General features: G+C 42.4%; 52 protein-coding genes and 2 tRNA genes. 30 read left to right on the forward strand and 24 right to left on the reverse strand.

Annotation, left to right across the window (positions count from 1 at the left end; translation table 11 throughout):
* Nucleotides 1-149: 149 nt before the first annotated feature.
* Genes paaB through AACZ11_RS09480 form a run of 4 tightly spaced genes read right to left on the reverse strand, consistent with a single transcriptional unit; the run spans nucleotide 150 to nucleotide 3142 of the window.
* Nucleotides 150-434 carry a 1,2-phenylacetyl-CoA epoxidase subunit PaaB gene (gene paaB / locus AACZ11_RS09465; RefSeq protein WP_339832262.1) on the reverse strand — a complete coding sequence of 95 codons (285 nt, stop codon included), beginning with the start codon at nucleotides 432-434 and terminating at the stop codon, nucleotides 150-152.
* A gap of 10 nt (nucleotides 435-444) precedes the next feature.
* Complete coding sequence (gene paaA, locus AACZ11_RS09470) at nucleotides 445-1401, reverse strand: 1,2-phenylacetyl-CoA epoxidase subunit PaaA (RefSeq protein ID WP_339832265.1); 957 nt, start codon at nucleotides 1399-1401, stop codon at nucleotides 445-447.
* Between the two features lie 32 nt (nucleotides 1402-1433).
* Nucleotides 1434-2507: a 2Fe-2S iron-sulfur cluster-binding protein gene (locus AACZ11_RS09475; RefSeq protein ID WP_339832268.1), complete on the reverse strand. Its 1074-nt coding sequence runs from the start codon at nucleotides 2505-2507 to the stop codon at nucleotides 1434-1436.
* 56 nt (nucleotides 2508-2563) lie between these two features.
* A complete protein-coding gene (locus AACZ11_RS09480; RefSeq protein WP_339832271.1) occupies nucleotides 2564-3142 on the reverse strand; it encodes a TetR/AcrR family transcriptional regulator in 579 nt (192 codons plus the stop codon).
* 175 nt (nucleotides 3143-3317) lie between these two features.
* Here AACZ11_RS09480 and AACZ11_RS09485 point away from each other — a divergent pair, with 175 nt between their 5' ends.
* Nucleotides 3318-5093, forward strand: coding sequence for an aromatic amino acid hydroxylase (locus AACZ11_RS09485; RefSeq protein ID WP_339832274.1), 1776 nt, complete (start codon nucleotides 3318-3320; stop codon nucleotides 5091-5093).
* The gene (locus tag AACZ11_RS09490; protein ID WP_339832276.1) at nucleotides 5080-5424 is read left to right on the forward strand and encodes a rhodanese-like domain-containing protein; all 345 of its coding nucleotides are present in this window, start codon (nucleotides 5080-5082) and stop codon (nucleotides 5422-5424) included. Before AACZ11_RS09485 ends, AACZ11_RS09490 begins: the two co-directional genes overlap by 14 nt.
* A gap of 46 nt (nucleotides 5425-5470) precedes the next feature.
* Here AACZ11_RS09490 and AACZ11_RS09495 read toward each other — a convergent pair whose 3' ends face one another.
* The 4 genes from AACZ11_RS09495 to AACZ11_RS09510 all read right to left on the reverse strand — a co-directional run bounded on the left by AACZ11_RS09495 (nucleotide 5471) and on the right by AACZ11_RS09510 (nucleotide 10728).
* A complete protein-coding gene (locus AACZ11_RS09495; RefSeq protein ID WP_339832278.1) occupies nucleotides 5471-6085 on the reverse strand; it encodes a DUF4230 domain-containing protein in 615 nt (204 codons plus the stop codon).
* Between the two features lie 31 nt (nucleotides 6086-6116).
* Nucleotides 6117-8858: a carboxypeptidase regulatory-like domain-containing protein gene (locus AACZ11_RS09500; RefSeq protein ID WP_339832280.1), complete on the reverse strand. Its 2742-nt coding sequence runs from the start codon at nucleotides 8856-8858 to the stop codon at nucleotides 6117-6119.
* A gap of 52 nt (nucleotides 8859-8910) precedes the next feature.
* Nucleotides 8911-9801, reverse strand: coding sequence for a GLPGLI family protein (locus AACZ11_RS09505; RefSeq protein ID WP_290624833.1), 891 nt, complete (start codon nucleotides 9799-9801; stop codon nucleotides 8911-8913).
* Between the two features lie 102 nt (nucleotides 9802-9903).
* On the reverse strand, nucleotides 9904-10728 hold the full coding sequence (locus tag AACZ11_RS09510; protein WP_290624832.1) for a GLPGLI family protein: 825 nt from the start codon (nucleotides 10726-10728) through the stop codon (nucleotides 9904-9906).
* Between the two features lie 167 nt (nucleotides 10729-10895).
* On the opposite strand from AACZ11_RS09510, the gene AACZ11_RS09515 reads away from it, so the two are divergent.
* Genes AACZ11_RS09515 through ppk1 form a run of 3 tightly spaced genes read left to right on the forward strand, consistent with a single transcriptional unit; the run spans nucleotide 10896 to nucleotide 14338 of the window.
* On the forward strand, nucleotides 10896-11627 hold the full coding sequence (locus AACZ11_RS09515; RefSeq protein WP_290624831.1) for a hypothetical protein: 732 nt from the start codon (nucleotides 10896-10898) through the stop codon (nucleotides 11625-11627).
* 5 nt (nucleotides 11628-11632) lie between these two features.
* On the forward strand, nucleotides 11633-12253 hold the full coding sequence (locus AACZ11_RS09520) for a deoxynucleoside kinase (protein WP_290624830.1): 621 nt from the start codon (nucleotides 11633-11635) through the stop codon (nucleotides 12251-12253).
* A gap of 51 nt (nucleotides 12254-12304) precedes the next feature.
* The gene (gene ppk1, locus AACZ11_RS09525) at nucleotides 12305-14338 is read left to right on the forward strand and encodes a polyphosphate kinase 1 (protein ID WP_290624829.1); all 2034 of its coding nucleotides are present in this window, start codon (nucleotides 12305-12307) and stop codon (nucleotides 14336-14338) included.
* On the opposite strand, the gene AACZ11_RS09530 is transcribed toward ppk1, so the two are convergent.
* The 6 genes from AACZ11_RS09530 to AACZ11_RS09555 all read right to left on the reverse strand — a co-directional run bounded on the left by AACZ11_RS09530 (nucleotide 14328) and on the right by AACZ11_RS09555 (nucleotide 23636).
* The gene (locus AACZ11_RS09530) at nucleotides 14328-15332 is read right to left on the reverse strand and encodes a phosphatase domain-containing protein (protein ID WP_290624828.1); all 1005 of its coding nucleotides are present in this window, start codon (nucleotides 15330-15332) and stop codon (nucleotides 14328-14330) included. The two genes, ppk1 and AACZ11_RS09530, sit on opposite strands and share 11 nt — an antisense overlap.
* A gap of 1 nt (nucleotide 15333) precedes the next feature.
* Nucleotides 15334-16599, reverse strand: a complete 1266-nt coding sequence (locus AACZ11_RS09535) for an MgtC/SapB family protein (RefSeq protein ID WP_290624827.1) — start codon at nucleotides 16597-16599, stop codon at nucleotides 15334-15336.
* Nucleotides 16600-16686: 87 nt separating this feature from the next.
* On the reverse strand, nucleotides 16687-19173 hold the full coding sequence (locus AACZ11_RS09540; RefSeq protein ID WP_290624826.1) for a sodium-translocating pyrophosphatase: 2487 nt from the start codon (nucleotides 19171-19173) through the stop codon (nucleotides 16687-16689).
* Between the two features lie 122 nt (nucleotides 19174-19295).
* A complete protein-coding gene (locus AACZ11_RS09545; protein WP_290624825.1) occupies nucleotides 19296-19823 on the reverse strand; it encodes an inorganic diphosphatase in 528 nt (175 codons plus the stop codon).
* A 255-nt stretch (nucleotides 19824-20078) separates the two neighbouring features.
* Nucleotides 20079-22571 (reverse strand): DUF5686 family protein, encoded by a 2493-nt coding sequence (locus AACZ11_RS09550; RefSeq protein ID WP_290624824.1) that lies wholly within the window; start codon nucleotides 22569-22571, stop codon nucleotides 20079-20081.
* 63 nt (nucleotides 22572-22634) lie between these two features.
* On the reverse strand, nucleotides 22635-23636 hold the full coding sequence (locus tag AACZ11_RS09555; protein ID WP_290624823.1) for a pyruvate dehydrogenase complex E1 component subunit beta: 1002 nt from the start codon (nucleotides 23634-23636) through the stop codon (nucleotides 22635-22637).
* A gap of 236 nt (nucleotides 23637-23872) precedes the next feature.
* On the opposite strand from AACZ11_RS09555, the gene AACZ11_RS09560 reads away from it, so the two are divergent.
* From AACZ11_RS09560 to AACZ11_RS09575, 4 genes are all read left to right on the forward strand, one after another.
* Entirely contained in the window at nucleotides 23873-24613 is a 741-nt protein-coding gene (locus AACZ11_RS09560; protein WP_290624822.1) for an electron transfer flavoprotein subunit beta/FixA family protein, read from the forward strand.
* A 14-nt stretch (nucleotides 24614-24627) separates the two neighbouring features.
* A complete protein-coding gene (locus tag AACZ11_RS09565; protein ID WP_290624821.1) occupies nucleotides 24628-25596 on the forward strand; it encodes an electron transfer flavoprotein subunit alpha/FixB family protein in 969 nt (322 codons plus the stop codon).
* A gap of 82 nt (nucleotides 25597-25678) precedes the next feature.
* Nucleotides 25679-26311 (forward strand): bifunctional nuclease family protein, encoded by a 633-nt coding sequence (locus tag AACZ11_RS09570; RefSeq protein ID WP_290624820.1) that lies wholly within the window; start codon nucleotides 25679-25681, stop codon nucleotides 26309-26311.
* A 3-nt stretch (nucleotides 26312-26314) separates the two neighbouring features.
* Nucleotides 26315-28045, forward strand: coding sequence for a nucleoside transporter C-terminal domain-containing protein (locus AACZ11_RS09575; protein WP_290624819.1), 1731 nt, complete (start codon nucleotides 26315-26317; stop codon nucleotides 28043-28045).
* Here the strand turns inward: AACZ11_RS09575 and AACZ11_RS09580 are convergent.
* Entirely contained in the window at nucleotides 28042-28416 is a 375-nt protein-coding gene (locus tag AACZ11_RS09580; RefSeq protein ID WP_290624818.1) for a hypothetical protein, read from the reverse strand. The genes AACZ11_RS09575 and AACZ11_RS09580 overlap by 4 nt on opposite strands.
* Before the next feature lie 133 nt (nucleotides 28417-28549).
* Between AACZ11_RS09580 and AACZ11_RS09585 the strand changes: the two genes are divergently transcribed.
* The 6 genes from AACZ11_RS09585 to AACZ11_RS09610 all read left to right on the forward strand — a co-directional run bounded on the left by AACZ11_RS09585 (nucleotide 28550) and on the right by AACZ11_RS09610 (nucleotide 33100).
* Nucleotides 28550-29374, forward strand: a complete 825-nt coding sequence (locus AACZ11_RS09585) for a thymidylate synthase (protein WP_290624817.1) — start codon at nucleotides 28550-28552, stop codon at nucleotides 29372-29374.
* A gap of 27 nt (nucleotides 29375-29401) precedes the next feature.
* Nucleotides 29402-29836 carry an energy transducer TonB gene (locus AACZ11_RS09590; RefSeq protein WP_290624816.1) on the forward strand — a complete coding sequence of 145 codons (435 nt, stop codon included), beginning with the start codon at nucleotides 29402-29404 and terminating at the stop codon, nucleotides 29834-29836.
* Nucleotides 29837-29838: 2 nt separating this feature from the next.
* Nucleotides 29839-30336 (forward strand): energy transducer TonB, encoded by a 498-nt coding sequence (locus AACZ11_RS09595; protein WP_290624815.1) that lies wholly within the window; start codon nucleotides 29839-29841, stop codon nucleotides 30334-30336.
* 77 nt (nucleotides 30337-30413) lie between these two features.
* Nucleotides 30414-31577: an ergothioneine biosynthesis protein EgtB gene (gene egtB, locus AACZ11_RS09600; protein WP_290624814.1), complete on the forward strand. Its 1164-nt coding sequence runs from the start codon at nucleotides 30414-30416 to the stop codon at nucleotides 31575-31577.
* A gap of 16 nt (nucleotides 31578-31593) precedes the next feature.
* Complete coding sequence (gene egtD, locus AACZ11_RS09605) at nucleotides 31594-32580, forward strand: L-histidine N(alpha)-methyltransferase (protein ID WP_290624813.1); 987 nt, start codon at nucleotides 31594-31596, stop codon at nucleotides 32578-32580.
* A gap of 4 nt (nucleotides 32581-32584) precedes the next feature.
* Nucleotides 32585-33100, forward strand: coding sequence for a DUF3124 domain-containing protein (locus AACZ11_RS09610; RefSeq protein WP_290624812.1), 516 nt, complete (start codon nucleotides 32585-32587; stop codon nucleotides 33098-33100).
* 23 nt (nucleotides 33101-33123) lie between these two features.
* Here the strand turns inward: AACZ11_RS09610 and AACZ11_RS09615 are convergent, their stop codons facing one another.
* On the reverse strand, nucleotides 33124-34200 hold the full coding sequence (locus AACZ11_RS09615) for an aminotransferase class V-fold PLP-dependent enzyme (protein WP_290624811.1): 1077 nt from the start codon (nucleotides 34198-34200) through the stop codon (nucleotides 33124-33126).
* 96 nt (nucleotides 34201-34296) lie between these two features.
* On the opposite strand from AACZ11_RS09615, the gene AACZ11_RS09620 reads away from it, so the two are divergent.
* From AACZ11_RS09620 to fabD, 5 genes are all read left to right on the forward strand, one after another.
* The gene (locus tag AACZ11_RS09620; protein ID WP_290624810.1) at nucleotides 34297-34719 is read left to right on the forward strand and encodes a 2TM domain-containing protein; all 423 of its coding nucleotides are present in this window, start codon (nucleotides 34297-34299) and stop codon (nucleotides 34717-34719) included.
* Nucleotides 34716-35198, forward strand: a complete 483-nt coding sequence (locus tag AACZ11_RS09625; RefSeq protein ID WP_290624809.1) for a dihydrofolate reductase — start codon at nucleotides 34716-34718, stop codon at nucleotides 35196-35198. Before AACZ11_RS09620 ends, AACZ11_RS09625 begins: the two co-directional genes overlap by 4 nt.
* Before the next feature lie 24 nt (nucleotides 35199-35222).
* Entirely contained in the window at nucleotides 35223-36068 is an 846-nt protein-coding gene (locus AACZ11_RS09630) for a fructosamine kinase family protein (RefSeq protein WP_290624808.1), read from the forward strand.
* Nucleotides 36069-36149: 81 nt separating this feature from the next.
* The gene (locus tag AACZ11_RS09635; protein WP_290624807.1) at nucleotides 36150-36650 is read left to right on the forward strand and encodes a pyridoxamine 5'-phosphate oxidase family protein; all 501 of its coding nucleotides are present in this window, start codon (nucleotides 36150-36152) and stop codon (nucleotides 36648-36650) included.
* A 115-nt stretch (nucleotides 36651-36765) separates the two neighbouring features.
* On the forward strand, nucleotides 36766-37650 hold the full coding sequence (gene fabD / locus AACZ11_RS09640; protein WP_290624806.1) for an ACP S-malonyltransferase: 885 nt from the start codon (nucleotides 36766-36768) through the stop codon (nucleotides 37648-37650).
* A 26-nt stretch (nucleotides 37651-37676) separates the two neighbouring features.
* On the opposite strand, the gene AACZ11_RS09645 is transcribed toward fabD, so the two are convergent.
* From AACZ11_RS09645 to AACZ11_RS09660, 4 genes are all read right to left on the reverse strand, one after another.
* Nucleotides 37677-37868 carry a hypothetical protein gene (locus AACZ11_RS09645; RefSeq protein ID WP_290624805.1) on the reverse strand — a complete coding sequence of 64 codons (192 nt, stop codon included), beginning with the start codon at nucleotides 37866-37868 and terminating at the stop codon, nucleotides 37677-37679.
* A gap of 84 nt (nucleotides 37869-37952) precedes the next feature.
* A complete protein-coding gene (locus AACZ11_RS09650) occupies nucleotides 37953-39227 on the reverse strand; it encodes an amidohydrolase family protein (RefSeq protein ID WP_290624804.1) in 1275 nt (424 codons plus the stop codon).
* Between the two features lie 10 nt (nucleotides 39228-39237).
* Nucleotides 39238-40260, reverse strand: coding sequence for a UDP-glucose 4-epimerase GalE (gene galE / locus AACZ11_RS09655; protein ID WP_290624803.1), 1023 nt, complete (start codon nucleotides 40258-40260; stop codon nucleotides 39238-39240).
* Nucleotides 40257-41417, reverse strand: coding sequence for a DegT/DnrJ/EryC1/StrS family aminotransferase (locus AACZ11_RS09660; RefSeq protein ID WP_290624802.1), 1161 nt, complete (start codon nucleotides 41415-41417; stop codon nucleotides 40257-40259). Before AACZ11_RS09660 ends, galE begins: the two co-directional genes overlap by 4 nt.
* A gap of 174 nt (nucleotides 41418-41591) precedes the next feature.
* Between AACZ11_RS09660 and AACZ11_RS09665 the strand changes: the two genes are divergently transcribed.
* The 3 genes from AACZ11_RS09665 to AACZ11_RS09675 all read left to right on the forward strand — a co-directional run bounded on the left by AACZ11_RS09665 (nucleotide 41592) and on the right by AACZ11_RS09675 (nucleotide 43413).
* On the forward strand, nucleotides 41592-42773 hold the full coding sequence (locus tag AACZ11_RS09665) for a glycosyltransferase N-terminal domain-containing protein (protein ID WP_290624801.1): 1182 nt from the start codon (nucleotides 41592-41594) through the stop codon (nucleotides 42771-42773).
* 140 nt (nucleotides 42774-42913) lie between these two features.
* Nucleotides 42914-43141: a hypothetical protein gene (locus AACZ11_RS09670; RefSeq protein WP_290624800.1), complete on the forward strand. Its 228-nt coding sequence runs from the start codon at nucleotides 42914-42916 to the stop codon at nucleotides 43139-43141.
* A gap of 14 nt (nucleotides 43142-43155) precedes the next feature.
* Entirely contained in the window at nucleotides 43156-43413 is a 258-nt protein-coding gene (locus AACZ11_RS09675) for a hypothetical protein (RefSeq protein ID WP_290624799.1), read from the forward strand.
* 45 nt (nucleotides 43414-43458) lie between these two features.
* Here the strand turns inward: AACZ11_RS09675 and AACZ11_RS09680 are convergent, their stop codons facing one another.
* Nucleotides 43459-44229 carry a S24 family peptidase gene (locus AACZ11_RS09680; RefSeq protein ID WP_290624835.1) on the reverse strand — a complete coding sequence of 257 codons (771 nt, stop codon included), beginning with the start codon at nucleotides 44227-44229 and terminating at the stop codon, nucleotides 43459-43461.
* A gap of 103 nt (nucleotides 44230-44332) precedes the next feature.
* Between AACZ11_RS09680 and AACZ11_RS09685 the strand changes: the two genes are divergently transcribed.
* From AACZ11_RS09685 to AACZ11_RS09715, 7 genes are all read left to right on the forward strand, one after another.
* On the forward strand, nucleotides 44333-45616 hold the full coding sequence (locus AACZ11_RS09685) for a putative DNA modification/repair radical SAM protein (protein ID WP_290624798.1): 1284 nt from the start codon (nucleotides 44333-44335) through the stop codon (nucleotides 45614-45616).
* Complete coding sequence (locus tag AACZ11_RS09690; RefSeq protein ID WP_290624797.1) at nucleotides 45613-46377, forward strand: TIGR03915 family putative DNA repair protein; 765 nt, start codon at nucleotides 45613-45615, stop codon at nucleotides 46375-46377. Before AACZ11_RS09685 ends, AACZ11_RS09690 begins: the two co-directional genes overlap by 4 nt.
* A 49-nt stretch (nucleotides 46378-46426) precedes the next feature.
* Entirely contained in the window at nucleotides 46427-46672 is a 246-nt protein-coding gene (locus tag AACZ11_RS09695; RefSeq protein WP_290624796.1) for a hypothetical protein, read from the forward strand.
* Between the two features lie 68 nt (nucleotides 46673-46740).
* On the forward strand, nucleotides 46741-46980 hold the full coding sequence (locus AACZ11_RS09700) for a hypothetical protein (protein WP_290624795.1): 240 nt from the start codon (nucleotides 46741-46743) through the stop codon (nucleotides 46978-46980).
* A gap of 75 nt (nucleotides 46981-47055) precedes the next feature.
* Nucleotides 47056-47487: a hypothetical protein gene (locus tag AACZ11_RS09705; RefSeq protein WP_290624794.1), complete on the forward strand. Its 432-nt coding sequence runs from the start codon at nucleotides 47056-47058 to the stop codon at nucleotides 47485-47487.
* A gap of 104 nt (nucleotides 47488-47591) precedes the next feature.
* Nucleotides 47592-47714 carry a hypothetical protein gene (locus tag AACZ11_RS09710; protein ID WP_255396934.1) on the forward strand — a complete coding sequence of 41 codons (123 nt, stop codon included), beginning with the start codon at nucleotides 47592-47594 and terminating at the stop codon, nucleotides 47712-47714.
* Nucleotides 47715-47781: 67 nt separating this feature from the next.
* A complete protein-coding gene (locus AACZ11_RS09715; RefSeq protein WP_290624793.1) occupies nucleotides 47782-48183 on the forward strand; it encodes a hypothetical protein in 402 nt (133 codons plus the stop codon).
* A gap of 26 nt (nucleotides 48184-48209) precedes the next feature.
* Here AACZ11_RS09715 and AACZ11_RS09720 read toward each other — a convergent pair.
* From AACZ11_RS09720 to mutS, 3 genes are all read right to left on the reverse strand, one after another.
* Nucleotides 48210-48295, reverse strand: a tRNA-Leu gene (locus AACZ11_RS09720).
* Nucleotides 48296-48422: 127 nt separating this feature from the next.
* Nucleotides 48423-48495, reverse strand: a tRNA-Gly gene (locus AACZ11_RS09725).
* A gap of 119 nt (nucleotides 48496-48614) precedes the next feature.
* On the reverse strand, nucleotides 48615-50928 hold a 2314-nt coding region (gene mutS, locus AACZ11_RS09730), incomplete at its 5' end, for a DNA mismatch repair protein MutS (RefSeq protein ID WP_339832300.1).

The following is a 50928-nucleotide window of genomic DNA, read 5'->3' on the forward strand; positions in this document are numbered from 1 at the left end:
ATGTATTGATATAAAGTTTCGTTTTTCATTTGAAATAATTAAAATCGAAGTCGAAAACAAAATCGAAATCGAGTGTATTAGGTATCCTTTTTTAGAAGTGAAACAACAATACTAGATGCATCATTTTGGAATTCATCTTCGATTTCCTTCTACATGTGCTTCACTTCATCGGGCAGATCATAAAAGGTTGGGTGCCGGTAGATCTTATCCTGTGCAGGTTCAAAAAATTCACCATTGTCCTGAGGGTTGGAGGCAGTAATGTATTTACTTTCCACCACCCAAATACTCACACCTTCATTGCGACGCGTATACACATCTCTTGCGTTCTCTAATGCCATTTCGGCATCGGCGGCATGCAGACTCCCAAAATGCCTGTGTTCTAAGCCATTTTTACTTCTCACAAATACTTCCCACAAGGGCCAGTTCTTTTTCATATCTCCTTATTTAACTTGCTTTCGCTACTTTCTTAGTCTCCTGTTTTTCGGCATAAGCCATGGCCGCATCCCTAACCCAAGCTCCATTCTCCCATGCACTCACACGAGCGTTCATGCGCTCTTTGTTACAAGGACCATGCCCTTTAACCACTTGCCAGAATTCATCCCAATCGATCGGTCCGAAGTCATAATGACCCGTTTCTTCGTTGAATTTAAGATCGGGATCCGGAATAGTAAGTCCGAGCAAATCTGCTTGCGGTACTGTTTGATCGATAAATTGCTGTCGCAATTCATCATTGGTCTTTCGCTTCAATTTCCACTTCATGGATTGTTCGGTATGGACGGAAGCATCATCGGTAGGGCCTAACATCATTAGACTTGGCCACCACCATCTGTTAAGAGCATCCTGTGCCATTTCTTTCTGCTCAGGCGTACCATTACATAGTGTAAGCATAATCTCATAGCCTTGACGCTGATGGAAACTCTCTTCCTTACACACACGTACCATGGCACGTGCATAAGGTCCAAAAGAGGTGTTGCATAAAGGCACCTGATTAATGATCGCGGCTCCATCTACCAGCCATCCTATGGCGCCCATATCGGCCCAAGTGACCGTTGGGTAATTAAATATGGATGAATATTTTGCTTTGCCGCTATGCAATTGCTCATAGAGTTCGTCACGAGAGATCCCTAAGGTCTCACATGCAGAATACAAATACAGCCCGTGACCTGCTTCATCTTGTACCTTAGCAAGTAAGGCTGCTTTTCTTCTAAGAGACGGTGCACGTGTGATCCAATTCCCTTCCGGCAACATTCCTACAATTTCAGAATGCGCATGTTGGGAGATCTGACGAATATGTGTCTGTCTGTATTTCTCCGGCATCCAATCCTTAGGTTCTATCTTTTCATCACGCGCGATTCGCGCTTCAAAGATCGCTTCCAAATTTTTTACTTCATTTTCACTCATAGCTGTATGTTTGCGCCTGTACGTACAAGCTGTTATACATCAAAATCTACTTTTACACGATTGGAAGTAGGCACCGACTGGCAACTAAGCACAAAATTTTGGGCTACCTCCTTTTCTTCCAATGCGTAATTTATTTTCATCTCGACCGTTCCTTCCAAGACTTGACACTTACAGGTGCTGCATACGCCTCCTTTACAGGCGAAAGGCAGATCGGCTCCGGCCCCTAATGCTGCGTCGAGAATATTATCATAATCATTAGTCATTGTAAATTGAAATTCCTTTCCTCCATCTACAATCGTGACTTCTACACCTTCAACGTTTTGCTGTGCAAGGCGTTCGGCTCTTTTTTTATCTTCTTCGGAAAGCCCACTAACGAACAATTCAAAATGAATAAGTTCTTTAGGCAATCCCGCTTCCACCAAATAGTTGCTCACATAGTGCACCATATCTTCCGGACCACACAAGAACACTTCACTGGTGTCCGGTATATCAATAAAGGTCTTTGTTAGAACCTCCATTTTTTCATCGTCAAAACGACCATTGAACAATTCTATGTCACGCCGTTCCTTGGTGAGAAAATAATAAATTTCCAATCGGCCGAAATAGGTATTCCGAAGCTGTTCCAATGCTTCCTTAAAGATAATGGATTTGGCGGTTCTATTCACATAAAACAGCTTACAAGTTGACTGCGGTTCTAGAGCCAAATGGGTTTTAATCATAGAAAGTACAGGCGTAATTCCACTCCCTGCCGCGAAGAACAGATAATTCTTGGCTTTATCGGGATGTGCATCTACTCCAAAGGCTCCGCTGGGGGCCATGATCTCAAGAGCATCTCCGGGGGCCAAGCTGTTGTTGACGAAGGTAGAAAACTTTCCCGTGGGGATTTGCTTTACCGCCACCTTCCACTCCTCGTCAATAGGACTGGAACACAAACTGTACGAACGACGAATGTCCTCCCCGTCTATATCGGCTTTGAGGGTAAGGTGTTGCCCTTGTCTAAAGGTAAATTCCTTAGCAAGTTCCTGAGGCATATCGAACGTAATGACCGAACAATCATCTGTCTCCTTATAGATATCCTTTACTTTGATCTTATAAAACTTTGCCACGTATCTTTTGTCGTATTAGAAACACAAAACTAACGTTTGTTAGTAAGCTTTGCAAGTTAATTTTTTGTTACAATCCCATCCAGAAACACCGACACCAGATCCTTCTTTAATACGTTGACATCCAGCTTACCACGTTTCTGATACCAGAGGTAGAGCGTGCGCAGAGTGGAGAGGATCGAAAACAATATCACTTCGGGATGTCGTGGCTGTATTTCGTCCGCGTCAATTCCTTCTTTGATAATCTTTCTGAAATTTTCCTCATAATCTTCCCGCATTTGTACAAATGCCTCTACCTGTGAAGTTTCCATGTGCATCCAGTCATTATTCAGTGCTGCCAATCCTTCGGAAGCATTTACCGTAATATCGATATGAAGCTCTATAATTTCTTGTATCTTTTGTAACGGACTACTCTCTTTGTCCAATACAGCACGCATCCCGCTTGTAAACTCATGAGCAACTTCCAAGATGAGTGTAGAAAGGATCTCCTGCTTTCCGGTAATGTGATTATAGAGGCTGGCAGCCTTGATCCCCATGGCTTGCGCTATGTCCCGCATAGAAACAGCATTATACCCTTTTTCTTTAAAAAGCCGGGAGGCTACAACAATGATCTCTTCTTTTCGGGTCTGTATTTTCATGGCCATGCAAGATAGTAATTATGTAAAGAATTTGCGTTAGGGATTGCAGCAAACTACCCCGCCTTCACGAATGAGCTTCGAACAGGAAGGCGTGTAGTGCGGAAAGCCCGACCCGCTGTTTTTGAAGCTTAAAAACAGCGGGGAACGCCCAAAAAAATACTATTTTTGAAATCGTATGAACACAGTTGTTGAAACCAATGAATTGCTGGACCGGTTACCTCCGCATCTCAAGCAGTACATCAAACCACAAAATTACGATCAATATACCCCCATTAATCAAGCGGTGTGGCGGTATGTCATGCGGAAGAACGTCGATTACCTGCGTGCTGTAGCTCATGAAAGCTATCTAGGGGGATTGAAGAGGACAGGTATTTCCATAGACGAGATCCCTTCCATGTACGGCATGAACCGCATCCTAAAAGAAATTGGCTGGGCAGCGGTCGCGGTTGACGGATTTATACCGCCCAATGCCTTCATGGAATTCCAAGCGTACAAGGTCCTTGTGATCGCCAGTGATATACGACAACTCGAGAATATTGAATATACTCCTGCACCCGATATTATTCATGAGGGGGCCGGTCATGCTCCCATCATCGCGAGTCCCGACTATGCCGAATACCTGCGGCGTTTTGGTGAGATTGGTGCCAAGGCGATATCGAGCGCCCATGATATAGCCATGTATGAAGCCGTGCGTGAACTATCGATCTTGAAGGAAGCTGATGGCATTTCGGATGCTAAGATACAGGCTGCAGAAGAACGTGTAAAGGCGTTACAAGAAAAGAAAGTTGCTCCTTCTGAAATTGCCCTCATCCGAAACTTACATTGGTGGACCGTGGAATACGGTCTTGTAGGAACCGTAGAAACTCCTAAGATCTATGGTGCCGGCTTGCTCTCTTCTATTGGGGAAAGTGTTTGGTGTATGAAGGCAGAAGTGAAAAAGATCCCATATACCATAGAAGCGGCCTATCAGGATTTTGATATCACCCAACCGCAACCGCAGTTGTACGTAACACCGGATTTTGCCTATTTACAAGAAGTTTTGGAGGAGTTTGCCAATACCATGGCCGTTCGGAAAGGAGGCTGGCGCGGTCTCAAAAAATTGATTGAATCAAAACAATTGGGAACGATCGAACTAAGCACCGGCCTGCAAGTGAGTGGTCACTTTACGCGCATGATACAGAATGAAGACAATGAGGTGGTCTATTTCGAAACCGAAGGTGAAACCGCGTTGTCCTATCGTGAGAAGGAAGTGATAGGGCACGGAGTAAGTAGACACAGCAACGGTTTTCGATCTCCTTTAGGAAAATTAAAAGGAATCAATCTCGCCATTGAAAATATGGGACCGCGGGATCTTCAAGCCTATAATTTCTATGACGGAAAGCCTATTTCGTTCGAGTTTGAGAGCGGAATCACTGTGGAGGGTTTGAATGTGACGGGTATTCGAAACCTAAGAGGAGAATTGATGCTTATACAATTTACCGACTGTACGGTACGCTACAAAGATGAAACATTATTTCGACCGGATATGGGAGATTTTGATATGGCTGTTGGTAAAGAAATTCTTTCTGCATTTGCCGGAGCTGCGGACTACCGATCCTTCGACTTAGTGACGCACACAGCAAGCAGTAAAACGATTCGCGTATCCCTTTCTGAGGAAGAAAGACAGTTGAACGCCTATTATAAAGAGGTAAGGGAATTGCGTCAAACGGCCGGAATCAATGCCGCAGTTTTAGAGCGCTCGAAAGTTGGAGAACGTTTGTCCGTTATTTTCGAAACTGTACAGAAACAGTATCCGAACGATTGGCTGCTGCCTTTGGAGCTTTACGAGCTTACCAAGGACGCGCATGTCTTACAGTACTTAATACAATTAAAACAAAGAAGACCGAAAGTTTCGAACCTAATTGACGACGGATTACTTCTTATAGAGAAACAAAGCATTGGTATTAATTAACACCGTTCCTGTGAGGGACATTCGTATGGGACTATTGGATTTTATATTTGGAAATAAGGCTAAAAAAATTGAGGACTTTGTCGCTCGCGATGCGGTAATTGTAGATGTGCGATCTAAAGGGGAATACGCTTCGGGAGCAATTCCGGGGTCGAAGAATATTCCCTTGCCAACCATTTCCGGTAACGTAACTGAAATAAAGAAATGGAACAAGCCTGTAATTGTATGTTGCGCAAGTGGAGTGCGTAGCGGAAGTGCCGCTGCCATCCTAAAAAGCAACGGCATTGAAGCTATGAACGGCGGCGGCTGGCATAGTTTGAGCAAGAAGTTATAAGTGTAGAACTTCGCCTGTCTTTATGACTCTTGAGTGTCATCTTACATCAATAGGTTAACTGTTGCAGATCGGTTTCTGAAGAAATTACCTGTTCTTTGTATTGAAGGGTCCAGCCCATGGAATTAGTTAGGATATAGATCTTTTGAAGTTCGGAAATTAAGCGGTTTTGCGCATTGGTAACCAGTTCTGAAGCTTCAATCTTTTCCCGAAGCGATTTTTCTATTTTCTCTTTTATCTTATTGTAATCGGATGCTTCAAACTGATTGAAATAATCTTGTTGTACATCGTAGTACTGAATATTCGGATTGATGGACAATTCAGGCTCCGGGATGTGTGTAATGGTAACAGTCTTGTTCGCCTCATCGATCTGGGTCTTAACCGCACTAAGATCGTATGCAATGGAAGCTTTTGCATTCACCACCACCAACGCTTTCTTTCGGGCGGAGAGCACGTCTATGTAAAATTTCTTCCAATCTTCGTAAGTGAATACCTGAGCGTAGTTCCCCTCGGTCACGATAAGCTTCCCTACATTTTGCAATTGTTTTTGGATAAGCGCCGTGTTCGCTTCCAATCGCTCACGATTTTCCTTTTGATGTTCACAATACTGAAGCCCGAATACTATAAATAAAGCCAGTACAATTCCTAAAAGAATATTTCGCATTGCCAATAGTTTTTCAGAAAGATACTAAAAACTACAATTCGTATCTCACGATACACATCAAAATACGGGGGAGCACAAAATACCGGCTCGTCGTATTAAAATCTTCATTAAAACTATCGTTATTTATAAATCCGGTATCCAGCAGGTTGGTTGCCTGCAATTGAAATTCCCAGTTGCTGTCCCCTTTTTGGTAGTAGAGATCGGCATTGATAAAGGAATAGGTGTTCTCCACTGTGTTGGTATTATTGGTGTAGTTATAATAATCCCATTCGGCACTTAGCGTAAAATCTTTCAGAAAATTGATATCTGTGTTAATATACGGTCGGTGGGTACGGAAGGTTTGTTGCAGTCCTCCGTTGTCGTAATCGTTCAAAGTAAGGCGATACCCTACTTCAAAATTGGGCCAATCCTTAAAATTTGACCGCACACTCCCCCGATAATTTTGAGTAAAGCTCTCACTTTCCCGTATTTCGTCGTTCACAAGATTGTTGGATCTGTTCAAAGAAGCATTGGCCGTAAGATTAAACTGTATCTTCTTTACGGTCTTACTGAAACGGCCTACGGCCGAAAAGGTCTCATCGGGAAAATTACTGTCGATGTTGAACGGACTGCTCACTTGGTTGATCGCTATAATCTCTGAATTGCTTTTAAAACCGTTGATGCGTCTGGAATAATTTAAAGAACCGCTAATGTTGGTATAGTTGAAGAGATTAAAACTGAAGTAGGTAAGATTGTAATTGTGTGACAGAGCATTCTCCAAGAATCGGTTCCCTCGAAACAATCGGTTGTAGTTATTAAATACAAAGGCTTGAGCGTAGTCGTTCACATCGGTATATTGCGCATTGATGCTGTAATTGAACCGCAGACTTTCACTTTTCTTAAGCTCAAGGATCACATTGACATCCGGCAGGAGCGTCCAATCATTTTGAGTGATGATAGTGCCCAGTTGTTCGTTCTTCACATTATAGTTATGAAGGGTGAGACCGGGTGTAACTATAAACTTCCCTGTTTTTACCTTGTAATGCAATCCTAAAAATGCATCGGTAAAACCAAAGGCCACATCGTTATTGAAATCGGATGCAGTAAACGGATTCACAGCACCATTATCCAAAATTTGAAAGATTCCGGAGTTGAATTTTTGATGACTCAAGGTACTTCCCAGCGTTACATTCAAATTACTGGTATTGTTTAGCACATAATAATAATCGATCTTGGCATCGAGCTTACTGGTTACTACATTTCGGGTCTGATTGATATTGTACCGATTGGCCGGCTGCAACGGATTGAAGGTCTCGTTGGTAGGGTTACTGGGATCAAACATTGTAAATATTCCCCGAAACGGAATAGAGTCCTGTACAGCTCTGTAAAATGGATCCTCGTCCTGGTAGAGATGTTGCACTTGTGCCGCAAAAATATTCTTCTCATCCAGCGTATAATAGATGTTGGCGTTTTGATTGACCGATACGGGTTTATTCTCCTTTACTTCGGAAATGTTATTCGTACGACCCATGACCGTAGAACGCGTGGTGTCGTCTTCGGTTTGTTCTGAAGTTTTCAGCAAGGCATCGTAATCCATCTGAAAGTTCACGTTGGGTTTATACACCCCGCTAAGTTTCAACATCGCTAATTTACTTTGTTGATCGCTCACTGCATTCGTATTTTCGGTAGCTCCGGATGCAATGTACTGCCGTATGGAATTGTTAACGATATTGGTACTATTGTCTGAAAGTATCGCAAATCCGCTTAGATCCAATGTCTCGGTGGCCGCCCAGCTAAAGTTTCCCGCCAAAAACTTCGTCTCGATGGCATTGGCTCTATTGTTCTGTGCTACGGCAAACCCCAAGTCACTTTCGCTGATCTCGAAATTGGTACCTCCACCGCGATTGAAGTTTCTAAATCCACCCGTAAAATTAAAGTAATCCCGAAACGTAAAAGGCACTTCGCCGATATTATTGAAGTCTGTAATAAAATTAAGACTGTATTTCGGACTGTAATAAAATAGTTTCGGATGCACTAGATATCCCGCTTCATCTTCTCCTACTGTACCGCCTCCGGCGGTCACTTCCCCGAACCAAAAGTTCTTTTTGCCTTCTTTCAGCTTGATATTGATCGCGACGTTGTCCTGATCGTTCCCTAAGCCTCGCATTTGATCTACCTCATTGTAATTGCGCAGCACTTCCACCTTGTCCACCGCATCGGCCGGGATATTTTTGGTCGCTAGTTTAGAATCACCGTCAAAGAAATCCTTTCCTTCCACCATGACCTTGGTCACAGCCTTGCCCTCCACTTCGATCTCCCCTTCGTCGTTTACTTCTACCCCCGGCAATTTCTTCATCACATCCCCCAGCTTTCGCTCTTCTCCGGTTGTGAACGAATCGGCGTTATAGACAATGGTATCGCCTTTAACGGTTACGGGCATTTCATAAACAATCTCCACACCCTCGAGTTCATCTGCTATGGAATTCAGAATAAAATCCTGTTGCACAGGTTCAGCCTCTGCTGCAATTGTAAGCTCGTATACGCTCGTCTCATAGCCCAAAAAACTGGCGCGAAGCACATAGGTATTGTTTATGGGTAATTCCAGTTGATAGCGCCCTTCGTAATTGGTAATAGCATATGCTTCTATGTCACCGGATTCTTTTACGGCAGCGATCACATTGGCAAATTCGAGGGGTTCGCCAATGCTGTCCTTGATAAACCCGCGTACCTTTACGCTTTGTGCCGAAAGCGATACGGAAAAGAGGAGCAGCACTGCCCCGAAAAGGATTCTCATAGTTGGTTGGTGTAATATTGGTTCATTAGGCTATTTGCTGAAGCATTAATTATTACCCACCAAAGCGCATCCCGCCACCGCGTCTTCCGCCGCCACGAAAATTCTCGCGCATCTCATCGGTCTTCTCTTTTACAATTTGGTTGAATTCTGCCCGTGTTACTTCCTTTCCTTTAGTAAGAGGCTCTATAACTTCGGCGGCTTTAGGGTTCATAACGATCTTTGAACACAGCAATGTGGTTCTATACACGTTCAATTCTAAGATGAGGCCCGGCAATCCTGCGTACTCTGCAGGACCATTCCCTACGGGAATTTGTGGGGTGAACCACGCCGTAATGATCACTTCTTTAGGAATCTCAACCTGCTCCCAAGGATCCTCATTTTCGGTCTTTGTAGAATCCTTCAATGCTTCTCCCTCTTTCTTTTCATTGGCCTCACGATCCCTTTTTCGAGGACGGGCCATACTAATATCGTTGGGATCGATCTTTTTAATGGCAGTCGCTTTGAATGCGATATACTGGCCTATTTGTTTTGATTCTTTTTCGACGGTCCACTCCAAAGAGGTTAGAGAATCCTTTATAAGAAATTGTTTTCCGAAGAACTCTCGCTCTTCCAACAGTAAGTTCTTCTCGATGTTCTTATACTGGGGACCTGCCGAAAAACTACTCATCATCATACCAAAACCGGCATTACCGGCGCCTGCTTCCAGTTTTTCTTCTTCTTTGTAAATAGACTCAGTATTGTTGAAGGTAAGAATATAGGTCTTTTCCAACATACTACGCATGCGCTCTGCGATCTGTTTTTTTATATCCTCACTCATTTCTCGCCCTCCAAAATTGTCCATATCTATGGTAGTTTTAGATTCGTAATAAGCCTGACCGCTAATGTTTTGAGCAAATGTGGTTATGGAACAGCAAACAAGTGCCAGAAAAATAAATACTTTCATAGTTTACATATTAGGATATACTGTTAGGTACCAAAATACACATTTTGTTACACGATCCTTCGACTATTATTTATTTATAAGGTTTAACAGCGCTCCATGGCTCTAACCACCAATGCGAATTTGAACATTATTGCCTTTCTCACGGCGCCCGCTACTTTGGAACTGCTCTAACATTTCTTTAGATTTCTTATCCCGTATTATATCATATTCTACTTGGCTTACCTCCTTACCAGCTTTTGGACGCTGGAGATCAATGCCTTTCTCCGGGTTCAGGACGATTTTTGAGCAAAGGATGGTTAGATCGCCATCATTAACTTCCAAGATCAAACCCGGAAGCCCCCAATATGTGTCGGGTCCGTGTGGTACCGGAATATCCAAGGTATACCACGCTGTTGTTATTTGATTCTTCTTAACTTCCAGCAGACTATCGGTAGCACTATCGAAAATCTGTTCGGTCACTTCACGGGTATAAGTGGCCTTAAAGCAGGTGTATTCCCCAATGTTCTTGACATCCTTTTGCAATTTCCATTTGGGTTTCTCAAGGGTGTCGCGTATTAAGAAAGGTTTGCTCATGATCTCCGTTTCATTGAGATATAGGTTCTCTGCTATATTTCGATACAATATATCCGTGGTCCCTTGCACTACAATATTGATCCCGCCGGAAGATGCTGCCTGTGGTTTCTCAAGACTTTTAATTTCTTTATAAAGTGCTTCGTTGGCTGTAAAAGTAAGTGCATACTCCTTCTGAAATTGTCTCCTCACTTGGGCTGCCAACTGTGCCTTTATTGCATCTGAGGAGTCATCGCTCAGTTTTAAATCAACTTTTCTGTCTGTCTTATATGTCGCGATCCCACTGAAATCCTGTGCGGCGAGCGTTCCCAGAGCAAAAAGGAGGCAAAATAGCGATAGTTCTAGTTTTATGAGCATAATTGTATCGTTGGTGTTGGTAAAAGGACGATCGATTTTTTTAAGCGTTACAAGTTACAAACATTCTATTATAGCCGTTCATTTTGTACCTTGTGGTCCCTATGAAACTATTCGCTTTTCTATTTTTTATCTCAGTTCCATGTCTTTTTAGCCAGGAATTGAAACCTGTGGCCACGTTACCGTTGCAAGCCGACAAATTTATTGGGTTTGACAATTACAAGCAACTCTATTTTATTAAAGACAATATTCTCCACAAGCAAGGTTCGGAAGGTGTGTATGTATACAGTGATTTCCAATTAGGAAAAATTGCTTCGGTGGATATTATCAATCCATTAAAGATTGTAATCTTTTACGAAACAGTAAATACCGTAGTCTTTGTTGACAACAGATTGAATGAGATCGAGCGGATCAACTTCAACAATCTACCTCAATTCGTAACTGTTAGTACCGCCACCAATGCCGGAAATAACCTTCTTTGGATATTTAATGTAGATACCCAACAACTCGAGTTGTTCGATTATCGCAGTAACAGGAAGACCATCGTTTCGCAACCTTTTTCGGGGAAATTGCTATCGCAGGCCAGTAATTTCAATTATTGTTTTATGTTAACCGAACGTATGTTACGCGCTTTCAACGTCTACGGAAGCTTGCTTTCGGAAATGGAAGCCATGAATTTCGAAAAGATCATTCAGCAGAACGAAAAGGTGTTGGCCCTCAAAGCGAATGCGTTGTATACGATACAGATGCTTCCGAAGGAAAATTCAGAAAAAACCATTCATCCCATAAAAATTGAACTGCCCGAAAACCCTATAAAAGACTTGCAGCTTAGTCAAGATTTACTGTATATTTATGACGGAATTAATATTCTCACTTTTTCACTAACACCACCTAAGCAGTAAGATTTATGCACGTCGCGATCGCAGGGAACATAGGCTCCGGAAAAACCACCTTAACGCGTTTACTGGCAAAACATTATAAATGGAAAGCCCATTTTGAGGATGTAGAGGATAACCCGTACCTTGACGATTTCTACAACCAAATGGAACGCTGGTCTTTTAACCTTCAGATCTATTTCTTAAACAGTAGGTTTAGACAAATCCTCGATATACGCAAGAGCGGGAAAGACATTGTACAGGATCGCACCATCTATGAAGACGCCTATATCTTTGCGCCAAATCTCCATGCCATGGGTCTTATGACCAACAGGGACTATGAAAATTACCGCTCGTTGTTCGATCTTATGGAAAGTGTTACCGAAGGTCCGGACCTGTTGATCTATCTTCGAAGTTCTATACCAAATCTGGTGAATCAGATCCACAAGCGAGGACGCGAATATGAAAATTCCATAAGCATCGACTATCTAAGCCGTTTGAACGAACGCTATGAAGCTTGGGTGCATGAATACGACAAAGGTAATTTGATCGTGCTCGATGTCGACAGTCTTGATTTTGTTGACAATCCGGAGCATCTGGGGGAAGTCATAAACAAGATCGATGCAGAGCTGCACGGTTTATTTAAAACTTAACATTTCTCTTACACTTGACTGCCTTTTTAATCGCTTACTTTGCGGTGACTTATGGCATCACTCTACAACACCAAATACTATCATCGTGACCTGTCTTGGCTGCGATTCAACCATCGGGTCCTTCAGGAAGCTGCAGACAAAAGAAATCCCCTGTTCGAACGCATCAAATTCTTAGCGATCTACTCTTCGAATCTGGACGAATTTTTCAGGGTGCGCGTTTCAGATATACGACAAATAAAAAATGTTGAAAAGCCGCTTCGGAAAAAATTGATCACCAAACCGAACAAGGTGCTTCGTGAGATCAAAAAACAAGTGGATCTGCAACAAGATGAGTTTGGCCAAATCTTTCAGAAGCAAATAATCCCTGCCTTGGAACAAGAGAATATCTTCTTGATCCATCACAAGCAGTTTACCGCAACTCAAAAGGAAATTGCTAAATCGTATTATTGTGACACGCTGAAAGATTCCCTAAACGCCAAAAAGTTCGATTTCAAACATTCAGATCCCATATTTGTAGAGAATGAAGCACTGTATCTCGCCGGTATCGTTTCAGAGACTCAATACCAGTTAGTCGAGATCCCAAAAGATGAACCGCGGTTCTTTGTTTTTCCGAAGATACAAGGAAAGTACTACATTACCTTTATCGATGATATTTTAAAGTACAACCTCAACCAGACCCCGGAAAAGGAAGAAAAAACCACCTATTATTGTATAAAGATCTCCAGAGATGCAGAATTGTACATCGAGGATGAGTTCTCAGGAAATCTAAAAGATAAGATTGAAAAATCGCTCCCAAAGCGGGCCACGGGTCAGGCCACACGAGTGCTCGTAGATAGTGCAATGCCAAAGACGTTTGTAGAAACGCTCAAGAATGCGTTGGATGCAAGTACTGCCGACATTGTTTTGGGTGGGCCTTATCATAATTTCAAGGATTTTTTCGAGTTTCCCAACCCTACCCATAAAGATCTGTCGAACACTCCTTTAGCGCCGCTCCCACATCCTGTCTTGAAAGAACCTTCAATACTGAAAGCGATCGAAAAGAAAGATCACTTATTACATTACCCGTATCAGTCTTTCGAACCTGTGATACAATTGATCGAAGAAGCGGCAGACGATCCGCATGTCACAAAAATAAAAATCACCATCTATCGCGCGGCCAGTGAATCCCGGTTGAACGATGCGATAACCAAAGCTGCCAAGAACGGAAAAAAAGTGACCGTGTTCATTGAGGTAAAAGCGCGCTTTGATGAACACAATAATTTAAAATGGGGTGCCATCTTCGAAAAGAACGGTGCCAAGGTAATCTATAGTTACCCGGACATTAAAGTACATTCTAAGATCCTGTATATTGAGCGAGACGAAGAGGAAAAACCGAAACGCTATGCCTACATAGCTACCGGAAATTTCAATGAAAAAACGGCTACCTTATACACTGACTTTGGTCTAATGACTGCTCATTCGAAGATCACGAAAGAGCTCAACAAAGTTTTTTTGGTGCTTGAACGTACTATCATTGTACCCAAAACCAAAAGATTGCTGGTTTCCCCTTTCACCTCGCGTGTAAAATTCACCGAACTGGTCAATAACGAGATCGAATTCGCCCAGGCCGGAAAAGAAAGTCATATTCTTTTGAAAATGAACAGTCTGGAAGACAAAGACATGATAAAATTGTTGTACCGCGCCAGTAATGCAGGAGTGAATGTACAATTGCTCATTCGCGGGATCTGTTCGTTGGTTCCGGGGATAAAAGGACAGAGTGAGAACATTACGGTAACCTCCATTGTCGATCGCTTTTTAGAGCATGGACGCGTATATATTTTTGGAAACAATGGGGAGGAAATCGTCTATATTGGTTCTGCCGATTGGATGACGCGTAATCTAAATCATAGGATAGAAGTGGTGACCCCAATTTACGATCAAAATCACAAGAAAACTATTAAAGACCTCCTGCAAATTCAATTAAGAGATAACGTAAAGGCCCGAATTATCGATGCCGACCAGAACAATAACTACGTTCCGCATAACAAACCTGAAGTTCAGGCGCAATTGGCGACGTACGATTATTTTCAAGAATCTATTCAATAAATCCCAGAGAGCGAGCATGCACAATGGCCTCTGCACTGTCCTCTACCAGAAGTGCCGGGGTTGTCTTATATTCTGAAAACAGGCTCTTTACCCGTAAGACCTTCTTTTTGTGTTTTACACTTCTTAAATAGATCGCTAAGATGCGATCTGGAAATTTTTCCGCTATTTCTATGTAAATATCGGCATCATGCTCTCCACTGTCTCCTACCAAAATAAATTTCATCGCAGGATACGTGGTAAGAATATCTAGAATCTCTTTTTGTTTCTGTGGTTTTTCTGAAGGATCTTTCTTTCCAAACGGTCTTGGTAAATTCCGAAGCAGGATGGGTCCCTTCGGAAAATTGTTCGTTTTCAAGAACAGTTCTAAATATCGGTAAAGATTCCAAGGACTGTGACTCGCATAGAACATGGGGTTCGCACTTGCACCATCCCTGCCGCGATGTAACAGGTGATAGAATTTTGATGCGCCTTCCAAGGGCGACCTGCTTTCCGCATTTCTAAAAAAGGTATTAAAGACCAGTTTCAACTTTAAAAATGAAGCGACACCGGTATGTATAATCGTATCGTCAATGTCACTCACCACCCCGAATCCCGGATTGCTATCCGGAATTAGGACGTCGCCGGGAAATCGATTGTTATTCTTTATGACCCAACCCGGGTGCTCATCTTCAAAGGCCAGTTCTATGTGTAACCAATGCTCTTCATTGCACAGCGGTGTTAGGCCATGGATGGTTTCTGAAAATTTAAAATAGCCTTTCGCATCGGTAGTGGTGTAAAATATCCTGTCATCGGGAAGTTTGATCCTGAGTTTTGTATGTGCTACCTCATCGGTTTCAAAACGTTTGATAGAATTTTTCAGTAGACTGAAAAAACCTTTTTTTGAAAGGTTTATATTCTCATCTTCCAATGCTCTTCCGCGTATATACAGATGGTCGTCTGTGCCATAGCTTTGGAAAACGATAATTTGAAGCGGATCTTTCTTGAACCATCCCATATTAAAAGTGCCAGGATTCCGGCCACAACCACATAATCAACAATCCGGTGACAATCGAGATCCCAAAGGAAATTGCAACCCATTTTGCCAATCGACGTGTTCCTAATACGGCTGCCATAATCCCTTTAAAAAGAAGATTGGACAAGGAGGCCAACAAAATAAGTCGCCATCCTGTGGATACCTCCAAACCGTCTCCTTTCATTAATTGTGATAACGATAGTGTGATCGCATCCACATCGGTAAGACCACTAATTATGGAGACAATATAAAGCGCATTGTTACCAAATTCTTCTTTGGTAAAAGCCACAGCCAATAGGATAAATCCGTACAGCAATCCGAAGATCAATGCACTTTTAAATTGGGCAGGATTTTTAGGTTCCGGCATTTCGTCATCTCCTCCATCCTTATTGATTATATAAAATAGTCCAATACACAAAAGAATCATGATCACAAATTCTACTAAAATGGGCAGCATGATCTGCGGTAATTTTTCAGGGATCACGATACCTACTTCCACCAAAATACGTGCTAAGGCAATAGTCGAGGCTGCCGTGATCACAAAGGCTGCGATCTTGTCAATGTCTTTGGAGTCGGCTGTTTTCCTTGCATAACTTACTGTGGTAGCGGTACTGCTAATGAGTCCTCCTAACACACCATTCGATATGATTCCAACCTTTTTTCCAACGAACTTATAAATGAAATAACCTACCACACTAATCCCAACGATCAAAGTTACCATAAACCATATGTTTCGTGGATTAAGCACATCAAGTGGTCCATAGGTTTGATTGGGAAGAATAGGTAAGATGACCAGCGAGATCCCCGCAAAGGTCATAATAGCAGCAAGGTCCTTATCTTTCAATCGATCTATAAAATTATGTAAATGCTCTTTTACATATAACAGAATTGCCAAAGTACCTCCCAATATCACCCCAATGACTTGACTTCCCATAACAAGATAGGCGCCAATGGCGAACATAAGCAAAGCTGCAACTTCGGTCGTTTGACCAATATCAATATCATTGATTTTCTTCACTTTAATCACATTGGCCATGATCAAAAGTGCCGTAATGGAGAGTCCCAAGACCGGTAAAATAAACGGATTATCAAATTCTCGGGTAAGAAATCCCGAAACAACTCCCAAGATGGAAATAAGAGTAAAGGTACGCACCCCGGCCATTTTATTGTCGGTGCGTTCTCGTTGAACACCTACCAACAATCCCAGTCCAAAAGCAATCCCTAATGTAATAAGGTCTTCGTAGTTCATCTAATACTAAGATAGTGAAATCCACAAAAAAACCCTGCGAGTGGCAGGGTTTTAAGGATAATTTAGGAATTAAACCAACTTGTAGGACTAGTTGATTCGTTTTTCCACTTTCTTAACTACATTTTTTTGAGTAGCAGTCTCTTCAGTTTCAGTGAGCGCTTTTACCTTGGCTTTTACCTCAGCTTCAGTTCCCGTAAATGTTTGCGTATCTTTTGTGGTTTCACCATCCTTAGTGATCTCTATAGTCACGTTCGCTGTTGTCACGTCTCCGTCAACCGAATATTCAACTTGTATTTCTTTAGTTACCACGGCAGCACTTCCGGCTTGCTCTGCTTCAGTATTGGTAAGAATAGTTTCATTTCCATCTTCATCAATAAAAACCATTTCTTCAGTAAGATTATCCGCAGCATCCATAGCTACAGTTCCGTGATCTCCTAAGATAGGAGCAATTACCAATCCTACCAAACATGTTAACTTGATCAAGATATTCATAGAAGGTCCGGAGGTATCTTTAAATGGATCACCAACTGTATCACCTGTAACCGCTGCTTTGTGCGCGTCACTTCCTTTGTAAGTCATTTCACCATTGATCATGACACCGGCCTCAAAGGACTTCTTAGCATTATCCCATGCACCTCCAGCATTATTCTGGAAGATCGCCCACATTACACCACTCACACATACTCCGGCCATATAGCCTCCTAAAGGCTCTGCTCCAAAGATCAATCCGATGATGATAGGTGTGATAATGGTTAAAAGACCCGGAAGCAACATTTCCTTTAGTGCCGCTTTTGTAGAAATATCAACACATTTAGCATACTCCGGCGTTCCGGTTCCTTCCATAATTCCCGGGATTTCACGAAACTGACGACGAACTTCCTGCACCATTTCCATCGCTGCTTTTCCAACCGATTTCATAGCCATGGCAGAGAAAACCACAGGAATCATTCCTCCAACAAATAACATTGCCAAAACATCGGCTCTAAAGATGTTGATCCCGTCGATACCTGTGAAGGTAACATAGGCTGCAAATAACGCCAATGCTGTTAATGCTGCCGAAGCGATCGCAAACCCTTTACCCACAGCCGCCGTAGTATTTCCTACTGAGTCTAATATGTCGGTTCGTTCACGAACGTGAGGTTCCAATTCGCTCATTTCAGCAACACCCCCTGCATTATCGGCAATAGGTCCAAAGGCGTCAATTGCCAACTGCATGGCAGTCGTCGCCATCATGGCAGAAGCTGCTAGTGCAACACCGTAAAAACCTGCCAGTTCGTAGGATCCGTAGATTGCTGCGGCAAACAACAATACCGACGCAAAGGTAGATTTCATCCCCACTGCCAATCCGGCAATGATATTGGTTGCCGCTCCGGTAGATGAGTTCTTAACGATATCCAGTACCGGCTTTTTACCAAGACTGGTGTAGTATGCCGTTACAAAGGAGATCAAAGCTCCTACGGCCAACCCGATACATGCCGAATAAAATACGTTGATCGAGGCAATTTCTTTATATCCTTCTCCAAAGAACTTCATGTTCATAGTCTCGGGAAGCATCCAATCGATCAAGAAGTAACTGGCGATCAACGTTAGAAGGATCGCAGCCCAGTTCCCCATATCTAATGCTTTTTGAACTTGTGACTCTTTTGCATCGTTGCTGCTAATTTTCACGAAAAAGGTTCCAATAATGGAAGCCAAAATCCCAACACCCGCAATCACAATAGGAAGCAAGATGGGTCCCATATTACTAAAGGCGTCAGTAAATTGACCGTTTAGGGACATATCGCGGATTACATAATTTCCAAGAACCATCGCAGCTAAAACTGTTGCTACATAGGATCCAAAAAGGTCTGCACCCATACCTGCTACATCACCCACGTTGTCACCAACGTTATCGGCGATGGTTGCCGGGTTTCTAGGATCATCCTCGGGAATACCCGCTTCTACTTTACCAACAAGATCGGCCCCCACATCGGCTGCCTTGGTATAGATCCCACCTCCAACACGTGCGAAGAGTGCGATCGATTCTGCTCCAAGGGAGAATCCTGCAAGAGCTTCCAGAACAATGGTCATCTGAGCGTAAAAATCACCCCCATCAACAATAAACTGTCCTACGAAGAACATAAAGAATAAACTAAGGCCTAATACTGCCAATCCGGCAACACCTAATCCCATGACGGTTCCTCCGCCAAATGAGACTTTCAATGCCTGAGGTAAACTAGTCTTGGCAGCTTCGGCGGTACGCGTATTTGCTTCGGTAGCGATGCGCATCCCAATGTTTCCGGCCAATGCCGAAAAGATAGCCCCGAAGATAAATGCCGGTACGATCATCCAACTGGTCGATTCTACCATCGTAGAAACAATATATAGTAATACAGCAGCGATCACAGCGAATATGACCAAAAGACGGTATTCAGCATTCAAAAATGCCAGCGCACCTTCTTTGATACTTTTGGAAATAAACTGCATGCGCTCGCTTCCTGCGGCTTGCTTTTTTACCCAGCTCATCTTAACGAGCATGAAAAGGAGTCCGAGGACCGAAAGTGCAATTGGCACATAAATAATGTTCTGTTCCATTATAGTTTAGTTAATTAGAAATCATTTCAAATTTGCGACTGCAAAAGTAGGAAATTAGGTGGAATTAAAAAATCCTTCTATGGCTTATTGACAAGGGCTTTCAATTAATTGCGAGCTGCTTATTAAATCGTGAAGTTTTTATTCCTTTTATGATCGCTCGTTTCGTAGCGATCGACACACTTGTGGAGAATATCATAGGCTTCGGAAGCATCTCCCCAGCCGCCTACATCTACCCTCTTTTTTTCCAAGTCTTTATACACTTGAAAAAAATGTTCGATCTCTTTAACGATATGCGGATTTACATCGGAAAGATCGTTCAAGCTATTCCATATAGGATCGGACACTGGAACACAAATTACTTTTTCATCGGGACCTTTCTCATCGGCCATGTGAAATACCCCAATGGGTTTTACTTCCATCACACACATTGGAAAGGTAGGTTCTCCTCCCAATACCAGCACATCCAATGGATCTCCGTCCAGCGCCAGAGTTTCGGGAATAAAACCGTAATCGGCGGGATACATCATGGAAGAGAATAACATTCGGTCGAAACGAATCTTCTTCAGTTTAAAATCGTATTCATATTTGTTGCGACTTCCTTTTGGGATTTCGATCAAAACATCGAAGGTGCGTCTCTTTTCAGTAGTCATTATGTGTATGTTAAAGGGGTACGGATTTTGGGAGTGCAAAAATACGCAAATAGAATGGTTTGAATAAAAAAAGGGCTTACAAATAATTTGCAAGCCCGCTTAAATCAATATAAACTATAAATCAAAATAGTTTCTAAGGTTTTGAACATATGTTTTCTCCTAATTCAGCATTTCTACCTAAGCATAAAAACACATGTAAGGTGAATATTATTAGGTTTCTAATTGCAGGGATGGTACTTAAATGTACAAAAAATTCTAAAATGAGAATCCAAAGATGCCCGTTATACCAAATTTTCGGGCGTCGGGGTTGTCCAAATAATTTCCTCGGAAGTTGAAATCCAGTCGGAATATCCTGAAAATATTGCCTATTCCGAAGCTATACTCGTAATAGATATCGTTGGGAGCTCTGTAAGGTATCCCTGAAGCATTGAGCGCTATATTTTTGTCGGAAATTTCTCCATACACTGCTCGGAATCCAATTACTTCTCGCAAATTCAATTTACGCAGTCCGGGTATTCTGGAAAATAAACGGCCTCCAAAATTATGTTGCAAGTGCAATGAAGAATAGGTGTCACTAACAAATTCATAAAAGTCCAATTGCGTAAAGGTGTTGTACAAACTGAAATAAGTTTGATTCCCGGGAATAGGGTTTAAAAGACTTAAAGGCACTTCTCCAAAAGTTTTTCCAACTTCCACAGTAGAATACAGTCTCCCTAAACCACCAATATTCCAAGGCTGTGTATAGAGCGCCTGTAGTTTTTGGTATTCGAAATCGCCACTAAAAACATCCTTTAGGCCATATGTATAGCCCAAATAGAAACTTGGAAAGTCACCATCGTTGATTACCGTTTGTTCTACACCATAGCCCGATGTTTTACGTCCCGGTGTAAAGTTAAATGCCAGTTCTATTTCCGGTTGTGAGATCTCGCTTCGTACCTCACCCGTGAACTCCCCGTTCTCTTTGACGAAGTAGTCGATACTAAAGGTGTCTGTCGCCGATCGTAATGTGCGGTACGATCCTGTTAAGCGAACGATAAAATTCTTGGAAGGTTCAATTGAGAATCCTGCGGTCGTGAGATTGATACGAGAGAGCCTGTCGTTCGCCCCTACCGAAATAAGGGAAGATGAAGCCAAACTGCGCCCCAACACATCATTACTGTTTGTAAGGCTCGCCCCGGTCTGCTCCACATCCTTTCGGTTTCCGGCAAATATCGTAAGTCGAGTCCTTCGATCTAACAACCATTTTGCCGAAATTCCGTATTTAAAGCGGTCGTCCTTAAATCCGTAGGCACCAAACCCTTCAATACGCCAAGGGTCATTTTGACTAAAATAGGTTCTCCCGCCGAGACGGATTCGCAGTCCTTCTGCCTCATTGAATCCGAAGACTGAGAATACGGGTCCGATATCAAAATTATTGACTTCATAATAACCCGAAGCCAATACTGCACCCAAGTTGTACAAAGTCTTAAATCTAGGCACTGTCTTTAGGGTATCCAGCATCTTATAAACGCCCTTCTCATCCTTGCTTAGTTGCTCCATTCGGTTTTGCTCCCAAAATTCATCCGGACGGTTATAGACTTCATATTGATAGGGATCAACCTGTTCACTGTAGAATTTCTTATCCTTCGGAATATCGAACACATAGTTGTCGTACAAGGTGGTCCTTTTTCCGTAGATACCACGCGCCCCTTCTTTCTTCCGAAGACTAAAATCACTCAAAAAATAATCTCTAGTTATAAGAAAAATCGAATCGTTAAGTACTTCAAATTCTTGTTCAATATACACCTCCCGTACCCAATTCAGGTTAGCACTTTTGGATGCTTGAAGATTGATCTCCTTGATCGCCCACGTGGTATCATTGACCCAAAAGTCGCCTTTAAAGGTGAGCTCATTTTTTCGCCGCGGGTAGTAGACAATGTTATAGCACCATTTATTTCCGCGATAGGCACTGTCCAGCAACACATAATTATAGACATCGATCCCGGTACGTGAGAGTGGACTGGTAAAGGCCTTGTCGAAGAACTTAAGGTAATTATCATATACATCGTACTCGCTGTACAGATCTTTAACAAAGGCAATAAGTGTTTGGTTGTTACTAAATCCTGAATTCTTATTCCCCTCCAACACCTCTTTTTCTTCGTTGAGTACATTATCTCCATACACTTTAGAAAAAGCTTCATTGATGAAGATCGGCAAGTAGGTATTTCCCGTAATATTGGAAGTATCCACTTGATCGAAAACGAATTCCATTCCGTTGAAGACCCTACTTTTTATCAATGACGAATCGATCGTATTAAGATCGAACTCCAGTTTTTCGTATTTGTTATATTGGTACTGCGCGAATTTCTTTGTCCCGTTCTCTCTCCTGTTCTCCCAAATCTTTCGAAGGATGTCGATGGCCGGATTGTTCTTTTTGGATTGATTTCCGCTTATAATGACGACCTCGTTTAGTGCTGCGGCTTCTTCGCCTAATGTTATGGTCATATTATACGTAGCACGTTGTGTCAAGGCTACTTCTTTACTTGAATAACCAATAAATGAAAAGACTACGGCAGCATAGGTTTCGTCGCTTTCTAGGTAAAATCGACCATCCTCATTTGAGATCGTACCCTCATTGGAGTCTTTAAATATAACATTGGCAAAAGGAATGGGTTCACCACCATCCCCTATGATCACACCGCTTACCTTTGTTTGAGCGACGGCTGCTGTAGACAGCAGAAAAAAAAATAGGATAACGTGGTGCTTCATAATAAGGTGCTCCTTACAAATTTGGGTAACGAATGAATTCTAATTAAAAGAAGTTCGCCGTAGCTACTTGTATAATACTTTTTTCACTGCTTTAATTACATCTTCGCTGTTGGGCAGCCATTCCTCTAAAAGAACGGGAGAGTAAGGCGCAGGCGTGTCTGCCGTGTTGATCTTTACAATAGGAGCGTCCAGATAATCGAACGCTTGGCTTTGCACCTGATAGGTGATCTCTGTGGCGACATTGCCAAAAGGCCAAGCTTCTTCCAGGATCACCAAACGATTGGTCTTTTTAACAGACTCAAGGATGGTTTTATGGTCCATAGGTCTCACGGTGCGTAGGTCAATTACTTCACACTCGATGCCTTCTTCAGACAACGCCTCTGCTGCTTTGTAAGCCTCCTTAATAATTTTCCCGAAGGAAACAATGGTGACATCGGTTCCTTTCCGCTTAATTTCTGCAACGCCTAACGGAATTAGGTATTCGCCTTCAGGCACCTCCCCTTTGTCCCCATACATCTGTTCACTTTCCATAAAGATCACCGGATCGTCATCACGAATGGCACTTTTTAATAGACCTTTCGCATCTGCCGGATTGCTGGGGACTACTACTTTTAAGCCCGGGCAATTGGCGTACCAACTCTCGAAAGCCTGCGAGTGGGTGGCTGCTAACTGACCAGCCGAAGCCGTAGGACCGCGGAAAACGATAGGAATATTAATTTGTCCGCCACTCATCTGTCGCATTTTAGCAGCATTGTTGATGATCTGATCGATACCTACCAATGAAAAATTAAAAGTCATAAATTCAATAATGGGGCGATTGCCATTCATGGCAGATCCCACGCCTATACCGGAAAACCCTAACTCACTAATAGGAGTGTCGATCACACGTTTGGCACCAAACTCGTCCAGCATCCCTTTACTGGCCTTATAAGCACCATTGTATTCGGCGACTTCTTCGCCCATTAAATAAATACTTTCATCACGGCGCATTTCTTCGCTCATGGCTTCGCAAACGGCTTCTCTGAACTGGAGTGTCTTCATACGGTATCCCGCTATAGCGGACATATTTAAAGTTGTAACAGATTCATTTTTTCTGAAATCTCAAATGCTATTGAGACAAGAAGGACAAAAATACTATTATTTAAACGTCAAGGTATAATAAATAGAAAGTTTTAACCAAATTTTATTATGCATGCACAGCAAAATTTCGAAATATATCTGTATCTTCGTACCGCAAAAATCGGAAGTATTTATTGCTTCCGAAGATGTAAAAAACTTACAAATACAAATACTGCTTATTTATGAAAATATTAGTCTGTATTAGTCACGTACCGGACACGACTTCAAAGATCAATTTTACAGAAGGTGATACCAAATTCGACACCAACGGAGTGCAGTTCGTGATCAATCCCAACGACGAATTCGGGTTGACACGCGCCATGTGGTTTAAAGAAAAACAAGGAGCAACCGTACATGTTGTGAATGTTGGCGGTCCAGAAACCGAACCTACGCTGCGCAAAGCTCTTGCCATTGGTGCCGATGAAGCCATTCGAGTGAATACCGCTGCGACAGATGGCTACTCGGTCGCAAAACAATTGGCGAATGTGGTAAAAGAAGGCAGCTACGATCTGGTAATCGCCGGAAGAGAATCCATCGATTACAACGGAGGTATGGTTCCCGGAATGCTAGCGAAACTAACAGGTGCCAATTTTGTGAATACATGTATCAATCTTGATATTAACGGCGACAAAGCCACGGCCATTCGTGAAATCGATGGTGGAAAAGAAACAGTAAGCACCTCACTCCCATTGGTGATTGGAGGCCAGAAAGGGCTGGTGGAAGAAAGCGACCTTCGTATCCCGAACATGCGAGGGATCATGCAAGCACGTTCAAAGCCTTTAAACGTGAAGGAACCTGTGGACGCTTCAGCTGAAACTCAGGTGAAAAGCTTCGAAAAGCCCGCCCCTAAAGGTGCCGTGAAACTGGTGGACAATGTAGATACATTGATCGATCTTTTACATAATGAAGCAAAAGTGATTTAATAAAAAAAAAGAATATGTCAATTTTAGTATATACCGAATCAGAAGAAGGAAACTTTAAAAAGATCGCTTTGGAAGCTGTTTCTTATGCGAAAGGTATCGCAGCGATGATGGGAACCACAGTTACAGCGGTAGCTGTTAATGGAGGAGATGCATCCCAACTAGGGGTGTACGGAGCAGATAAGGTTCTTGAGGTATCCAATGATAAATTATCGAAATTCAATGCAGAAGCCTATGCCGACGCGGTCGCTCAGGCAGCCAAAGCCGAAGGTGCAAAAGTGGTTGTTTTAACCTCTAGTGCCAATGCTAAGTTCATGGCGCCGTTGGTTGCCGTCAATTTGGAAGCAGGTTACGTACCTAATGTGACCGAACTTCCCGCAAGCACTTCGCCCTTTAACGTAAAGCACAGTGTGTTCACGAACAAAGCGTTCGCCACTACCGAGATCACCACCGATGTGAAAGTGATTGGTTTGGCCAAAAATGCCTTCGGATTAAAGGAAAAAAGTGCCGCTGCTACCACCGAAGCATTTTCGCCTCAACTGAGTGATGATGATTTTTCAGTAGAAGTTGTTTCCGTAGATAAAGCCACCGATAAGGTTACGATTGCTGATGCAGAGATTGTTGTGTCTGGGGGTCGCGGATTAAAAGGTCCGGAGAACTGGGGACTGATTGAAGAACTTGCTGAAACCCTAGGTGCGGCAACTGCTTGTTCAAAACCTGTTAGTGATATGGGTTGGCGACCTCACAGTGAACACGTGGGGCAAACCGGAAAACCCGTTGCGTCTAATCTCTATATTGCTATTGGAATTAGCGGTGCGATACAACACTTGGCGGGGATCAATTCCTCTAAAGTGAAGGTGGTGATCAATAACGATCCTGAAGCTCCGTTTTTTAAGGCAGCCGACTACGGGATCGTAGGGGACGCTTTTGAGGTGGTTCCGCAACTCACCGAAAAATTAAAAGCCTTTAAGGCACAAAACGCATAATTTTTAGTATTTTGTGCCTTGAAAAAAGGGCTGTTTAGAGAAGGAAACGTCCTTGTTTAAACAGCTTTTTTGATTCTGAAATATGAGCTTAGTTCGACTTAACATAAAAGGTATTTCTTACAGTCAAACTCAAAATGGGGCCTATGCGCTCATTTTAAGTGAGGTGGACGGGGACCGAAAATTACCCATTGTTATTGGTGCCTTTGAAGCCCAATCCATCGCGATCGCACTGGAGAAAGAGATCAAACCTCCGCGCCCGTTAACGCACGACCTTTTTAAGAATTTTTCAGATCGGTTCGATATTGTGGTCAAGCAGGTCATTATTCACAAGCTGGTAGACGGTGTTTTTTATTCAAGTATCATTTGTGAGCGAGACAAGATCGAAGAGATCATCGATGCCCGCACCAGCGATGCCATTGCATTAGCGCTTCGTTTCAACGCACCTATTTTCACATATAAGAATATTCTAGACAAGGCGGGCATTTATTTAAAGACTACTCCAAAACGGAAAAAGGACGTGAGTTCTAAATCGGAAGAAGTAGTCATCGAAGAGTTGATCATGGGAGAAGATAAGGAATCCATGAAGGTCACCGGAGAGGATTACACCTCGTTCACTTCCAAAGAATTAAATCAGATGCTGGATGAGGCGGTCGCGAACGAAGATTACGAAAAAGCGGCCCGAATTCGGGATGAAATCTCCAAAAGGCAAAAATAGCGTATGCGTACTTACATACTCCTCGCGATACTGCTCCTTCTGCAAGCAGTGAGCTTCGGACAAACCCTTGAAAAAAAATGGAAGTTTTCCGCCATCGAATCGCAAGAAGGTAAATCGCTTGTTACGATCAACGAAGCTTCAGACTTTTTTACTCTAAAGGATGGTGCGTTCGAGTACCGGTTGGAAGCGAAGGATACCCTTAAAGCATCCGGCGATTATATCTTTCAGAATAATCTATTGGTACTTTTCTACGACCAACCTAACGACACCATACGCCGCTACAGGGTATCAACCCTAACCGACTCCACGTTGGTATTTTCAGAAAATAAAACCATCTATTCCTTTACCAGCCCGACCCAAACTGAAGCTACCCAAGTGATTGCAACGACAAAGACCGATGGTAGCATCGCCCTGGATCCCAATCTGGGTGTGGGAATTAGCACAAGTAGCGTGTTACGGGGAATCCTGGGAATGGGGTTTCTATTATTGGTGTGCTTCCTGTTAAGCAGCAACCGAAAAAAGATCGATTGGAAGCTGGTGGCGACCGGCTTGGGCCTGCAAGTGGTCTTTGCGGTTTTAGTCTTAAAAGTTTCCTTTGTCGCATCCTTCTTCGATTGGATCTCGGACAAAGTAGTTACCTTCCTCAACTTTAGTGAAAAAGGAGCCGAATTCCTTTTCGGGGGCTTGGTGACAGATATGGACACCTTCGGTTACATTTTTGCATTTAAAGTATTACCCACCATTGTATTCTTTTCGGCATTTACCTCTTTACTCTATTATTTAGGTATTCTTCAAAAATTTGTAAAAGCATTTGCTTGGGTGATGAGCAAGACCATGCGACTATCTGGAGCCGAAAGTCTTGCGGCTGCTGCGAATATATTTATTGGTCAAACAGAAGCACCCTTAGTGGTAAAACCTTATCTGGACCGAATGACCAAGTCTGAAATGCTCTGCCTAATGGTGGGAGGTATGGCGACTATTGCAGGGGGCGTATTGGCAGCATTTATCGCCTTTTTGGGAGGTGACAGCGATGCTGAAAAGATCATTTTTGCAAAACATTTACTCACAGCTTCCATTATGTCGGCACCTGCTGCTATTATCATAGCAAAGATGCTTTATCCTGAAACGGAAGAAGTGGATCGCAAGTTGGATATTTCAAAAGATAAGATTGGATCCAACGTATTGGACGCCATCTCTCGCGGCACGACCGAAGGTTTAAAACTGGCGGTAAATGTAGGTGCGATGTTGCTTGTATTTACTGCGGTCATTGCGGTGTTCAATTGGATCACCGTAGATTGGATTGGCGGACCTACCGGCTTGAACGATCGAATCGCTTCCAGTACAGATGGACGATATACCGGCTTCTCCATGCAGTATATTTTAGGAAATGTATTTGCGCCCGTAGCCTGGATCATTGGAGTACCGGTCGAGGATATTCGGGTGGTAGGACAGTTGCTTGGAGAGAAGACCATCTTAAATGAATTTTTTGCGTATGCATCCTTGAGTGAGTTAAAACAAGCAGGTGCTATTGTCAATTACCGGTCTATCGTGATTGCAACGTATGCCCTGTGTGGATTTGCAAACTTTGCCTCTATCGGAATTCAGATAGGAGGCATTGGCGTCTTGGCTCCAAGTCAACGCACTACCTTGGCTCGTTTTGGGATCAAAGCACTCATTGGAGGTACGGTAGCTGCATTGTTGACTGCTACCATTGCCGGAATGTTGATAGGTTAAGAGTTCTTCACCACGGTATCTGCCCAATTTACAGCTTCATCGATGGTTTTAAAATAACTGAAGGCACCTTGGCACAAAGATTGTTCTTTGACCGCTTCTTTTCGTACCGCTTCATTTTCAGAAACAATGGCAATGGCAATAACAGATTTTGACGTTACTGCTGTATAAACTTCAGGATTGATACTTTTGGTCAATTTACGCGTTGAAATAACGACACATTTTCTTCCCTTATAATGGGTATCTATTACCTTTCCAAATTCTTTTGCCTCTTTCAGATCGTAGCGTTCGGCAGTAAAATCAAAAATGGCATAGGTGGGAAAACAGTTGAGTATACCACTGGACAGCGAATAGGTTCTTTCCATTATCTGCATAAACTAATACTCTAAGGTATAACAATTTTAACAAATTACAACAGAGGTTAATAACTTGTAATAAAAGGAGATTATTTCAGTTTAAAATCGTGCAGGTGTTTTTTACATTTAACCCATTAAAAGCAAAAAGTAAATGAAGCAATACCACGAATTATTGAAACACGTACTTGAAAATGGTAATAGCAAAGAGGATCGTACTGGAACCGGTACGAAGAGCGTGTTTGGCTACCAAATGCGTTTTGACCTCAGCGAGGGTTTTCCGATGGTGACTACCAAAAAATTGCATTTAAAATCCATTATCTATGAATTGTTGTGGTTTCTGAATGGGGATACCAATATTAAATACCTCCAAGAGAACGGTGTGCGCATATGGAACGAGTGGGCGGATGACAAGGGCGATCTGGGACCGGTCTACGGACATCAATGGAGGAATTGGAACAGTGAGGAGATCGATCAGATTTCCGAAGTGATCGAAACCTTAAAGAAAAATCCTGATAGCCGCCGCATGTTGGTTAGTGCTTGGAATCCAGGGGTATTGCCGGACACTTCCAAGCCCTTCAGCGAAAATGTGGCCAATGGAAAAGCTGCGCTTCCACCTTGTCATGCCTTCTTTCAGTTCTATGTGGCTAATGGGAAATTATCATGTCAGCTGTATCAACGCAGTGCCGACATCTTCTTAGGGGTACCCTTTAATATTGCTTCCTACGCGCTTCTCACCATGATGGTCGCTCAAGTGTGCGGCTACGAAGCGGGCGATTTTGTGCACACCTTTGGCGATGCGCATATTTATAGCAACCACATGGAACAAGTTGAGCTTCAATTATCCCGTGAACCAAGACCGCTGCCAAAAATGTTGCTTAATCCGGAAGTAAAAGATATATTTGGCTTCAAATTTGATGACTTTACATTGGTAGATTACAATCCGCACCCTCATATTAAAGGCGCGGTCGCCATTTAGTCTAAAAAACTTAAAATAAAATCCTACATGAAAAAAGTATTATTAATTCTTTGCATCGTATTTTCCACCACGCTCTTTGCCCAAGAAGAATGGGGGAACGTTCAAAATAACACCGTAACCCTAAATGAAATTCCACCGATTTGGCCCGGCTGTGAAAGCAGTAGCGCCACTTCCCGAAAGAACTGTTTTAATCAGAAACTAGCGCAGCATATTTCAAAAAATTTTAAATATCCTGCAGAAGAATACAAAAACAATGTGGAGGGCAAAGTGATTGTAGAGTTCATTGTAAATGAAAAAGGAATGGTAGAAGTTAAAAATGTAAGTGGTGGAACACCTGCCTTACAAGCGGAGGCCAAAAGAAATATTATGGCGATCCCTAAAATGGCCAAACCCGGCATGATGGGTGGCAAACCCCGGGCGATTAAATATACTGTACCTTTTACTTTCAAAACAGGTAAATAAAGATGATAAAAACTTTTCTACTAAGTGCTTTCGTGTTGGTGTCATGCCTAACGTACGGACAAGATGAAAAAAATACAACCAATGAGGATGTTGGTTTTGCGATCATAGAAAACGTTCCCGTCTATCCGGGATGTACCGGCAAGGATAACGTAGAGTTAAAAAGTTGTATGTCTGAAAAGATCACCCAACATGTGGTACAGAATTTCAACAAATCTTTGGCAGAAGCGTTAGACCTTCCGGCTGGGAAACAGCGCATATTTGTACAATTCAAAATAAACAGAGAAGGCTATGTTGTAGATGTACGTGCACGGGCACCACATCCTATTTTAGAGATGGAAGCGACCCGAGTCGTAGATCTGCTGCCACAAATGAAACCCGGAATGCAAAAAGGCGAGACCGTAGGCGTGCTTTATTCTCTCCCTATCGTTTTCGAAATAGAAGAATCGAAAAAAGAAAAAAGAGAACGCTTAAAGCGCGAACGCACTGCCAAGGGGAATTAGCTTTAACATTCTCTAAACATCTTTACATTTTAGTTTTAATATCTTTAAGGAGTGGGTAACAACCAACTCCTTTTTTTATGATTGAAACTGAAACTTTGGTTTCCCTATTTCTGGAAACCCGACACCATACCGAAGCCATCTGTAAGCCATTGGAAATAGAAGACTACGTGGTTCAACCCATTGTGGATGTGTCACCACCCAAATGGCATTTGGGCCATACTACCTGGTTCTTTGAAGAATTTATTTTGAAACCCCACAAACCCGGCTACACCTTATTCCATGACGATTTTGCATTTGTGTTCAACAGTTATTACGAGTCTGTAGGAAAACGAGTGGTGCGAAGTGATCGCGGCAACCTTTCCCGTCCCGGAGTGGCGAAGGTGTATGATTACAGACATTATGTAACCACCGAACTTGAAGCGTTTTTGAAGACTGAAGATGCTTCCGCGCTTACAGAAATGCTTCTTATTGGTATTCACCATGAAAAGCAACATCAAGAATTACTACTCACGGATATTAAGTATATTTTAGGTCACAATCCGTTGTTACCGGCCTATTCCAATTCCTTTTCAGAAAATCCTGTTCAGAAGGTGTCCGCGGCATGGATCTCCATGGAAGAAGGCATCTACGCTATTGGGCATGATGCCCCCCATGAATTTTGCTACGACAACGAGTTAAGGCCTCACAAAGTCTATTTACAACCCTATTCCATTTCCAACAAGTTGGTCACCAATGCAGCGTATATGGATTTTATTGCTTCGGAAGGATATAAAGACCCGCTATTATGGCATGCCGAAGCCTGGGATTGGCTTCAGCAAGAAAAGATCACGCAACCTATGTATTGGCATTCTATTGACGGGGAATGGTTTCAATATACACTGAAGGGTCTTCAGAAGATAGAAAACGAGGCACCAGTAACTCACATTTCCTACTTTGAAGCATTTGCTTATGCCCAATGGAAAGGATGCAGACTTCCTACCGAGTTCGAATGGGAAGCGGCGCAGCACAATTTTGACTGGGGAAGTCGTTGGGAATGGACCGAAAGCGCTTATTTGCCGTACCCCGGTTATACCAAAGCTCCGGGAGCCATTGGCGAATACAACGGGAAGTTCATGGTTAATCAAAAAGTATTGCGGGGCGGTTCCGTAGCGACTCCAATAAAGCATACCCGACCGACTTACCGTAATTTTTTTCAAACACATTTACGCTGGCAATTTACCGGAATACGGCTGGCCAAATAATCACGAGAATTGCTTTATGATACTATCCAGCGCCACCCAACTTGATACGCCTTTTAAGAAAGATGTCTTCGAAGGTCTCACTAGCGAGCCTAAGTTCTTGTATTCTAAGTATATATACGATCAGGCCGGCGATAAGCTGTTTCAAGATATTATGGCCTTGCCGGAGTACTATCTTACAAACTGTGAGATGGAGATCCTCACTTCACATACACAAGCGATTGCCGGTTTGTTTAAAAATGAAGCCACCGGTTTCGATTTAATTGAATTGGGTGCCGGGGACGGGAAGAAAACCAAAGTACTCTTGAAGCATTTAGCCGAAAACCGCTTCGATTTCACCTACAAACCCATCGATATTAGTGAGAATGCCATTACCGGACTTACGCGTACTTTGGCTGAAGAAATGCCGGAGGTAAAAGTAGACGGGGAGACCGGAGAGTATTTTGAAGTACTGGAACGATTACAACATTTTAAATCCCGTAAAAAAGTGATCATGGTACTGGGCTCCAACATTGGAAATCTATTACACCCACGAGCCATCCAATTTCTAACAAAATTAGGAGAGACCATGAACCAAGATGATATTTTATTCATGGGCTTCGATCAAAAAAAAGACCCACAAACCATCTTGGATGCGTATAACGATCCCACCGGGGTTACTGCCGCCTTTAATAAGAATCTGTTGATTCGAATCAACAGAGAATTGGAAGGAAATTTTGACGTTGCAAAATTCAAACACTGGGAAGTATATGATCCTCAAACCGGTACAGCAAAGAGCTATTTGGTTGCCACCGAAGCACAGCATGTCCGTCTGAAATCCTTAGATCTTGATATCACTTTTGATCCCTGGGAGACTATTCATACAGAAATTTCTCAAAAATATACCGATAAAATCGTAGCTTGGTTGGCGGAAGCGTCCGGACTGAGGATCGAAAACTCTTTTACGGACAGCAAAAATTATTATAAGAACTATGCCTTCACCAAAGTGAGGGAGTCTAAAGAATAATAATATGAACTATTACCTCCTCGCCTTACTGCTTTTTGCAGTCATAGCATGTGAAAGTCCGCTAAAGGAAGAAATATCCAATCCTCCCAAGAATAATTGGCATGAACGCAAGATGACTACTACCATCGCCGACAGCGTTTTGGAAAAAGGAAGTACGTATCTTCCGGTATACTCAGAGATCTACCAACGCAACGAGAATTTTACATTCGACCTTACGGCTACTGTAAGCATTCGCAATATTAGTTTAACCGATACCGTCTACCTTTATAAAGCCGATTATTTCAATACCCACGGGGAACGAATTCGCACCTATTTGGAATTTCCGGTAATTGTTAAACCCATGGAGACTATCGAGATCGTTGTGAATGAAGATGATAAGACAGGAGGCAGCGGAGCCAACTTCGTATTTGATTGGGCTGTGCGAAAACAACAACTTATACCTTTCTTTGAGGCTGTCATGATCTCCACAAGAGGACAGCAAGGGATCTCTTTCACTACACAGGGCATTCGAAAAAAATAGTTGCCAATTATGCAATTGGTAGTTTATCTAACTACGGAGAGTAATTTATCTAGGTCTGCTTCGGTGTTATAAAAATGAAAGCCCACCCGAATCCCATGACCCCGTTGTGAACAGATGATATTTTCCTCTTTTAGTTTCTGAAATAACGCCTCATCCCCTTTTATGGAAAAGATATTCGAATGCTGCTCTCGCTGCACTACCGAAGCTTCGAGCAGCCCCAACTGTACAAACTGTGTTTTAGCTTTACTTGAAAGGGTTCGCACCCTTTTTGAAACCGTTTCCATACCTATGGTTTGAAGGTGTTGTAGTGCGTGCCCCAAACTGCCGTAATTAAGTGTGTCCTGATGTCCCGGTTCAAAATGTTTCATAAAAGAGATCTCTTCCCGTTTGCTGTACATTGCTTCGGCCGAATTAAATCCAATCGTCGAAGGGAAAATTTTAGAATGCATTATATCCTTTACGATGAAGAAACCATTTCCATAGCCGGCCAGCAACCATTTGTAACAACTCGCGCCTAAAATATCGATGGGGCTTTCAGAAAAACTGAATACTTCGGTTCCTACATATTGGGTGCCGTCCGCAATGAGCAGAAGCGCCGGATGGTATGCTTTCAATTGCTTTAAGAAAGTAAGGTCGATCTTGATCCCGTTAAGATATTGTACCAAACTAAACGCGAAGATATCGGGTTGATGCTCAACTACGGCCCTTTCAATATTTTGCTCAAGGTGCTCGTCTATGGCAGCATAACACACATCGAAATCACGATGTTCGAAAGCCCAGTTTACGGAAGGATAATCCTTCTCCAATAACAGCACTTTTTGTTTTTGAGGAAGCCCTTCGAGTAAGGTATTCAATCCAAATGAGAAGTTAGGTACAAGAGCAATTTCATTATGGGAAGCATCCATAAACTGAGCAACCTCCTTTTTTACCCCCTCCAAGACCAACCTGTGTGCATCCCGAAAAACACTTGCGTCTTCCATCAACTTTTGGTCATGTTCGCGCCGCCACTGTAGCAGTGACCTTGAAATAAGCCCCGAAGAAGCGGTGTTCAAGTAAGTATATTTAGAAAGTACAGGAAACTCTTTTCTTAAATCTTCCATAAGACACAGGTCTATACAATGAAAATTAGGTAAATTTACGGTGAGCGGTGTATTGTTTAAACACGACACACGGCTATCGTATAAATGTAACCAACTATGTTTTCAAAAACCAATAAAAAAGAAAGAATTGATTCGGAACAGCGTGAGCAGTACGAGTATGCAAGAGCCCGCGTAAAACAGAAGAAGCGATTAATGCAACATTTTATCGTTTTTCTGGTTGGCTCGCTATTACTTATCATTATTAACCCTGTGTTAGGCATAGGTAACGACTTTTTCATAACCAATTGGTTTGTATGGGCGATACTCATTTGGGCATTCTTGTTCCTTATCCATGTATTCAATGTTTTCATCATGAATTCCTTTATGGGAAAGGAATGGGAAGACCGACAGCTGGAAAAATTAAAAGCAAAGCAAGCAGCGCGTATCAGTGAGCTCCAGCAGAAGGTCGATTCCGAACTACAACTGCCGGAATTAAAAAAAAACAAACCTTCGAACCCTCTTCCCCCAGACGTACAATGATCACTTTAATAGCAGCGGCCGGTGAGAACAATGAATTAGGAAAGGACAATGACTTGGTCTGGCACCTGCCTGATGATTTCAAAAGATTTAAACAACTTACTACGGGACACCACATCATTATGGGACGAAAGACGTTCGAGTCTTTCCCCAAGCCACTCCCCAACCGTACCCACGTTGTGATAACTCGCAATACGGAGTACCAAAGAGAAGGAGCCATTGTGGTCCACAGTTTGGACGAAGCCCTTTTAAAAGCGTCCGGAGATGTACAACCCTTCATTATTGGAGGGGGCGAGATCTATAAAATGAGTATGGCGGTGGCAGACAGGATCGAGCTTACACGAGTACACGGAACTTTCGATGCCGATGCTTTCTTTCCCGAAATTTCATTGAATGACTGGGAACTGATCAAAGAAATTCATCACGAAAAAGACGATCGCCATGACTATTCCTTCACTTATCAAACCTGGATGCGAAAATAGCAAGCGCAGCAGTTCGTATGCTTCATGAAGCAAGTACTGGAACATATCACTTCAAGACATTCCCTACGTATTAAAGCTGTTTTGCCGTTATCGGGTGGTGACATCAATGAGGTCTTCCGTATACAAAGTTCTGATCATGAATACGTATTAAAAATCAACCAAGCGGTACGCTATCCGGGTATGTTTGAAGCCGAAGCGAAAGGACTCGAACTGTTACGACAAAGTAACAGTTTTAAAATTCCGAAGGTGATTGGGCATGACACCGTAGCCACAAAATGCTATCTATTAATGGAATATATTCCTTCCGGCAATGCTTCAGCGAATATATGGGAAGCGTTTGCAGAAGCACTTTCTCAATTACATTCACAGACCCATCAGCATTTCGGTTTGGACCACGCTAATTACATTGGCAGGTTACCGCAAGCCAATCATTGGCAAACAACGGCAGCCGATTTTTATATCACCCAACGATTGGAACCTCAATTTAAACAGGCTTCAGAAAAAGGATATACGTTTGGAAACTTAAACGCTTTTTACAAGGTCCTTTCCGAAGAGATCCCCACCCATAGACCTTCGTTGATACATGGAGATCTTTGGAATGGGAACTACTTGATTGCAGCAGATAAAAATCCCGTCCTTATAGATCCGGCGGTGGCGTTTGGATCCCGAGAGATGGACCTTGCAATGATGCAATTATTCGGTGGTTTTCCCAAATCAGTTTTTTCGGCGTATGCAAACTGTGCTCCGCTTGAGGACGCTTGGGAATCCAGAATCCAACTTTGGCAGTTGTATTATGTTTTAGTGCATTTAAATCTCTTCGGAAGTGGTTATCTCCATCAGGTTCAGTCCATCTTGGCACGATACTCTTAACAAAACTTTCAAAATACTTTAGCACTGCTTTGGCTAGAGCCACTATAAATTACCGGTATCTTTAAAAGAAAAACTAGAACTATGAGTACAGAGAATTTATATAATGACGAAGCCAAAAAGAAATTACGCTCCATGGTAGAAGATGTTAGTATTGCAATGATGGTTACCAATTTGGGAAAGCGACCCTTGGCAGCCATCCCTATGGATACAAAAAAGGTAGATGAAGATGGGAACATTTGGTTCTTAAGCGGAATGGACAGTGACCATAATGCACATATTTTGCGTGACAGCGCTGTACAACTTTTATATAGCGGTCCCGGCGAAATGAAGTTTCTTAGTGTGTATGGCGAAGCACAAATCATTACTAATTCAGAAGCAATCGAAGACATTTACGATAGCGCCGATAATGCCTATCTTAACGGTCCGGAAGACTCGAATACCACGGCGATCAAATTCGTTCCGCAGGAAGCGGCCTATTGGGATACAGACGAGAATAAGCTGGTCGTACTTTTTAAAATGGCAAAAGCCGCACTTACCGGCGCCAATCAAGATATTGGGGTAAGTGGGAAAATGAAATTATAATACAAGCGGGGGTACTATGAATTCCTCTTTCTGAAACTTCGGAAAGGGGAATTTTTATGTTAATTTTACACTTTCGGCGTACTGAAGCGTCAACAAACCTCAAAAACCAATCAAAATGAAAAAAGCTTATATATTCCCCGGACAGGGCGCCCAGTTTACGGGCATGGGTCAAGATCTATACGAAGCTTCTGCAAAGGCAAAGGACCTTTTTAATCAAGCCAACGAGATCCTAGGATTCAATATCACCAAGGTCATGTTTGAAGGCACAGCCGATGCTTTGAAGGAGACAAAGGTGACACAACCTGCTATATTCTTACACTCCACAATTTTAGCGGAAGTGATGGGCGATGCCTTTCAACCCGATATGGTAGCCGGACATTCCTTAGGAGAGATCTCCGCCCTAGTGGCCAATAGGACCATCGCGTTTAGCGACGGATTGGAATTAGTATATAAACGTGCACTTGCGATGCAAAAGGCTTGTGAAGAAACACCGTCTACCATGGCTGCCGTTTTAGGATTGGATGATCATTTGGTGGAAGCCATTTGTGCAGACACCACAGGAATCGTGGTTGCAGCCAACTACAACTGTCCCGGTCAGCTAGTAATAAGTGGAGACATAGAAGCTGTCAACAGGGCCTGTGAAGCGCTAAAAGAAGCAGGCGCCCGTCGTGCCTTATTGTTACCGGTTGGAGGTGCATTCCACAGTCCGTTAATGGAACCCGCCCGAGAAGAATTGGCAGCTGCTATTGAAGCAACACAATTTACAGAACCGGCTTGCCCTATCTACCAGAATGTGTCTACTTTTGCAGTAACTAAACCTGAAGAGATCAAAAAGAATCTAATTTTTCAATTAACTGCACCTGTAAAATGGACGCAGAGTGTTCAAAATATGGTGAAGGACGGCGCCACACACTTCATAGAAGTAGGACCCGGAAACGTACTTCAAGGGCTTGTAAAAAAGATTAGCCCTTCTGTAGAAACTGAAAAAGCAAACTTATAAAAAAAAGCCCTCGAATGAGGGCTTTTTTAGGCGCTTAATCTGCAATCATTGCAGTCCTTTATTTCTCCGTAATATGTTTCTCGGTATTTATGGATGGTTTTGAAAGGAACACGTAAGAATGCTTTTTGAATGTATACTACCTTTGCGGTAAGCATCCCCATCTGTTCTGTAAATCTTTTTTCCTTTTTTGTTTTTCGTTTAACGGTCACTAACTTCATAATACAACGTTTCATTGGTTGCAAAGAAACAAAGGCTTTTGTGCAAACCCAAGGGCAGGGCGTTAAAGCTTCGTTAAACCGCTGTTAATTCTTGTAGACAACGCCTTCTTTCATTACAAAGACTACATTCTCCATCGTTTCGATCTTTTGAGTAGGGTCCTCATTCACCGCTACGATATCTGCAATGAATCCAGCAGCCAATTGGCCCAATTCGTTCTCCATATCAAGAATACTTGCGTTAGTAATGGTTGCAGACTGTAATGTAGCCATTGCAGGCATCCCGGCTTCTGCCATATATCTAAACTCTTTTCCGTTCTCACCATGAGGAAAGACGCCGGCATCCGTTCCGAAAGCGATCTTCACACCTTCTTTATAGGCCATTGCGTACATATTTTGGATTTTTGAACCTATCTCCAGAGCCTTGGGTACAATGATGGCCGGATAATAACCGTCAATCTTGGCTTTTTCGGCAACGTATTTTCCTGCCGAAATTGTAGGAACTAAATAGGTACCATATTGTTTCATTAAGGCGGCGGTCTCCTTATCCATAAGCGATCCGTGCTCTATGGTTGCGACACCTGCGCGAATGGCGCGTTGCATTCCTTCTATACCGTGTGCGTGCGCAGCTACTTTCATTCCATAATCCTTTGCAGCTTGAACAACCGCTGCAACTTCTTCTTCTGTGAATTGGGGATTCTGACCATTCTTCGCGACACTCAAAACGCCTCCGGTAGCAGTGATCTTGATCCAATCGGCACCATTTTTATAGCGCTGTCGTACGGCTTTATAAGCATCTGCTACGCCATTGACCACCCCTTCTTTAGGACCCGGATCGCCCATTAACTCCTTCTTTTGGCCATTGGAAGGATCTGCATGACCTCCAGTGGTTCCCAATGCTTTTTCAGCAGTAAAGATTCGAGGTCCCACAATTTTGCCTTTCGCTATGGCATTTCGTAAAGCAACGTTCACCCCGCTACCCCCAAGGTCCCGTACAGTGGTAAAACCCGCCATCAAGGTGCGCTCGGCAATTTCGGCGGCATTGAACGCAACATCGGCATCGTTAAGAGTGAATGCTTCCAGATACCGATTTGGGTTCGTCTCTCCTTCAATGTGGACATGCATATCGATCAATCCGGGCATGACTGTCTTATTTTTTAGATCAATAACCTTGTCTGCTGCTTTGGGGTTGGTAAAACCATCTTCCACACGAATAATCTTCTTTCCCGAAACAACAATTGTTTTGGAGTTGAGAACCTTTCCATTTTTTGTATCTATAATTTTTCCGCAATGGAGTAAGGTCTCTTGGGCACTGCTTCCGAAGAAACTCACCAACAGGGCAATAAGCATCAATTTTTTCATATATATCGTATTATAAATTTCTAATATGCTGTTCCCATTTCCAAGCTGAAGATAAGGCATCCTTCAAGGATCTTTCGGCTTTCCATTCTAAAATTTCATTCGCCTTTGTAGTATCTGCGTACACCGATACTACATCCCCCGGCCGTCTTTCAACGATCCTATACGGCAATTTTAATTCACTAACCGCTTCAAAGGCTTCTACAATTTCTAATACAGAGGTCCCTTTGCCGGTGCCTACATTAAAGATCTCAAAATTTGAAGCATTGGCCTTTTTAAGAAGACGTTCCAGCGCAACGACATGAGCTTTCGCCAGATCGACCACATGAATATAATCCCGAATACAGCTCCCGTCCGAAGTGTTATAATCATTTCCGAAGATAGCAAGCTCTTTACGAACCCCTGCTGCGGTTTGTGTAATAAATGGCACAAGATTTTGAGGTACGCCTACGGGAAGTTCTCCGATCATTGCAGAATCATGTGCCCCTATGGGATTAAAATAACGCAATGCAATACAACGGAATTGCGGGTGAACCGAACAGGTATCTTCAAGGATCTCTTCACTGATCTGTTTTGTATTGCCGTAAGGAGAAGTTGCCTTTTTTACAGGAGCTTCTTCGGTAATAGGTAATGAATCCGGCTCTCCGTAGACCGTACACGAGGAACTGAAAATAAAGTTATTAATACTATGGGCTTTGCATTCCTGAAGTAAATAGATAAGCGTACTTATATTATTCTCGTAATAATAGAGTGGTTGTGCTACACTTTCACCAACAGCTTTGCTTGCCGCAAAGTGAATTACGCCAGCAATATTTTCATGCCGTTGAAAAAAATCTATGACATCTGCTTTGATCCTAAGATCCAAACGTTCAAAAACAGGGGGTTTTTTTGTTATAGAAGTGATTCCTTCAAGCACGTTAAGGCTTGAATTGGAAAGATTATCTATAATAATCACCTCAAAGCCGGAATTTTGAAGTTCAACTACTGTATGCGATCCAATATACCCCAGTCCCCCGGTTACAAGTATTTTTTTCATTGTTGATCGATGAAATTTTTAACCGTGGCAGTTATAAAGTCTATTTGTTCATCGTCGAGTTCGGTATGCATCGGGAGTGAGATCACTTCCCGCACCAATTGATTTGTGACGGTAAAATCGGCTTCATTATAGCGATCATCTGCATACGCTTTTTGTAAATGCAACGGGATGGGATAATAGACTCCACATGGGATGTCATGCGCATTCAAATGTTGGACTAAGGCGTCGCGATCTGCGTCAATAATACGCAATGTGTATTGGTGAAACACATGACAGTCGCAGACCTCACAAATTGAATTACCCGCATCACAAAAACCGGTTGGGGTAATTATCTTAAGATTTCCTGCAAAGGCGTTGGTGTATTTTCGGGCTGCATTTCTTCGAGCCGCATTATAGGCATCAAGATGCGGTAACTTGGCACGAAGAATCGTTGCCTGTATGGAATCCAGACGCGAGTTGACACCCACTACGTCATGGTGATAGCGAATGTACATTCCGTGATTTACGATTCCACGTATGGTATGAGCCAGCGCGTCATCATTGGTGAAAATAGCGCCCCCATCCCCATAACATCCTAAATTCTTAGAAGGAAAGAACGAGGTGGACGCCACATGGCCGATACCACCTACTTTCTTCTTTGAGCCATCCTTACCGGTATAGGTAGCACCAATGCCTTGGGCGTTATCCTCGATGACGTATAAATCGTGTTCATTGGCGATCTCCATGATGCTGTCCATATCGGCTGCCAGCCCGAACAAATGTACAGGTACGATTGCTTTCGTTTTAGGCGTAATGGCATTGCGAATGGCTTCAACGTCTATATTGAAGGTCACAGGATCGACATCGACAAGAACCGGAGTTAATCCTAACAATGCAATCACTTCCACTGTTGCAGCAAAGGTAAAATCGGCAGTGATCACTTCATCACCCGGCTTCAATCCTAAGCCCATCATAGCGATTTGTAGGGCATCTGTTCCGTTTGCACACGGAATTACGTGTTTTACATCCAGATATTCTTCCAATTCTTTTTGAAATTGATGTACTTCGGGACCATTAATGAAGGCTGTAGACTCGATCACATCGAGTACCGAGGCATTTACCTTGTCTTTTATATGTTCATACTGACCCTTTAGGTCAACCATTTGAATTTTTTTCATGCTGTTGAAGAACTCTAGATTTCTAATCTTCCTGTAAAACTACGAAAATTGAAAACGGCAAACAATGTAATTCGTATTTTAGCATTTCAGGAATTATACATGCGCATTTTATACAGCTTCTTAACTCGAATTGCTTACGTTCATCTGTGGGTTGCACAGTATTTCAGTAAAAAAATGAAGCTCTTCGTTCAAGGTCGGGTTCACGTTTTTGACACGCTTGAAGAACATATTGGCCCAGAGGATAAAACCATTTGGTTTCATTGTGCTTCTTTAGGAGAATTTGAACAGGGAGTTCCAATTATGGAAGCCGTTAGAAAAGAATTTTCCCACTATAAGATACTCGTTTCGTTCTTTTCGCCATCGGGTTTTGAGGTCAAGAAAGACACTCCTTTGGCCGATGTGGTCGTCTACTTGCCTATGGATACGCGACAAAATGCAACGCGATTCGTCAAGGCCATCCATCCTTCGCTGGTTATTTTCGTGAAATACGAATTTTGGCCCAATTATCTTTGGACATTAAAAAAAGAGGGGATCCCTACGCTCTTGGTCTCGGGTTTGTTTCGGAAGGAGCAAATATTTTTTAAATCGTACGGAGGATTTATGCGTAACGCTTTGCGAAGCTTCGAGCATATTTTCGTGCAAGATCGAGTTTCCGAAGAATTGCTGCAAAGCCTTAACTTGAAGAATGTGACCGTAAGCGGCGACACGCGTTTCGATCGTGTATCACAGCAAATTGAGAAGGACAATACACTTGATTTCATGGAGCAATTTAAAGGAGATACTTTGTGTATAGTATGCGGAAGCACTTGGCCTGAAGATGAAGCGGTTCTGTTAACGGCGATCAATACGTCTACACCGTTTGTAAAATACGTAATAGCCCCCCATAAGATCGACATGCCGAAGATTGATGCTTTCAGAAAAAAAATAACAAAGTCCAGCGTGCTTTATTCAGAAAAGAAAGGAAAACACCTTTCAGAATACCAAGTCCTTATTGTTGATACAATTGGTATTCTTACCAAAATTTACAGCTATGGAGACATCGCTTATGTTGGCGGGGCCATGGGCGCAACCGGTTTGCACAATATTCTTGAACCGGCCACTTTCGGCATTCCTATTATTATAGGAAAAAATTATTCAAACTTTCCCGAAGCACAACGGTTAGAGCAATTGGCAGGTCTTTTTTCGGTGGACGCTCCGGAAGCGTACAAAGAGATAGAGCAAAAGCTCATTTCAGATACATCCTTCAGAGTAAAAACCGGTATGATCTGCGGCCATTTTGTACATAAAAATACGGGAGCAACAGAGAAGACGATGAACTACCTTAGACAGATAAATGTCAAGGGACAAATCAAATAACCCCTCATTTTCAGAGATTAATTCAACAACTTTGGTGAAGATGATAAGATTTCGTTTAGAAACTTTAATAAAACTTTACGAAGGACCAAATGTTAAAAAATGTAGCTTTGTTTTAGCTATTAACACAAACCTATTAGAAAATGAAAAGAATAATCTTATCAATTGCAATCGTTCTAGCGGCATTGGCCACTACATCGTGTAGAGAAACTAAAACTGAAACCAAAGAAGTGGTACGAGAGGTTGAAGTAGAAACCAATGAGGCGGTTGAAGAATCGGAAGGGATCTTGGAGCGTACCGCTAAAGAAGTGGACAAAGAGATTAATGAGGAAATCAACGAAGAGATCGACAAAATTGGAAACGACGATTAATTAAACAGATCTATATGAAAAAAGTAGCAATTATTGCAGTAACCCTATTATTCATGGGGACTTCTTTTACTTCTTGCAGAGAAACGAAAGAGGAAGAAATGACCGAAAGCGAGGCCTTGATCCAAGAAATGGAGGAAGAAGGCGCCGAGATTAAAGTGAAAGAAGATGACGGCGACACCAAGATCAAGATGGAAACCGAGGATAAATCGGTGAAGATTAAAGAAGATGACGGTGATACCAAGATTAAGGTAAAGACCGATAATGACAACTAATATAATTTGTTAGTTTATAAGAGGCGACAGAAATGTCGCCTCTTTTTATGCTTTTAAATTTGAGATTTGCCCTTTTAGTTCTTGCATGGACTGTTGCAATTGCTGCAGCAAACTACTTTCTGAAGGCTCGTCAATTCCAAATGTCAATTTACTGTTTACCAACCACAATTCCTGTATGTTCGAGATCTCTACATCAATGGGAAGATATTCGGGATTTAAGGAAAGTAATCGAACTTTTTGTGGATTATTGGGTATTTTTTGCAATTTCTTTACCAATACGGAATCCCGCAGCACCACAATATAAATCTTACTGTCGTTCGCTTCGGAAATACTGGGAACTGCTCTTCCTAAGACCCACTCGTTAGGCCGAATATTTGGCAACATACTATCCCCTTCCACCTGAAATCCTCGATACGTCGCGTTTCGGTATTGCGGTAGCGGAATTGAGAATGATGGGAGCGATTCATACCAATCCACATCCTGAATGTTATGCGGGTACCCAGCGGCTGCCTTTTGATTGACCAAAAGAATGGTGTCATTGGATTCTGTATCGAGTGTAAGCACCTTCGGACTTACGTCACCACCATTTATATTCACAAATTGCGTATAACTTTCACCAAACAACCACAACGGATTAATATTGAATTGCCGCAGGAGTTCCATCACCACCTTCCCACTAAGTTTTGTTTTACCACGCTCTATATCGGCAGTGGTAGCACCGATCTGCAGGAGGTCGGCAAAGGATTGCTGCGTGTGATTGAGTTCTTCACGCACTTTCTTGAAGCGTTTCGCTTCTATTGACAATTTTGAATCCATACCCAAAGTTACATTTATTTGGAAATTATCCAAATATTTTATGGAACTATTCCTATTTAAATGGATATATTCCATATTTTTGTAATCTTTCCAAATACATGAAATGAATTACGAACGAATCAAAGAAAAGTTGAATATCCTGGCGGACGCCGCCAAATACGACGTTTCATGTGCCTCGAGCGGCAGTAAGCGTACCAATAAAAATAAAGGATTAGGAAATAGCAGCGGCATGGGCATATGCCATAGTTATACCGAAGACGGCCGTTGTGTTTCTTTGCTAAAAATACTTCTCACAAATTATTGCATCTTCGATTGCGCCTATTGTGTCACACGCAAAAGCAATGATATACCCAGAGCAGCTTTTAAGGTGCAGGAAGTGGTGGATCTCACCATTGCTTTTTACCGAAGAAATTATATAGAAGGGCTGTTCTTAAGCAGCGGGATCTTTAAGAATGCCGACTATACCATGGAGCGCTTGATCGCTGTCGCCAAGAAACTTCGGAAGGAAGAAAATTTCAATGGATACATTCATTTAAAATCCATTCCCGGAGCCAGTGATGCTTTAATGCGTGAAGCCGGGCTCTATGCCGACAGATTAAGTGTGAACATTGAAATTCCATCGGTTGAAGGATTGAAACTTCTTGCACCCGATAAAAAAAGAAACGATTTTCTTCGGCCCATGGAGAAAGTGAAAAATGAGATCATTCAGTATCGCTCGGAGCGGAAAATTATCAAGAACACCCCGGTCTATGCGCCGGCAGGTCAAAGTACCCAAATGATCATAGGAGCTGCGGGGGAAACAGATGCGGAGATCATGTACAATTCGGCTTACTTATATAAAAAATACAATCTGAAACGTGTGTACTATTCGGGGTATATTCCCATTAGTTACGATGCGCGATTGCCATCCATTGGCACCAATGTCCCATTATTACGTGAGAACAGGCTGTATCAAACCGATTGGCTACTTCGGTTTTACGGATTCGACATTAGAGAATTATTATCTAAGGAACACCCTAATCTCGATTCGGACATCGATCCAAAATTGAGCTGGGCCTTAAGGAATCTGGCGCTCTTCCCGGTGGATATTAATAAAGCAGACCGAGGGATGATCGCCAGAGTACCCGGCATTGGACTCAAATCGGTGCATAAGATACTTCAGGCCAGACGTTTTAGACGGCTTCATTGGGATCATTTAAAAGCGTTGGGTATTGCAGCAAATCGCGCAAAATATTTTATTGTCTGTGACGCTCCTAGTTTCGAGACCAAGGACAGAACGGCGGCTCAAATTAAAGGATTGATCCTTCAGGAATCGAAGCATAAATTTCGGGGAATGCTGAATGGACAATTAAATTTGTTTGATCCAGTCACACCTATGGTTGGATGATCAAATTTCTTATATATGATGGGTCTTTTGACGGTTTTCTTTCGGTTGTATTTAAGGTGTACGACGAAAGACTTTCTAAGATTCGTATTCTTAGAGAAGCTCAGTATGATCATGCTCATACTTTATTTGACGAAAAAGAGGTTGTGCAAACCAATGTCACACACGCCAAAAGAGTTTGGAAGACTTTGAAGCAGAAATGCAGTCACCATGGGTTACGACTTATTTACAAAGCCTATCTTTCAGAAATAGCAGGGAGTGAAGAGTCCATGCTGATTTTTATTCAGAAACAACTAAAAGCCAGCAGTCCTATTTCTCAAAATTATAGCGATCCTGACATATTGCGACTATCAAAAGTTGTAAAAATGGTGGATCGGGAAAAACATCGCTTGGATGCCTTTGTGCGTTTCCGACAAACCAAAGAAGGTGTGTACTTTGCTGTTATTTCCCCGGATTTTAATGTATTACCTCTCAATATATCACATTTCAAACATCGGTATGCCGATCAAAAATGGATCATTTACGACCTGAAGCGAAAGTACGGGATCTACTACGATTTGGTACGCGTTGAAATTATTACCTTCAAATTTGATCCAGGCGCTCTTTCTCCAAATGTTGGATATGCTGAAGAAGAAATGCAGTTTGAAGCGCTTTGGAAGAACTATTTTAAAAGCACGAACATTACATCTCGAAAAAATACGAGGCTGCATCACCAACACGTACCCAAGCGGTATTGGAAATATTTGATAGAAAAGCGCCCCTAACTAAAAAATTACTTAATTTTATACGCTAATAACCTAAAAATCATATAATATGAAAAAACTAATTCTATCTGCAGCTGCACTTAGCATAGTTTTCGCCACGTATTCCTGTCGCGAAACTACGGGTGAAAAAGCCGAAGAAGCTATTGAAGCAGCAGCACAAGACACCGAAGAAAATTTAGACAAAGCCGGAGAGGCTATTGAAGAGGCTATGCAAGAAACAGGAGAAGCCATTGAAAAAGCGGGTGAAGAGATCGAAGAGGAAATTGAAGGTACAGACGATATGAACGAAAATTAAGCCTGAGAGATACAAAAATTAAAAAATATATTACATTTACTATATATTAATCACTAATCACAATAATTATGAAAAAACTTATTTTATCATTCGCTGCTTTAAGCTTAGTATTCTCTATCTACTCATGTAGAGAGACCAAGGAAGAAAAAGCAGAAGATGCCATGGAAGAGATGGTAGATGATACCGAAGATGCCATGGATGATGCCGGCGATGCTATGGAAAATGCTGCTGAAGAGACCGGCGATGCTATGGAGAACGCTGCTCAAGAAGTAGAAGATGAAGTAGAAGGCAATGATGATGCCATGTAATATGGGTAATCATTAAAACATAAAAAGCCTCGCTATGCGAGGCTTTTTATTTATCATTAGTAAGATTATTCTCCTATGAAAGATGCTTTCATGCAAATGTACCGCAAAGTACGCTTGGTTGAAAAAACCAGGGTATATATCTATATTGTAGTGTATCTCGTGTGGGGCGTATTGATGAATTATATCGGGATTCTTACGGAGATCGCCAAATTTACCCATTGGTGGCAAATCATTCCCACCTATATCTTCTATATGGTGCCGATCTCCATTGTTTTAAAGGAGTACAGTTTTTTTACACAATATGCTTACGGACTTGTAGCTATGGGAATTCTCGAGTTTGGAGGATATGCTTTTCAAACCTCGTATATCTACCCGAACAACATTCTTGATCGCACCTTTGGACCTCATGTATTTGCTTTAGGTATGGCACTCTTTTTTGCCTTATATTTTCCCTTAGGAAATACGATTGTTCATAAAATTTATAGTAGAATAATCGATAAAAAGTAAATAAAATCGATAAAAGTACTAAAAACTTAGTTTCTTTGCACTATTAGAAATTTACTAATAACTGTATATCTTCGTCAGGAATTTAACCTACAAATACAGTTATTATGAAAAAACTTATGTTTATTTTAGCGATACTTGCACTAGCGGCAAGTTGCACCCCAGAAGCATTAAGCACCGATGAGCAACAAATTGACAAAGACAAATACGAAGTTCCACCAAACGGATAGAAAGAAAAATATTATCAATGGGGTGTTGCTATCTGCTTTTTTGATAGCAACACCTTTTTTATTTTATATGTATAAGTACGCACCCGCCGAAACGAGTACTTGGGACACTCCTTTTGGAACTATAGATTCCGGCGGATTTAACAATGTGCAAGCCTATTTGCATGCACTTTTAACAAAAATAACCTTCGTCTTATTGACCGGCATCTGGTTCTTAACATCCGGAAATTGGTGGAAATACGCTATTTTAGTGCCACTCACCATGTTCCTATTTCAACTCTCGGGCGTTATCAATTATAAGATCCAGTATATTGATGAATTCGATTTTTGGTATTCCCTGCCGGCCATCTTGCCCATCCTTTTCTTCCTTATGTATATTTCGTACCGAATAAGCAAAAGAAGCATTGCATCAGACGATCTTAAAAAGGATGTGGACGAGGAGATCAAGAAGATATTAAGTGATGATCTTTAAAAAAAGCTCCCGTTTGGGAGCTTTTGTACTGAAGACGGGACTTGAACCCGTACGGACATTTCTGTCCACTGGATTTTAAGTCCAGCGTGTCTACCAATTCCACCACTTCAGCAGTAATTTTGGTATCGAGCGAAAAACGGGATTCGAACTTGCCTACCGGCAGGCAGGCCCGCGACTGTCGCGGAGTTTTCAATTTTTGCCATACTTGAAAGGTCAAAGCATGAATTCCATTTCCTCTGAGCGAAAAACGGGATTCGAACCCGCGACCTCCACCTTGGCAAGGTGGCGCTCTACCAACTGAGCTATTTTCGCGTTTTTCAAAAATACACTTCTTACAAAGTGCGCCTACCTCAGCGGCAAGCAGGTGCAAATTTAAAATATTTACTGCAAAAGCAAAGCTATTTCTTAAAAAAATTAAGACCGCACTACTCTTACTTTTTCATCTTGACCGAAGCATTTCGTTGCAACATACGTTTGATCTCATTCAACTTCATAAGGGCTTCCACAGGGGTGAGCGTATCAATATCAATATCAAGGATTTCATCGCGAATCTCTTCCAATAAGGGGTCATCCAATTTAAAAAAACTTAATTGCATTTCTTCTTTAGATAATGCTTTCATTTCTTCCGTGAGTTCTTCGGAAGAATGCGACTTCTCCAATCGTTTAAGGATCTTGTTGGCACGATGCAACACAGCAGGTGGCATTCCTGCCATTTTTGCTACATGAATCCCGAAACTGTGGTGAGAACCTCCGGGAACTAATTTCCGAAGAAATAATACCGTATCCTTCAATTCTTTTACCGAAACATTATAGTTCTTAATGCGGGCAAAAGTTTCGGTCATTTCGTTCAACTCGTGGTAATGTGTTGCAAACAAAGTCTTTGCCCTAGATGGATGTTCATGCAAATATTCGCTTATGGCCCATGCAATGGAAATACCATCGTAGGTGCTGGTCCCCCTTCCAATCTCATCCAACAGTACCAAACTGCGTTCAGAAATATTATTCAAGATACTGGCCGTTTCGTTCATCTCGACCATAAAGGTCGACTCACCCATTGATATATTGTCACTGGCCCCTACACGCGTGAAGATTTTATCGACGCAACCCATTCGTACGGCTGCTGCGGGTACGAAACTGCCCATTTGGGCAAGCAGTACAATAAGAGCAGTTTGCCGAAGTATGGCAGACTTTCCGCTCATGTTTGGACCTGTGATCATGATGATCTGTTGATTTTCCCTATCCAGAAAAACATCGTTGGCAATATAGGGGGCATCCGGCGGCAACTGCTTTTCGATCACAGGGTGACGCCCTTCTTTAATATCAAGGTCGAAAGTGTCATCCAGCAGCGGTCTGGAATAATTCGCTTGTTTCGCTTGCGTTGCGAAAGAACACAGACAATCCAGCTCGGCGATCAATACTGCATTCTGTTGGACGGCACCAATAAAAGGCAACATCCATTCCACCAGCTCATTATATAGCTGCTGTTCCAGTACCGCGATTTTCTCTTCAGCACCCAAGATCTTAGATTCATATTCCTTAAGCTCATTGGTGATATAGCGTTCTGCACTTACTAAAGTTTGTTTTCTCACCCAGTCTTCGGGCACCTTATCTTTGTGGGTGTTCCGCACTTCAATATAGTAACCAAACACGTTGTTGGAAGCAATCTTTAACGAGGTGATTCCCGTGCGCCGGGTCTCCCGTTCCAACATGTCCTCTATATATTCCTTGCCTCCCGTTGAAATAGCCCGTAAGGCATCGAGGTCTTCATGAAAACCCGAAGCTATTGCGTTTCCTTTTAAAATATGTACGGGTGCAGCATCGTTTAGGGTTTCCTTGATCTTTGCCCGCAAGGACTCACATAATTGCAATTGTTCACCAATACGCTGAACCGAGTGATTTTCAGACGCTAGGGCTTCTGCCTTTACCGGAACGATTGCTTCCAGTGAATTCTTCAAATGGATCACTTCACGTGGATTCACTTTTCCGGTGGCCACTTTTGAGACCAGTCGCTCCAGATCGCCTATGCGTTTAATATGTTGCTGAATGGTAGTGAGGGTAGGCGCATTGGCCAGCAAATAACTCACCACCTCATGCCGACGCGTAATTTTTTCTGAGTCCTTCAGCGGAAGCGCCATCCAACGTTTCAACATACGGCCTCCCATGGGTGAAATGGTCTTGTCGATAACGTCCAACAAGGTAACCGCTTGTTGATGTTGCGAATGATACAGTTCTAAATTCCGAATGGTAAATCGGTCCATCCATACATAGTCATCCTCGGCAATTCTAGAGATCTTTGTAATGTGCGACAATCTATTGTGCTGTGTTTCCCCCAAGTAGTGTAATACAGCTCCCGAAGCGATGATCCCTGCATTGAGATGATCGACCCCAAATCCTTTTAGGTTCTTTACATCAAATTGTTTGTAAAGACTCTCCAACGCATAATCGCTTTGGAAAACCCAGTCCTCAAGATGGAAGATATGGTAATTGTCTCCAAACGTTTCGGCGAATAACCGTCGCTTTTGTTTACTGAAAAGTATTTCCGAAGGGTTAAAATTCTGAAGTAATTTGTCAATATATTCTACAGATCCCTGAGCGGTCAAGAACTCGCCTGTGGAGACATCTAAAAAGGAAACGCCTACAGCATCACTTCCAAAATGAAGTGCTGCCAAAAAGTTATTGGATTTAGACTGCAGGATATCATCGTTCAAAGCTACGCCGGGTGTGACATGTTCGGTAACGCCTCTT

Origin of the sequence: uncultured Altibacter sp., assembly GCF_963972995.1 — a bacterium.
GTDB lineage: Bacteria > Bacteroidota > Bacteroidia > Flavobacteriales > Flavobacteriaceae > Altibacter.

What these genes read in the sequence shown, in the direction of transcription:
- paaB (WP_339832262.1), bottom strand. Translation starts at nt 434, where the DNA reads ATGAAAAAGAACTGGCCCTTGTGGGAAGTATTTGTGAGAAGTAAAAAT.
- paaA (WP_339832265.1), bottom strand. Translation starts at nt 1,401, where the DNA reads ATGAGTGAAAATGAAGTAAAAAATTTGGAAGCGATCTTTGAAGCGCGA.
- AACZ11_RS09480 (WP_339832271.1), bottom strand. Translation starts at nt 3,142, where the DNA reads ATGAAAATACAGACCCGAAAAGAAGAGATCATTGTTGTAGCCTCCCGG.
- AACZ11_RS09485 (WP_339832274.1), top strand. Translation starts at nt 3,318, where the DNA reads ATGAACACAGTTGTTGAAACCAATGAATTGCTGGACCGGTTACCTCCG.
- AACZ11_RS09495 (WP_339832278.1), bottom strand. Translation starts at nt 6,085, where the DNA reads ATGCGAAATATTCTTTTAGGAATTGTACTGGCTTTATTTATAGTATTC.
- AACZ11_RS09500 (WP_339832280.1), bottom strand. Translation starts at nt 8,858, where the DNA reads ATGAGAATCCTTTTCGGGGCAGTGCTGCTCCTCTTTTCCGTATCGCTT.
- AACZ11_RS09505 (WP_290624833.1), bottom strand. Translation starts at nt 9,801, where the DNA reads ATGAAAGTATTTATTTTTCTGGCACTTGTTTGCTGTTCCATAACCACA.
- AACZ11_RS09510 (WP_290624832.1), bottom strand. Translation starts at nt 10,728, where the DNA reads ATGCTCATAAAACTAGAACTATCGCTATTTTGCCTCCTTTTTGCTCTG.
- AACZ11_RS09520 (WP_290624830.1), top strand. Translation starts at nt 11,633, where the DNA reads ATGCACGTCGCGATCGCAGGGAACATAGGCTCCGGAAAAACCACCTTA.
- ppk1 (WP_290624829.1), top strand. Translation starts at nt 12,305, where the DNA reads ATGGCATCACTCTACAACACCAAATACTATCATCGTGACCTGTCTTGG.
- AACZ11_RS09530 (WP_290624828.1), bottom strand. Translation starts at nt 15,332, where the DNA reads ATGGGATGGTTCAAGAAAGATCCGCTTCAAATTATCGTTTTCCAAAGC.
- AACZ11_RS09535 (WP_290624827.1), bottom strand. Translation starts at nt 16,599, where the DNA reads ATGAACTACGAAGACCTTATTACATTAGGGATTGCTTTTGGACTGGGA.
- AACZ11_RS09540 (WP_290624826.1), bottom strand. Translation starts at nt 19,173, where the DNA reads ATGGAACAGAACATTATTTATGTGCCAATTGCACTTTCGGTCCTCGGA.
- AACZ11_RS09545 (WP_290624825.1), bottom strand. Translation starts at nt 19,823, where the DNA reads ATGACTACTGAAAAGAGACGCACCTTCGATGTTTTGATCGAAATCCCA.
- AACZ11_RS09550 (WP_290624824.1), bottom strand. Translation starts at nt 22,571, where the DNA reads ATGAAGCACCACGTTATCCTATTTTTTTTTCTGCTGTCTACAGCAGCC.
- AACZ11_RS09555 (WP_290624823.1), bottom strand. Translation starts at nt 23,636, where the DNA reads ATGTCCGCTATAGCGGGATACCGTATGAAGACACTCCAGTTCAGAGAA.
- AACZ11_RS09560 (WP_290624822.1), top strand. Translation starts at nt 23,873, where the DNA reads ATGAAAATATTAGTCTGTATTAGTCACGTACCGGACACGACTTCAAAG.
- AACZ11_RS09565 (WP_290624821.1), top strand. Translation starts at nt 24,628, where the DNA reads ATGTCAATTTTAGTATATACCGAATCAGAAGAAGGAAACTTTAAAAAG.
- AACZ11_RS09570 (WP_290624820.1), top strand. Translation starts at nt 25,679, where the DNA reads ATGAGCTTAGTTCGACTTAACATAAAAGGTATTTCTTACAGTCAAACT.
- AACZ11_RS09575 (WP_290624819.1), top strand. Translation starts at nt 26,315, where the DNA reads ATGCGTACTTACATACTCCTCGCGATACTGCTCCTTCTGCAAGCAGTG.
- AACZ11_RS09580 (WP_290624818.1), bottom strand. Translation starts at nt 28,416, where the DNA reads ATGCAGATAATGGAAAGAACCTATTCGCTGTCCAGTGGTATACTCAAC.
- AACZ11_RS09585 (WP_290624817.1), top strand. Translation starts at nt 28,550, where the DNA reads ATGAAGCAATACCACGAATTATTGAAACACGTACTTGAAAATGGTAAT.
- AACZ11_RS09590 (WP_290624816.1), top strand. Translation starts at nt 29,402, where the DNA reads ATGAAAAAAGTATTATTAATTCTTTGCATCGTATTTTCCACCACGCTC.
- AACZ11_RS09595 (WP_290624815.1), top strand. Translation starts at nt 29,839, where the DNA reads ATGATAAAAACTTTTCTACTAAGTGCTTTCGTGTTGGTGTCATGCCTA.
- egtB (WP_290624814.1), top strand. Translation starts at nt 30,414, where the DNA reads ATGATTGAAACTGAAACTTTGGTTTCCCTATTTCTGGAAACCCGACAC.
- egtD (WP_290624813.1), top strand. Translation starts at nt 31,594, where the DNA reads ATGATACTATCCAGCGCCACCCAACTTGATACGCCTTTTAAGAAAGAT.
- AACZ11_RS09610 (WP_290624812.1), top strand. Translation starts at nt 32,585, where the DNA reads ATGAACTATTACCTCCTCGCCTTACTGCTTTTTGCAGTCATAGCATGT.
- AACZ11_RS09615 (WP_290624811.1), bottom strand. Translation starts at nt 34,200, where the DNA reads ATGGAAGATTTAAGAAAAGAGTTTCCTGTACTTTCTAAATATACTTAC.
- AACZ11_RS09620 (WP_290624810.1), top strand. Translation starts at nt 34,297, where the DNA reads ATGTTTTCAAAAACCAATAAAAAAGAAAGAATTGATTCGGAACAGCGT.
- AACZ11_RS09625 (WP_290624809.1), top strand. Translation starts at nt 34,716, where the DNA reads ATGATCACTTTAATAGCAGCGGCCGGTGAGAACAATGAATTAGGAAAG.
- AACZ11_RS09630 (WP_290624808.1), top strand. Translation starts at nt 35,223, where the DNA reads ATGAAGCAAGTACTGGAACATATCACTTCAAGACATTCCCTACGTATT.
- AACZ11_RS09635 (WP_290624807.1), top strand. Translation starts at nt 36,150, where the DNA reads ATGAGTACAGAGAATTTATATAATGACGAAGCCAAAAAGAAATTACGC.
- fabD (WP_290624806.1), top strand. Translation starts at nt 36,766, where the DNA reads ATGAAAAAAGCTTATATATTCCCCGGACAGGGCGCCCAGTTTACGGGC.
- AACZ11_RS09645 (WP_290624805.1), bottom strand. Translation starts at nt 37,868, where the DNA reads ATGAAGTTAGTGACCGTTAAACGAAAAACAAAAAAGGAAAAAAGATTT.
- AACZ11_RS09650 (WP_290624804.1), bottom strand. Translation starts at nt 39,227, where the DNA reads ATGAAAAAATTGATGCTTATTGCCCTGTTGGTGAGTTTCTTCGGAAGC.
- galE (WP_290624803.1), bottom strand. Translation starts at nt 40,260, where the DNA reads ATGAAAAAAATACTTGTAACCGGGGGACTGGGGTATATTGGATCGCAT.
- AACZ11_RS09660 (WP_290624802.1), bottom strand. Translation starts at nt 41,417, where the DNA reads ATGAAAAAAATTCAAATGGTTGACCTAAAGGGTCAGTATGAACATATA.
- AACZ11_RS09665 (WP_290624801.1), top strand. Translation starts at nt 41,592, where the DNA reads ATGAAGCTCTTCGTTCAAGGTCGGGTTCACGTTTTTGACACGCTTGAA.
- AACZ11_RS09670 (WP_290624800.1), top strand. Translation starts at nt 42,914, where the DNA reads ATGAAAAGAATAATCTTATCAATTGCAATCGTTCTAGCGGCATTGGCC.
- AACZ11_RS09675 (WP_290624799.1), top strand. Translation starts at nt 43,156, where the DNA reads ATGAAAAAAGTAGCAATTATTGCAGTAACCCTATTATTCATGGGGACT.
- AACZ11_RS09680 (WP_290624835.1), bottom strand. Translation starts at nt 44,229, where the DNA reads ATGGATTCAAAATTGTCAATAGAAGCGAAACGCTTCAAGAAAGTGCGT.
- AACZ11_RS09685 (WP_290624798.1), top strand. Translation starts at nt 44,333, where the DNA reads ATGAATTACGAACGAATCAAAGAAAAGTTGAATATCCTGGCGGACGCC.
- AACZ11_RS09690 (WP_290624797.1), top strand. Translation starts at nt 45,613, where the DNA reads ATGATCAAATTTCTTATATATGATGGGTCTTTTGACGGTTTTCTTTCG.
- AACZ11_RS09695 (WP_290624796.1), top strand. Translation starts at nt 46,427, where the DNA reads ATGAAAAAACTAATTCTATCTGCAGCTGCACTTAGCATAGTTTTCGCC.
- AACZ11_RS09700 (WP_290624795.1), top strand. Translation starts at nt 46,741, where the DNA reads ATGAAAAAACTTATTTTATCATTCGCTGCTTTAAGCTTAGTATTCTCT.
- AACZ11_RS09705 (WP_290624794.1), top strand. Translation starts at nt 47,056, where the DNA reads ATGAAAGATGCTTTCATGCAAATGTACCGCAAAGTACGCTTGGTTGAA.
- AACZ11_RS09710 (WP_255396934.1), top strand. Translation starts at nt 47,592, where the DNA reads ATGAAAAAACTTATGTTTATTTTAGCGATACTTGCACTAGCGGCAAGT.
- AACZ11_RS09715 (WP_290624793.1), top strand. Translation starts at nt 47,782, where the DNA reads ATGTATAAGTACGCACCCGCCGAAACGAGTACTTGGGACACTCCTTTT.